The 57,671-nt window shown below is 37.5% G+C and carries 46 protein-coding genes and 9 pseudogenes (2 of these 55 cut by a window edge); 21 read left to right on the top strand and 34 right to left on the bottom strand.

The window, feature by feature from the left end; all coding sequences use genetic code 11:
• Positions 1–874: the 3' portion of a macrolide family glycosyltransferase gene (locus tag SRT_RS01765; RefSeq protein WP_128832841.1), read on the top strand. The gene continues 296 nt to the left of window position 1, outside the view; the window shows 874 of its 1,170 coding nt (coding positions 297–1,170); its start codon lies beyond the left edge, outside the window; its stop codon occupies positions 872–874.
• 31 nt (positions 875–905) lie between these two features.
• Here SRT_RS01765 and SRT_RS01760 read toward each other — a convergent pair whose 3' ends face one another.
• The 8 genes from SRT_RS01760 to SRT_RS01725 form a co-directional block, all read right to left on the bottom strand.
• Positions 906–1,814 carry a DMT family transporter gene (locus tag SRT_RS01760; RefSeq protein ID WP_128832840.1) on the bottom strand — a complete coding sequence of 303 codons (909 nt, stop codon included), beginning with the start codon at positions 1,812–1,814 and terminating at the stop codon, positions 906–908.
• Positions 1,815–1,897: 83 nt separating this feature from the next.
• A complete protein-coding gene (gene gatB, locus SRT_RS01755) occupies positions 1,898–3,331 on the bottom strand; it encodes an Asp-tRNA(Asn)/Glu-tRNA(Gln) amidotransferase subunit GatB (RefSeq protein ID WP_128832839.1) in 1,434 nt (477 codons plus the stop codon).
• Positions 3,331–4,797 carry an Asp-tRNA(Asn)/Glu-tRNA(Gln) amidotransferase subunit GatA gene (gene gatA, locus SRT_RS01750; RefSeq protein ID WP_128832838.1) on the bottom strand — a complete coding sequence of 489 codons (1,467 nt, stop codon included), beginning with the start codon at positions 4,795–4,797 and terminating at the stop codon, positions 3,331–3,333. Before gatA ends, gatB begins: the two co-directional genes overlap by 1 nt.
• Positions 4,797–5,099 (bottom strand): Asp-tRNA(Asn)/Glu-tRNA(Gln) amidotransferase subunit GatC, encoded by a 303-nt coding sequence (gene gatC, locus SRT_RS01745; RefSeq protein ID WP_002263475.1) that lies wholly within the window; start codon positions 5,097–5,099, stop codon positions 4,797–4,799. Before gatC ends, gatA begins: the two co-directional genes overlap by 1 nt.
• Before the next feature lie 125 nt (positions 5,100–5,224).
• Positions 5,225–6,976 carry an aspartate--tRNA ligase gene (aspS, locus tag SRT_RS01740; protein ID WP_128832837.1) on the bottom strand — a complete coding sequence of 584 codons (1,752 nt, stop codon included), beginning with the start codon at positions 6,974–6,976 and terminating at the stop codon, positions 5,225–5,227.
• Between the two features lie 257 nt (positions 6,977–7,233).
• On the bottom strand, positions 7,234–7,785 hold the full coding sequence (locus SRT_RS01735) for a cysteine hydrolase family protein (RefSeq protein WP_128832836.1): 552 nt from the start codon (positions 7,783–7,785) through the stop codon (positions 7,234–7,236).
• Position 7,786: 1 nt separating this feature from the next.
• Entirely contained in the window at positions 7,787–8,572 is a 786-nt protein-coding gene (codY, locus tag SRT_RS01730; protein WP_128832835.1) for a GTP-sensing pleiotropic transcriptional regulator CodY, read from the bottom strand.
• A gap of 108 nt (positions 8,573–8,680) precedes the next feature.
• Positions 8,681–9,895 carry a pyridoxal phosphate-dependent aminotransferase gene (locus SRT_RS01725; protein WP_128834006.1) on the bottom strand — a complete coding sequence of 405 codons (1,215 nt, stop codon included), beginning with the start codon at positions 9,893–9,895 and terminating at the stop codon, positions 8,681–8,683.
• A 176-nt stretch (positions 9,896–10,071) separates the two neighbouring features.
• Between SRT_RS01725 and SRT_RS01720 the strand changes: the two genes are divergently transcribed.
• Together SRT_RS01720 and SRT_RS01715 are read left to right on the top strand one after the other, a co-directional pair.
• A complete protein-coding gene (locus SRT_RS01720; protein ID WP_128832834.1) occupies positions 10,072–10,608 on the top strand; it encodes a biotin transporter BioY in 537 nt (178 codons plus the stop codon).
• A gap of 97 nt (positions 10,609–10,705) precedes the next feature.
• Positions 10,706–11,155, top strand: coding sequence for a universal stress protein (locus SRT_RS01715; protein WP_128832833.1), 450 nt, complete (start codon positions 10,706–10,708; stop codon positions 11,153–11,155).
• 275 nt (positions 11,156–11,430) lie between these two features.
• Here SRT_RS01715 and SRT_RS01710 read toward each other — a convergent pair whose 3' ends face one another.
• A complete protein-coding gene (locus tag SRT_RS01710) occupies positions 11,431–12,816 on the bottom strand; it encodes a Cof-type HAD-IIB family hydrolase (protein WP_161940063.1) in 1,386 nt (461 codons plus the stop codon).
• Positions 12,817–12,888: 72 nt separating this feature from the next.
• Here SRT_RS01710 and SRT_RS01705 point away from each other — a divergent pair, with 72 nt between their 5' ends.
• Together SRT_RS01705 and SRT_RS10395 are read left to right on the top strand one after the other, a co-directional pair.
• Complete coding sequence (locus SRT_RS01705) at positions 12,889–13,848, top strand: asparaginase (protein WP_128834005.1); 960 nt, start codon at positions 12,889–12,891, stop codon at positions 13,846–13,848.
• A 21-nt stretch (positions 13,849–13,869) separates the two neighbouring features.
• Complete coding sequence (locus SRT_RS10395) at positions 13,870–14,028, top strand: hypothetical protein (protein ID WP_128832831.1); 159 nt, start codon at positions 13,870–13,872, stop codon at positions 14,026–14,028.
• 373 nt (positions 14,029–14,401) lie between these two features.
• Here the strand turns inward: SRT_RS10395 and recG are convergent, their stop codons facing one another.
• The 9 genes and pseudogenes from recG to SRT_RS01655 form a co-directional block, all read right to left on the bottom strand.
• On the bottom strand, positions 14,402–16,438 hold the full coding sequence (gene recG / locus SRT_RS01695; protein WP_128832830.1) for an ATP-dependent DNA helicase RecG: 2,037 nt from the start codon (positions 16,436–16,438) through the stop codon (positions 14,402–14,404).
• Positions 16,439–16,607: 169 nt separating this feature from the next.
• Positions 16,608–17,723: an alanine racemase gene (gene alr, locus SRT_RS01690; protein ID WP_128832829.1), complete on the bottom strand. Its 1,116-nt coding sequence runs from the start codon at positions 17,721–17,723 to the stop codon at positions 16,608–16,610.
• Positions 17,720–18,078 (bottom strand): annotated as a pseudogene (gene acpS, locus SRT_RS01685) (holo-ACP synthase). The gene alr and the pseudogene acpS overlap by 4 nt, the downstream one beginning before the upstream one ends.
• Positions 18,079–18,353: 275 nt before the next feature.
• A complete protein-coding gene (locus SRT_RS01680; protein ID WP_128832828.1) occupies positions 18,354–19,388 on the bottom strand; it encodes a 3-deoxy-7-phosphoheptulonate synthase in 1,035 nt (344 codons plus the stop codon).
• Between the two features lies 1 nt (position 19,389).
• Positions 19,390–20,421 (bottom strand): 3-deoxy-7-phosphoheptulonate synthase, encoded by a 1,032-nt coding sequence (locus tag SRT_RS01675; RefSeq protein ID WP_128832827.1) that lies wholly within the window; start codon positions 20,419–20,421, stop codon positions 19,390–19,392.
• A gap of 19 nt (positions 20,422–20,440) precedes the next feature.
• On the bottom strand, positions 20,441–22,960 hold the full coding sequence (gene secA / locus SRT_RS01670; RefSeq protein WP_128832826.1) for a preprotein translocase subunit SecA: 2,520 nt from the start codon (positions 22,958–22,960) through the stop codon (positions 20,441–20,443).
• 175 nt (positions 22,961–23,135) lie between these two features.
• Positions 23,136–24,086: a mannose-6-phosphate isomerase, class I gene (gene manA / locus SRT_RS01665; RefSeq protein WP_128832825.1), complete on the bottom strand. Its 951-nt coding sequence runs from the start codon at positions 24,084–24,086 to the stop codon at positions 23,136–23,138.
• A 563-nt stretch (positions 24,087–24,649) separates the two neighbouring features.
• Positions 24,650–25,531 (bottom strand): fructokinase ScrK, encoded by an 882-nt coding sequence (scrK, locus tag SRT_RS01660; RefSeq protein WP_128832824.1) that lies wholly within the window; start codon positions 25,529–25,531, stop codon positions 24,650–24,652.
• A gap of 228 nt (positions 25,532–25,759) precedes the next feature.
• Complete coding sequence (locus SRT_RS01655) at positions 25,760–27,721, bottom strand: sucrose-specific PTS transporter subunit IIBC (RefSeq protein ID WP_465245929.1); 1,962 nt, start codon at positions 27,719–27,721, stop codon at positions 25,760–25,762.
• Positions 27,722–27,916: 195 nt separating this feature from the next.
• Between SRT_RS01655 and SRT_RS01650 the strand changes: the two genes are divergently transcribed.
• Together SRT_RS01650 and SRT_RS01645 are read left to right on the top strand one after the other, a co-directional pair.
• Entirely contained in the window at positions 27,917–29,356 is a 1,440-nt protein-coding gene (locus tag SRT_RS01650) for a sucrose-6-phosphate hydrolase (RefSeq protein ID WP_128832823.1), read from the top strand.
• A gap of 2 nt (positions 29,357–29,358) precedes the next feature.
• On the top strand, positions 29,359–30,321 hold the full coding sequence (locus SRT_RS01645) for a LacI family DNA-binding transcriptional regulator (protein WP_128832822.1): 963 nt from the start codon (positions 29,359–29,361) through the stop codon (positions 30,319–30,321).
• Between the two features lie 201 nt (positions 30,322–30,522).
• On the opposite strand, the pseudogene nusB reads toward SRT_RS01645, so the two are convergent.
• From nusB to efp, 3 genes and pseudogenes are all read right to left on the bottom strand, one after another.
• Positions 30,523–30,950, bottom strand: a pseudogene (gene nusB, locus SRT_RS01640) (transcription antitermination factor NusB).
• Entirely contained in the window at positions 30,943–31,332 is a 390-nt protein-coding gene (locus SRT_RS01635) for an Asp23/Gls24 family envelope stress response protein (protein ID WP_128832821.1), read from the bottom strand. Before SRT_RS01635 ends, nusB begins: the two are co-directional and overlap by 8 nt.
• Positions 31,333–31,375: 43 nt before the next feature.
• Complete coding sequence (efp, locus tag SRT_RS01630) at positions 31,376–31,936, bottom strand: elongation factor P (protein WP_002262662.1); 561 nt, start codon at positions 31,934–31,936, stop codon at positions 31,376–31,378.
• Positions 31,937–32,075: 139 nt separating this feature from the next.
• Between efp and SRT_RS01625 the strand changes: the two are divergent.
• Positions 32,076–32,777, top strand: a pseudogene (locus SRT_RS01625) (ion transporter).
• Between the two features lie 1,025 nt (positions 32,778–33,802).
• Here SRT_RS01625 and SRT_RS01620 read toward each other — a convergent pair.
• From SRT_RS01620 to uvrA, 3 genes are all read right to left on the bottom strand, one after another.
• On the bottom strand, positions 33,803–34,255 hold the full coding sequence (locus tag SRT_RS01620; RefSeq protein WP_128832820.1) for a deoxycytidylate deaminase: 453 nt from the start codon (positions 34,253–34,255) through the stop codon (positions 33,803–33,805).
• 162 nt (positions 34,256–34,417) lie between these two features.
• Positions 34,418–35,482, bottom strand: a complete 1,065-nt coding sequence (locus SRT_RS01615; protein ID WP_128832819.1) for a M24 family metallopeptidase — start codon at positions 35,480–35,482, stop codon at positions 34,418–34,420.
• Positions 35,472–38,303, bottom strand: a complete 2,832-nt coding sequence (gene uvrA / locus SRT_RS01610) for an excinuclease ABC subunit UvrA (protein WP_128832818.1) — start codon at positions 38,301–38,303, stop codon at positions 35,472–35,474. The genes SRT_RS01615 and uvrA overlap by 11 nt, the downstream gene beginning before the upstream one ends.
• Before the next feature lie 48 nt (positions 38,304–38,351).
• On the opposite strand from uvrA, the pseudogene SRT_RS01605 reads away from it, so the two are divergent.
• From SRT_RS01605 to hdrM, 5 genes and pseudogenes are all read left to right on the top strand, one after another.
• Positions 38,352–38,608, top strand: a pseudogene (locus tag SRT_RS01605) (hypothetical protein).
• A gap of 222 nt (positions 38,609–38,830) precedes the next feature.
• Positions 38,831–39,775 carry a magnesium transporter CorA family protein gene (locus SRT_RS01600; RefSeq protein ID WP_128832817.1) on the top strand — a complete coding sequence of 315 codons (945 nt, stop codon included), beginning with the start codon at positions 38,831–38,833 and terminating at the stop codon, positions 39,773–39,775.
• 538 nt (positions 39,776–40,313) lie between these two features.
• Positions 40,314–40,976, top strand: coding sequence for a DUF1129 domain-containing protein (locus SRT_RS01595; RefSeq protein WP_128832816.1), 663 nt, complete (start codon positions 40,314–40,316; stop codon positions 40,974–40,976).
• 140 nt (positions 40,977–41,116) lie between these two features.
• A complete protein-coding gene (hdrR, locus tag SRT_RS01590) occupies positions 41,117–41,473 on the top strand; it encodes a LytTR family transcriptional regulator HdrR (protein WP_161940062.1) in 357 nt (118 codons plus the stop codon).
• A gap of 22 nt (positions 41,474–41,495) precedes the next feature.
• The gene (gene hdrM, locus SRT_RS01585; RefSeq protein ID WP_128832814.1) at positions 41,496–42,155 is read left to right on the top strand and encodes a hdrR negative regulator HdrM; all 660 of its coding nucleotides are present in this window, start codon (positions 41,496–41,498) and stop codon (positions 42,153–42,155) included.
• 7 nt (positions 42,156–42,162) lie between these two features.
• Here hdrM and SRT_RS01580 read toward each other — a convergent pair whose 3' ends face one another.
• The gene (locus SRT_RS01580; protein WP_128832813.1) at positions 42,163–42,879 is read right to left on the bottom strand and encodes a TraX family protein; all 717 of its coding nucleotides are present in this window, start codon (positions 42,877–42,879) and stop codon (positions 42,163–42,165) included.
• Between the two features lie 78 nt (positions 42,880–42,957).
• Here SRT_RS01580 and SRT_RS11325 point away from each other — a divergent pair.
• Positions 42,958–43,038, top strand: a pseudogene (locus SRT_RS11325) (IS3 family transposase); the annotation flags it as partial.
• 46 nt (positions 43,039–43,084) lie between these two features.
• Here the strand turns inward: SRT_RS11325 and rpsR are convergent.
• The 4 genes and pseudogenes from rpsR to SRT_RS01555 all read right to left on the bottom strand — a co-directional run bounded on the left by rpsR (position 43,085) and on the right by SRT_RS01555 (position 44,555).
• The gene (gene rpsR, locus SRT_RS01570) at positions 43,085–43,324 is read right to left on the bottom strand and encodes a 30S ribosomal protein S18 (protein WP_000068664.1); all 240 of its coding nucleotides are present in this window, start codon (positions 43,322–43,324) and stop codon (positions 43,085–43,087) included.
• 28 nt (positions 43,325–43,352) lie between these two features.
• Positions 43,353–43,847 carry a single-stranded DNA-binding protein gene (locus SRT_RS01565; protein ID WP_128832812.1) on the bottom strand — a complete coding sequence of 165 codons (495 nt, stop codon included), beginning with the start codon at positions 43,845–43,847 and terminating at the stop codon, positions 43,353–43,355.
• A 17-nt stretch (positions 43,848–43,864) separates the two neighbouring features.
• Positions 43,865–44,155, bottom strand: a complete 291-nt coding sequence (rpsF, locus tag SRT_RS01560; RefSeq protein ID WP_128832811.1) for a 30S ribosomal protein S6 — start codon at positions 44,153–44,155, stop codon at positions 43,865–43,867.
• 155 nt (positions 44,156–44,310) lie between these two features.
• Positions 44,311–44,555, bottom strand: a pseudogene (locus tag SRT_RS01555) (hypothetical protein).
• 321 nt (positions 44,556–44,876) lie between these two features.
• Here SRT_RS01555 and SRT_RS10350 point away from each other — a divergent pair.
• Both SRT_RS10350 and mutY read left to right on the top strand, forming a co-directional pair.
• Positions 44,877–45,097 (top strand): annotated as a pseudogene (locus tag SRT_RS10350) (hypothetical protein).
• Between the two features lie 948 nt (positions 45,098–46,045).
• Positions 46,046–47,191: an A/G-specific adenine glycosylase gene (gene mutY / locus SRT_RS01550; protein ID WP_128832810.1), complete on the top strand. Its 1,146-nt coding sequence runs from the start codon at positions 46,046–46,048 to the stop codon at positions 47,189–47,191.
• Between the two features lie 187 nt (positions 47,192–47,378).
• Here the strand turns inward: mutY and SRT_RS01545 are convergent, their stop codons facing one another.
• From SRT_RS01545 to SRT_RS01525, 5 genes are all read right to left on the bottom strand, one after another.
• The gene (locus SRT_RS01545; protein WP_128832809.1) at positions 47,379–48,428 is read right to left on the bottom strand and encodes a zinc-dependent alcohol dehydrogenase family protein; all 1,050 of its coding nucleotides are present in this window, start codon (positions 48,426–48,428) and stop codon (positions 47,379–47,381) included.
• 99 nt (positions 48,429–48,527) lie between these two features.
• Positions 48,528–48,842 (bottom strand): thioredoxin, encoded by a 315-nt coding sequence (trxA, locus tag SRT_RS01540; RefSeq protein WP_002263363.1) that lies wholly within the window; start codon positions 48,840–48,842, stop codon positions 48,528–48,530.
• A 74-nt stretch (positions 48,843–48,916) separates the two neighbouring features.
• The gene (locus tag SRT_RS01535) at positions 48,917–51,247 is read right to left on the bottom strand and encodes an endonuclease MutS2 (RefSeq protein WP_128832808.1); all 2,331 of its coding nucleotides are present in this window, start codon (positions 51,245–51,247) and stop codon (positions 48,917–48,919) included.
• Between the two features lie 70 nt (positions 51,248–51,317).
• Complete coding sequence (locus SRT_RS01530; protein ID WP_128832807.1) at positions 51,318–51,863, bottom strand: CvpA family protein; 546 nt, start codon at positions 51,861–51,863, stop codon at positions 51,318–51,320.
• A complete protein-coding gene (locus SRT_RS01525; protein WP_002263360.1) occupies positions 51,860–52,165 on the bottom strand; it encodes a hypothetical protein in 306 nt (101 codons plus the stop codon). The genes SRT_RS01530 and SRT_RS01525 overlap by 4 nt, the downstream gene beginning before the upstream one ends.
• 193 nt (positions 52,166–52,358) lie before the next feature.
• On the opposite strand from SRT_RS01525, the gene rnhC reads away from it, so the two are divergent.
• The 5 genes and pseudogenes from rnhC to SRT_RS01500 form a co-directional block, all read left to right on the top strand.
• Positions 52,359–53,282 carry a ribonuclease HIII gene (gene rnhC, locus SRT_RS01520; RefSeq protein ID WP_128832806.1) on the top strand — a complete coding sequence of 308 codons (924 nt, stop codon included), beginning with the start codon at positions 52,359–52,361 and terminating at the stop codon, positions 53,280–53,282.
• Positions 53,279–53,865: pseudogene (lepB, locus tag SRT_RS01515) on the top strand (signal peptidase I). The gene rnhC and the pseudogene lepB overlap by 4 nt, the downstream one beginning before the upstream one ends.
• An 85-nt stretch (positions 53,866–53,950) precedes the next feature.
• Positions 53,951–56,314, top strand: a complete 2,364-nt coding sequence (recD2, locus tag SRT_RS01510) for an SF1B family DNA helicase RecD2 (protein ID WP_128832805.1) — start codon at positions 53,951–53,953, stop codon at positions 56,312–56,314.
• 95 nt (positions 56,315–56,409) lie between these two features.
• A pseudogene (locus SRT_RS01505) lies at positions 56,410–56,882 on the top strand (hypothetical protein).
• Positions 56,883–57,286: 404 nt separating this feature from the next.
• On the top strand, positions 57,287–57,671 hold the beginning of the coding sequence (locus tag SRT_RS01500; protein ID WP_128832804.1) for a PTS sugar transporter subunit IIB. Its footprint extends 608 nt past the window's final position; the window shows 385 of its 993 coding nt (coding positions 1–385); its start codon is at positions 57,287–57,289; the stop codon falls past the right edge of the window.

Below are 57,671 nucleotides of genomic sequence, written 5' to 3'. Positions count from 1 at the left end.
TTTTCCAGGAAAAGCTCTGGCGGACAGACTGAATATTCCAGCTTATCGGCTGCTTTCAACTTTTTCTTTGAATGAAAAGATTTTGAAAGAATTTGGAGAAACCGGTGGCTTTTATCTGACCAGTATTTTTCGCTTCCCTCTCTTGCGTCATTTTATATCAAAAAAATTGCAGAAAACATTTCAGCTGATTTATGATGATCTTGCTAAGGAAATCAGTCTGAATGCTCCTGCTCTTAATTTTACTTATACGATACGAGACTTCCAGCTTGATGCTAAAGCCTTTGATGATGAACACTATCAATACGTTGGACCTTCCATCAATCGTCCTGATGAAGTTCCTTTTGATTTTACACCCTTTAAAAATCCGATTATTTATATTTCATTAGGTACTCTCCTCAATCGCTCTGTTTCCTTTTTTAAAAAATGTATCAAGGCTTTTGAAAATGAGCCCTACTCTATCATTATTTCACTTGGAAATAGGATTAAAAAAGAACAACTAGGAACAATGCCAGCCAATGTTCATCTTTATTCTTTCGTTCCTCAACTCCAAATCTTGGAAAGAGCTTCACTTTTTCTTACCCATGGTGGCATGAACAGTGTTAATGAAGCTATCTATTATGGCTGCCCTATGCTAGTGATTCCTGTTGGCAATGATCAGCCTCGAGTAGCGCAGCAAGTGGCCGATTTACATCTGGGGAAATACCTCAAACGTCGCAGCCTAAATCCTCAAGAAATCAGACAAGCAGCCCAAACAATTCTTGAAAATTCTTCTTATAAAAACACTATTCTTCATTTTCAAAAGATTGCTCAAACTGCTGGCGGAAATACCCTAATAGCTCAAACCATTATCAAAGATTTACAAACCAAACCTTAATCAAATAGAGAAAAAAATCTGAGACTATAACTCAGATTTTTTCTTTATTGACTGCTAATAAATCCTTGATAGAAATGATAAGAACAGCTAATATAATCAACAGTATTCCTAAAAAATCAATGGGATAAAAAATGTCTTTCATAATGGTAACTGAGAAAAAAACTGCAGCGATTGGTTCAATAGCAGCTAGAAGGCTGCCCTTTACCGCACCGATCAGACTGACTCCCTTTAAAAAAGCAGTGTAAGCAAAAACACTGCCAACAATGATTAAACCAAAATAGGCCAAAAGATTTTCTGCCTGAAAATAAGGATTGTATTGCCAAGACCGGCTGACCAGACCAAATACCATTCCTCCCATCACCATACCTAATCCAATAACTAAGAGGCTCCCCCATTTATGAATGAGTTTAATGGGCAAAAGCATATAAAGAGTATAAGTCACAGCAGAAAAGAGACCCCAAAAAAGACCAACTGGAGACAGAGCGAGATTGCCCAACTGTCCATGTGTTGCTATAATAAACGTTCCTAAAATAGCAAAAAGGATGGAAATCACTTCACCTATTGTGGGCAAACTACGGTTCTTAATACAGATAACAGTTAAAACGAGAACAGGTGACATATATTGTAAGACGGTTGCTGTTCCAGCATTAGTATAATGAATGGCCTGCAAATAACTAAATTGATTGAGCAGAAGCCCGCAAATACTAAAGCCAAAAATCCCAGCTAACACCTTTTTATCCTTTAGAACAGCTTTGATCTGCTGAGGCTGTTTCCAAGCGACAGCCCCAACCAAAAGCAGTCCTGATATCAATAAACGCAAGGAAGTCAATAAATGAACAGAAATTCCCTGCTTCATCAAAAATTGACCCGACACTCCTGATATGCCCCAAGCAATAGCTGCCAGAACAATAAGAACCGTTCCATTAAATGATTTCTTCATACTTACTCTCCAAAAATACAATTTCCTTTATTTTAGCATAATTTTGCAGCAAAAAAATCGGCAGCAACCGATTTTTTAGTTTATTATAATTTCGCCAATTCTTCATTAAGCAACTTTTGTGCGACTTGCGGATTGGCTTGTCCTCTTGTGGCTTTCATGATTTGACCAACCAGAGATTTGGCTGCATTTTTGTTGCCGCCTTTGTAGTCATTAAGCGCTTTTTCATTGTTGGCAAAGACTTCTTGGATGATTGGCAGAAGTTGGGCTGGATCAGAGATCTGAATAAGACCGGCTGATTTGACATATTCTTTGGCAGAACCGCCATTTTTAGCTAAATGAACGAAGACTTTCTTAGCGATCTTAGAAGAAATGGTTCCGTCTGCCACTAACTGAAGCATTTCAGTCAAGTTTTCAGGTGTCAAACCGATTTGATCAATAGTTTGATTTTCAGCATTGAGATATTGAGCAATATCTCCTTGCAGCCAATTAGAAACTGTTTTCGCATCTGCACCTTGAGCAAGAGCTGCTTCAAAGAAATCTGAAATCGCTTTTGAGTTGGTCAACTGGGCAGCATCATAAGCTGATAAGCCTAAGTCATTGACATACTTGGTACGGCGTTCTTTTGGAAAGGCTGGTAATTCTGCTCGAACTTTTTCAATCCATTCATCTTCAATTTCAAAAATAGGTAGATCCGGTTCTGGGAAGTAACGATAATCTGCTGAGCCTTCTTTGACACGCATTAACAAGGTTTCCCCTGTTGCTTCATCATAGCGGCGTGTTTCCTGTTGGATTTGACCGCCAGAACGAAGTACTTCTGCCTGACGTTTTTCTTCATAAGCCAGACCACGACGAACAAAATTGAAGGAATTCAAATTTTTCAATTCAGTCTTGACACCAAATTCTTCCTGTCCATAAGGACGGATAGAAATGTTGGCATCCACCCGCATGGAGCCTTCTTCCATTTTAACATCTGAAATGCCCGTATATTGAATAATTTCTTTAAGGGCAGTCAAATAAGCATAGGCTTCCTCAGGTGAACGCATATCAGCTTCCGATACGATTTCAATCAAAGGGACACCTTGACGGTTGAGGTCAACATAAGAGTAGCCATCAACACCGTGCGTATTTTTCCCAGCATCTTCTTCCAAGTGAGCGCGTTCAATGCGAATTTTCTTGGTGCTGCCATCTTCTAATTCAATTTCAATCCAACCGTTGTAGCCGATAGGTTCATCAAATTGTGAAATTTGATAAGCTTTTGGATTATCAGGATAGAAATAATTTTTACGGTCAAAGTGCATGCGCTGATGAATAGCCATGTTAAGAGCCAGCGCAGCCTTGATGCCATAATCAATAACACCCTTATTCATAACAGGCAAGACACCTGGGAATGACCAGTCAACGATATTGGTATTGGTATTTGGATCTTCTCCAAAATGTGCTGGTGCAGGTGAAAAAATTTTAGAATTTGTTTTTAATTCAACATGGACTTCTAATCCGATGATCGTTTCAAAATTCATTAGTTGGCACCTCCAAAAATAACTGGTTGTTGTTTATGATAATCTGTACTTGCTTCAAAAGCTGCTGCTGCTTGATAGATAGTTTGTTCAGCAAATGGTTTACCAATCAGTTGCATACCAACAGGCAAGCCTTCAACAAAGCCAGCAGGGATGGAGATTCCTGGCAGACCAGCTAAATTCACAGGGATAGTCAGGAGGTCGGCTAGATACATCGCAACCGGATCTTGGTGTTGAGAGTCCAAATCATAGGCCACAGTTGGTGCTGTTGGACCTAAAATTAAATCATAGTTGGCAAAGACCTTTTTGAAATCTTCCATGATAAGTGTTCGTACTTGACCAGCTTTTTTGAAATAGGCATCATAATAACCTGAGGAAAGACTGAAAGTTCCCAGCATAATACGACGTTTCACTTCTTCACCAAAGCCTTCGCTGCGAGTATTGACATAGACATCATCCAGATTTTCGTAATCGTCGGTGCGATAGCCATAGCGAATACCATCGAAACGTTGCAAGTTTGAAGATGCTTCAGATGAAGCAATAATATAGTAAACAGCAACACCGTATTTACTGTGTGGTAGACTGACTTCCTCAACAATAGCACCTAAGCTTTCTAGGTGCTTAGCAGCTTTCAGAATCGTTTCCTTGACCTTTTCATCAATTCCTTGACCAATATATTCTTTAGGAAGGGCAATCTTCATTCCCTTGATATCCTTACCAATGAACTGTGTAAAATCAGGTACTTCCACTTGTGAAGAGGTTGAATCTTTCTTATCATTTCCTGAAATAACATTGAGCAATTGGGCATTTTCTTTAACCGTTTGTGAGAATGGTCCGATTTGGTCCAATGAAGAACCAAAAGCAATCAAACCAAAACGTGAGACACGACCATAAGTTGGCTTGATTCCAACAACACCGTTAAAGGCAGCAGGTTGACGAATGGAACCACCTGTATCAGAACCCAGTGACAAACGTACCTGACCAGCTGCGACTGCTGTTGCAGAACCACCTGAGGAACCACCAGCTACTTTCCCTTGATTCCAAGCATTTTTAGTCAACTTGAAATAGGAATTTTCAGTAGAACCACCCATAGCAAATTCATCCATATTGGTCTTACCGACAATAATCATATCCTTGCTGTAGAGCTTTTCAACAGAAGTAGCATCAAAGATGGGTTTGTAGTTATAAAGCATTTTCGAAGCAGCAGTTGTTAAGATGTTTTTGGTTGAAATATTGTCTTTGACAGCCAAAGGAATCCCTGACATAATATTGTCTGCATCAATTCCTTTTTCATCAATAGCAGCAGCCTGCGTTAATGCTTCTTCTTGCGTTACAGTGATAAAAGAACCAACTGTTTCTTCACGTTCTTTGATATCTTCTAAAGTAGCCTTGGTTAATTCTAGCGCTGAAACTTCCTTATTAACAAGAAGGTCATGCAATTCATCAATGGATTTATGATTAAAAGTCATTAGGCATCTCCTCCTTCATCAATGATAGCTGGCACTTTAATCAGACCATCTTCGTGTTCAGGAACATTTTTAAAGAGTTGTTCGCGGTCCCAACCTGCTACAGAAACATCTTCTCGCATATAGTTAATATTGTCTGCAACGTTTGATGTAAAAGGAACACCTTGCGTATCAACTTCATTTAGTAATTCCACCATATCAACAATCTTCGTTAAAGTTGTTGCAAATTCTGTTGTTTCATCATCTGAGAATTTTAACTTAGAAAGGTTAGCCACATGGCGAACTTCTTCTTCAGAAATTTTCATTCTTTTCTCCTTATTTTTCTAGTCTAATCATTTTGTTTATGCTTAACAAAGCTAATCACCTATGTTATTAAAACAAAACTCTTTATATTTCACTAACTGTCTTATTTTACCACAAATTCAGCTAGTTAGTCACGCAAGGTTAAGTATAAATCTGCCAACTGTTGCGCTGCAACCAAGCTTGGACTCTCAAGCATGGCATCAGCACCCTGACCGTTTTTAGGAAAAGCAATCACTTCGCGGATATTTTCTTCTCCTGCTAGAATCATCACTAAGCGATCAAGTCCCAAAGCCAGACCTCCATGGGGCGGGAAACCATATTCCAAAGCCTCTAGGAAGAAGCCAAAGTCTCGCTCATAATCTTCTTTCTTCATGCCAAGTAATTCAAACATAGCTTCTTGAGCACTGCGTTCATGAATACGCAGACTGCCGCCGCCGATTTCATAGCCATTTAAAACAATATCGTAGGCACGACTCATCATTTTCTCTGGATTTTCTTTCCAATTACTGCCATCTTCAAAGGCTCCTTGAGTAAAAGGATGGTGCATGGCCTGATAACGGTTCAAATCCTCATTCCATTCTAAAAGCGGCCAATCAACAACCCAAAGGAAATTTAGTTTATCATTATCAATCAACTCTAAATCCTTAGCCAATCTGACACGAAGACTTCCCAAGGCTTCTTGAACACGCTTGAGAGAACCCGTTACAAAGAAAATCATATCGCCATCTTTAGCTTCAAAAAGTTCCAATAATTCTGTATTGTGATCTTTAAAGGTAGACTTCAAAGATCCTGTCACTTGACCCTTTTCTATTGTTGCCGTTGCAAAACCAGCAACTCCAAAATCCATGACCAATTGTTTTAGCGTAGCCATTTGACGATTTGTGAATGCCTTTGCAGCATTCTGAGCACAGATTCCCATAACCACGCCATTTTCTTTTTTAAGACCTTTTTGTAGGAAGAGAGAAGTATTTCCTCTTGAAAGTTCTGTTAAATCTTTAAGTTCCATAGCAAAACGGGTATCTGGCTTATCAGAACCAAAACGACGCATGGCTTGTGCATAAGAAATGATTGGAAAATCTTCTGTCAGTTCAATACCTTTGCTTGCCTTAACAACAGCTTTAAGCATGCTTTCAACAAGATTGCGAACATCTTCTTCACTAACAAAGCTCATTTCCAAATCGACCTGAGTAAATTCAGGCTGGCGATCTCCACGTAAGTCTTCATCACGGAAACAACGTACAATTTGATAATAACGCTCAAGACCAGCTCCCATCAAAAGTTGCTTCAACATCTGTGGACTCTGTGGCAAAGCATAGAATTGATTTTTAAAGACACGCGATGGTACCAAGAAGTCACGCGCTCCTTCTGGCGTTGACTTGGTTAAATAAGGTGTCTCGACATCAATGAAGTCGGCCTGATTGAGATAATCACGAATGGCTTTGGTAACTTGATGACGCAGCTTCAAATTAGCTGTCATCTTCTCACGGCGCAAATCTAAATAGCGGTATTTCTGGCGAATATCTTCACCTGCATGAGCGTGATTGTCCAATTCAAAAGGCAAGAGTTTACTGCTGGCAATGATTTCGATTGTTTCTGCTCGCAATTCAACCTGTCCGGATTTAATATGAGGATTCACAAAACGCTCATCACGTGCCACAATCTCACCTGTTACGGCTAAAATACTTTCCTTATGCAGATCATGAAGCTTATTAAAGTCAGCAACAGCGCTGTCTACAAATACTTGCAGCAGACCCTCACGATCTCGAAGTTCAATGAAAGCCAGTTTCCCATGATTTCTGATATTGGCAACCCAGCCCTTAGCTGTTACTTTTTGCCCAACTTGTTCCAATCCATAATTTCCAATAAATAATTCTTTCATGATGTCCTCTTTTTCGTAAAATAAAAAGCACCGCTTTCATCTAAACAGACGAAGACCGTGGTGCCACTGTTATTTGTCATCAATAAATTGATAACCTCTTGATTCGTAACGTGAATAAAACGCCTATATTTAAGATAGGAGATTAAAGCATGTTCTTCAGGATCTTTTGACTAGACATCACTCTCAGCAGCGGATGCTCTCTGGACAAGTCGCAAGGCTTACTCTACTTCTCTTCATATTTAATTTTTGATTGTTGACTATTCTATTATAGTTGCACCAAGCACATTTTGCAAGTGGTTTAGCGCAAATTGATGATTTTCTTGACTTAGGGAAGCAACCGCTGACCGAACCACCTCAATTTGATAGCCAAGATTATAGGCGTCAATAGCTGTATGCAAGACACAAATATCTGTCAAAACACCCGTCAGAACCACAGTATTAACACGACGCTCCCGCAGGCGAATATCCAAATCCGTTCCCGAAAAGGCAGAATAATGACGCTTGTCCATCCAAAAGACACGTTCATCATTTTCATGCTTTTGATAGAAATCAGCTAGCGGTCCATACAAGTCACGCCCGCTTGTTCCCTTGATATTATGTGGTGGAAACAGCTTCGTCTCAGGATGAAAAACATCACCTTCATCATGACCATCGATGGTGAAGAAGATATAATCACCATTATCATAAGCTTTTTGAGTGACTTGAGCAATAGCTTTCGAAATAGCTTGAGCTGGTTTTCCCGCTGTTAATTTCCCATCATCGGCAACAAAATCATAGGTATAATCGATTGAAATCAGTGCTTTACTCATTTTAACTATAGTCCTTTAATTTATCAAAAATACCTTCATTAATAACTTTGAGATAAGTACCCTTCATACCTAAGGAACGACTTTCAATAATCCCGGCACTTTCTAACTTTCTAAGAGCATTGACAATCACACTACGTGTAATACCGATACGATCAGCAATAACCGATGCGGTCAAGCGACCTTCATTGCCATCTAATTCATTGAGAATAGCTGCGACAGCTTTCATTTCTGAATAAGACAAGGTATTAATCGCCATATTAATAGCAGTCTGCTTACGAATTGTTTCTTCAAGATTTTCTGTCTGCAAGTTCAACAATTGAATTCCAACAACAGTAGAAGCAATCTCAATCAGAATCAAATCGTCATCATTGAATTCTTTATCATTACGCCAAATAATAAGAGAGCCAAGACGCATACCACCGCCATAGATAGGAGCAATGGTCGTCAAGCCATCAGGATAGATGTCTTTTGATTCAATTGGAAAAATGGTCAAATCATTTTCAACCGACAGATTGGCTTCTGTATCATAAATACGACTGGCTGATTTTACATAATCATCAGGTAATTTTTTAGCTTGGAAAAATTCTTCAACACGATCTGTATTGGTTTTATACTTCATAGCATAGCCGAGAATAATACCGCTACCATCAATAATACAAGCATTACAATCAATAATTTCAGCCAATTGATCTGCAATCGTATTATAAGGCAAATCACTTTGAAGGCTCTCAACCGAGCGTTGTAAAATGGATGTAATACGTCGCGTTTTCGATAATAAATTAGCCATAATTCACTCTTTCTTTGATAATCGAAACTATTATATCAAAGCTTTTTTTAGAATGCAAATAATTGTCAGAAAATTCCTTACTATTCGACAATTTTCATGAAAGCCCTTTTATTTTCGATACTGCCTTAGGAAGCGTGTCATCTTTTCTTGAATCTTAGAGAGCTCTTCAACGCGCGGTAAATAGACAATACGGAAATGATCTGGTTCCATCCAGTTAAAGCCGCGTCCATGAACAAGAAGGATTTTTTCCTGTTTGAGAAAATTCAGAACAAACTGCTCATCGTCATCAATCCGATACATATTACGGTCGATTTTTGGAAAAATATAAAGTCCTGCCTGAGGTTTTACCGCTGTAATTCCGGGGATTTCATTCATAGCTTTATAAATAAAATTACGCTGTTCATAAATACGGCCACCCGGCAAAAGAAGTTCATCAATAGACTGAACACCGCCCAAAGATGTTTGAATAACTTGTTGAGCCAGAACATTGGAACAAAGGCGCATATTTGAAAGCATGTTAAGGCCTTCAATATAATCTTTGACATGTTTTTTAGGCCCAGATAAAACCATCCAGCCTACACGGAAACCTGCAATACGATGAGATTTTGACAAACCATTCATAGAAACACAAAAAAGATCCGGTGCAAGACTAGCAATAGCCACATGTTCCCCACCATCCATGACCAGACGATCATAAATCTCATCAGCAAAAATAATTAAATCATTCTGACGAGCAACTTCAACGATATCCTCTAATACATCTTTGGGATAAAGAGCCCCTGTAGGGTTATTAGGATTGATAACCACAAGAGCTTTCGTATTTGAAGTGATTTTAGACTTAATATTATCAATATCTGGATACCAATTAGAACTTTCATCGCAGACATAATGAACAGCCTGACCTCCTGCCAGACTAACAGCAGCTGTCCACAGTGGATAATCAGGCATGGGGACTAAGACTTCGTCACCGTCATCTAAAAGCCCTTGCATAGACATGGTAATCATTTCCGATACACCATTGCCAATATAGATATCATCAACATCAACATCAGGAATATTTTTAAGCTGACAATATTGCATAATAGCTTTACGAGCTGAAAAGATTCCCTTCGAATCTGAATAACCTTCGCTCTCACGCGCATTCATAATTAAATCCCGAATAACCTCATCAGGTGCTGTTAATCCAAAAGCGGCAGGATTTCCTGTATTAAGACGCAAGATTTTCTCCCCATTAGCAATCATACGATCGGCTTCTTCTAATACTGGACCGCGAATATCATAGGCCACATGTTCAAGTTTAGCAGACTTATTAAATTCTTTCATCATTTTACCTCGCTGATTGCTTTGTTACATTAGTGTCATTATTGTAGCGCATTTTACTTAAAATCGCAATTTTGAAATAGATATAGCGTTGTACAATTCTTGCTTTTAAAGGAAAAATATGCCATAATAAAGTTAACTAATATTTTTATTTTAGTTAACTAAAAGGAGTTCTCACTATGAAAACAAAGTCCACTGTTCTAATAGCCATGATGATTGCCCTTATTATTGCACTTGGATTTATTCCCGGTATTCCTTTAGGGTTTATTCCAGTCCCCATTATCTTGCAGAATATGGGTATCATGCTAGCTGGAGCATTGTTAGGCCCTAAACGCGGTTTTTTAGCTGTCCTCATTTTCCTTCTCTTGGTTGCTTTAGGACTCCCTGTTCTTTCTGGAGGACATGGGAATATAGCTGTCTTTATAGGACCTTCAGCAGGCTATTTATTAGCTTATCCTTTTGCTGCTTTCTTCATTGGTCTGTTCACTGAAAAATTAGACAATTCTCCCTTTTTAGTAGAATTTATTTGCATCTGGTTGATTGGTTTCTTATTTATTGATGCTATGGGAGCAATTGGTTTAACAATCCAATCACACCTTCCTCTTGACAAATCTTTACTAAGCAATCTTGTTTTTATCCCTGGTGATACCATAAAAGTACTAATCGTTACTTTTATTCATCGCAGGTTTAAAAACAATCCTTTACTCCAAGTGTAAATAAACTAAGAAAAGCTGAACTAAAGTCTCGAAAACATTTTACTTTTTTTCAGAAAAGGTTTACAATATAATAAAAGAGGAGATGGAGGTTCAACTTATGTCCAGCTATAAAAATATCCTAGTTGCCATTGATGGCTCCTACGAATCAGAACTTGCCTTTGAAAAGGGTGTCAGTGTCGCACTTAGAAATAATGCTAATTTGCTTTTAACACATGTCGTTGATACACGAGCTCTTCAAAGTGTTGCAACGTTTGATGCTTATATTTATGAAAAGTTGGAACAAGAAGCTCACAGTGTTCTGGATGATTATGAAAAGCAAGCCCGTGAAAGAGGCCTAGAAAAGGTTAGGCAGATTATCGAATTTGGAAACCCAAAACCTCTGTTAGCTACTGAAATACCGGAACGAGAACATGTTGACCTCATTATGTTGGGGGCAACAGGTCTCAACGCTTTCGAACGACTTTTAATCGGTTCTTCATCTGAATATATCCTTCGCCACGCTAAGGTTGATTTGCTGGTCGTTCGTGACCCCGAAAAAACATTATAATGTTTAAAACAAGAGGCTGGGCAAAAACTCAGTTTCTAGTCAATTAAGTAATTAGCAACAACGTAAAAAGCTTAAAATCAATGTTTTTGATAACTTGGTTTTAAGCTTTTTTACTATTGGAATTTTTTCCTTAGACTCAACAAATCAAGAGAGTGAGGCTTGAACAAAATAAAAGTCAATATGGCTGCTCATATGGCTTATAACCCTTGACCAAACCACCGTTAGATAAGTGTCCATGATTTTTGAGACCTTTAGTAATCCCCTTTTACTTATGTTCATTTACGGTGTTGTAAGGATTTCTGAATTTGACGATCCAATTCTCTTTTGATGGCTGGTTCAGGTGCAAAGCGTTCTTCCCAGTCATCAGGCTTTAAAATTTTATGCGTTTCTGGATCAAAATGGGCTTTACCATCCGGGAAGATTTTCCCAATATTAGCTTCATGTACTGTATCAAAAAATGGTTTAGGGTCTACTCCCATTAATACAAAGGATCCATAAGTAAGGTACAATAAATCAATCAAAGCATCTACTTGTCCAACTAAAGGCGTTTGCGGATGCGGCTTTGACAAAACTTTCTCTGCAGCCTTATCAACCGCTTTATGAAGTCTAGCAAGTGCTTGCGCAAATTCTTCCTTATCACCGTTGCTTGTAGCATATAAGAATTCAACAATTTCTTCAACTTTAAAGGCTGAACGGTGTCCACCTTCAACAATGTCGTAAATTCTAGGTATTTCACAGGTTTTGCCATCCATTAGCTGATGAAAATCTTTGACTTTATTAAAATTGTCATCACTACTTGAGAAGATTCTATTTGTTTTTTGATGGATAACACCAAAATGTGCTAGAGCCTGAGAAATACCATCATTATTATTGCTAGCAGTTGTATAGTCCGCAATCGTTTTGACTTGTTCAGTAGCATTGCCCATAGCAACACTTATCCCAACCCCTGATAACATTTCAAGGTCGTTATCAGAATCACCAAAAGCCATGATTTCTTCTATTTCAACATCAAATTCTCTGGCAACATATAAAACACCCTTTATTTTAGACATGCCTTTAGAAATTAAATCAGCAGAGTATGGACTGCTGCGAGTAATAGTCAAATGGGGGAATTTTTCAGCAATAATGTCACTTTGTTCCTTAGTTGCCACCAAAACAATTTGAAAGATGGGCTGACGCATAATAGTCATCAAACTATTTAAGCTCTGCGGTTTAACACGACGGACAATGTGTTTAAAACTGCGCGTTACTGCCTTAGTCCAACGTTTGGGAATAATGCGGCTGATCCATTGACCAAAACGACTGGTTCCCATATTAATAATATTGGAGCCAACAAGACCAGAACTCGTTCCCAGAGAAATTTCCCGCTTTTGCTCACTGGCATATTTTATAACGCGATAAACTGTTGATTTAGGCAGTTGATTTTGGTACAGAACTCGATCGCGCGTGAAAATATATTGACCATTATAGGTGATAGCAAAATCAAGCCCTAAATTTTCCATAAAAGGCGCTACAAAAGCCGGACCCCGACCAGTTGCTACACCAACGAAGATGCCTTGTTTTTTCATATTTGCAATTGCATCTTGTGTCGATTTCTGAACATGTTTTCGATCATTTAAAAGCGTCCCATCAATATCAAAAAAGACAGCCTTAATTGCCACAATATCACCTTTCATATTCTTTAATTTATGTTAAAATATAGTATAACACAATTTGAAAGAATTTTAAAAATCATGAAAAGAATCCTTGTTTTACATACTGGGGGAACCATTTCCATGCATGCTGATAAGGCTGGTAGGGTTGTTCCAGACAGTGATAACCCTATGAACCATGCCAGTGTCAAACTTGATGATATTCAGATTAATGCTATTGATTTTTTAAACATTCCTAGTCCGCAAATGACAGTGGAGCATATGCTTTTATTAACTCAAAAAATCAGAGAAACAGCTGGCTTATACGATGGCGTGGTTATTACACATGGAACAGACACTTTAGAAGAGACTGCTTACTTCCTAGACACCATGATTTTGCCACAAATTCCCATTGTTTTGACTGGAGCTATGCGTTCTTCCAATGAGTTAGGGAGTGATGGTGTTTACAATTACTTATCTGCCCTTCGTGTTGCCAGCCATGACAATGCTGTTGACAAAGGAGTCCTTGTTGTCATGAATGATGAAATTCATGCTGCTAAATACGTTACCAAAACACATACTACTAATGTTTCTACTTTTCAAACACCTACACATGGACCGCTTGGTATCATTATGAAACATGATATTCTCTTTTTCAAAACAGCTGAACCGCGGGTTCGTTTTCGCTTAGAATCTTTAACAGGAACTGTTCCCATTATCAAGGCCTACGCTGGTATGGGAGACTGGCTTTTAAATACTTTAGATAAAAGCAGTATTGATGGTTTGGTTGTTGAAGCTCTAGGTGCTGGTAACCTTCCACCCGAGGCTGCTCAAAGCATTACAAAGCTCATTCAAGAAGGAATTCCTGTCGCTCTCGTCTCTCGGTGTTTTAACGGGATTGCAGAGCCCGTCTACGCATACCAAGGTGGCGGTGTCAAACTGCAAGAAGCAGGTGTCATGTTTGTTAGAGAACTCAACGCCCCTAAGGCCAGACTCAAACTTCTCATCGCTCTCAACGCTGGACTTAAGAAGCAAGAATTAAAGGAATACATAGAAGGTTGAACAAAAGGAGTGAAAAATCTTATGAAACTTAATATTACAGCTACAGACAAATCCAAACATCAACACTTTAACTATTCTCTGGAATTATCCGGCAAGCAGGTCAAAAATACGACCTTAATTATTTGTGGCACGATCTTATTAGGCATTTTTCTCAACTCTCATTTAAAGAAACAGAAATAAATCTAATTGTACAAACATCATTTTATTTAAAATAAGTAAAAAAAGAGAGAAACTGTTATTTCGTTCATGAAATTCTTATTCAGGAAAAACAGGATCTCTCTTTTAATATTAAACATTACAATAATTTGCAAAATTTTACTAAACCGTCTGTGTCTTATGAATCATCATAAAATCCCGCTAAAATGAAGCGGGACTTATTTTTCTTTGTATCCAAAACAATATGATCATTTAATGATAGATTGGCCATAATTTAATAATGACTTTTGAGATTTTTCATAATTTTTCTTGTAATTTACTCTAATTTTAATAGTCATAACTGATTCCTCACTTTCCTTTAATGATGTTATTTTAAAGTTATTAGCTTAAGGAAAGCTTAGAAAAAGCTGATATAAACCTTAATCCAAAATTTCTTTTGCTTAAGATTTTGCACAAGAATTGCCCATCGTTTATCTTGACACCAATCTTTAACAGCCACAATTTGACTAGCCACTTTTCTAGCCTCTTCTAAAATAGGGTAATCTTCCACAATATCAGCAACCTGAAATTCAGGAATGCCAGATTGACGAACACCAAAAATTTCTCCTGAACCACGCATTTTTAAATCTTCTTCAGCCAAAACAAAGCCATCTGTTGTTTTTGTCATAATGCGCATGCGATTTTTCCCAGTATCCGTTTTAGGATTAGCAACTAAAATGGCATAGGATTGCTTTTCTCCACGTCCCACACGTCCTCGTAATTGATGCAATTGACTAAGACCAAAACGATCGGCATCCATGATAATCATAATCGTAGCATTAGGTACATTGACCCCAACTTCAATGACAGTTGTTGAAACCAGAATATCAATACTGCCCTTTTTGAAAGCCTGCATAATGGCTTCTTTTTCATCATTTTTCATACGACCATGCATAAGAGCAATATTAGCAGACGACGCAAAATAAGCTTTTAAGTCTTCTTCTAAAGCGACAGCATTTTTCAAATCCAAGGTTTCAGACTCCTCAATCAGAGGTGAAATGACATAAACTTGTGCCTTTTTCTTGAGCTGTTCTTTAACCCAAGGCAGAACTTTATCTAACTGTTCATGCTTAACCCAACGTGTAATAATCGGTTTGCGACCTGCTGGCAATTCATCAATAAGAGAAACATCCATTTCGCCAAAGGCAGTAATAGCCAAGGTTCTAGGAATAGGTGTGGCTGTCATCATGAGAACATCAGGATTCTCTCCCTTTTCCCTAAACAGCTGCCTTTGCTTAACACCAAATCGATGTTGCTCATCCGTAATGACTAAGCCTAGTTTATGGTAATCAACACCTTCTTGAATAAGAGCATGGGTACCAACAATCATATCTACTGAGCCATCAGCAATAGCTGCTAAGGCTGAACGTCTGACAGCAGCCTTCATTCCAGACGTCAAAAGTGCAATTGAAAGTTCAGGAAATAAAGTCCTTAAACTTTCATAATGTTGTTCCGCTAAAATTTCCGTAGGAACCATCAAAGCCGATTGAAGTCCTGCACTATAGGCTGCATACATAGCAAGACTGGCAATGACGGTCTTACCAGAGCCGACATCTCCCTGTAAAAGCCGATTCATATGAGCGCCAGACTTCATATCTGCTAGAATGTCGTCTAAGCTCTTCTTTTGCGCATTCGTCAGGGCAAAAGGCAGAGCAGCTATTTTAGCAGCTACTTGATTGTGATCGTAAGCAATAAGCAGACCATTCGATTCCGATTTATTACTTGCTTTAAGAACCTGCAAATTGAGTTGAAAATAAAAGAGTTCCTCAAATTTGATGCGACGCAAGGCTTGTTTATATTCTTCCAAATCTTTCGGAAAATGCATAGCCCGCGTAGCTGTTTGTCTGTCTAACAAGCGATATTTATTAAGCAAAACCTGCGGTAAATTTTCAGATAAGAAGCGTAAATAGCCAGCATCAAAGACAGATTGAATTGCCTTAATAAGAGCTGACTGTGATATTCCTTGTGCCACATGATAAACAGGCTGCATATCATCTGTCACTTGAGCCAAAATCTTCATGCCCGTAAGAGCTGACTTCTTTTGATCCCATTTTCCAAAAATAGCAATATCCTGATCAAGCTCCACCTTATCTTGTAAATAAGGCTGATTAAAAAAAGAAACAGCAATAACAGCTTCATCTTGTTTTATTTTAAAAGATAGACGATTACGTTTAAACCCATAATATTGTACATTAGCTGGGGTCACTACTTTTCCAGTAACAACAGCTTTTTCACCATCTAGCAAATCTAAAACAGATTTTGCCTTAAAGTCCTCATAACGAAAAGGATAGTAAAGCAACAAGTCCTCAATGGTATAAATGCCTAATCTATGAAATTTTTCTGCAGACTTAGGACCTAATCCCTTTAAAACCGCAAGTGATGACTGTAAGTCCATAAGTATCTCTCCAATGATTTTTATTATATTATAACAAAAAATAGCTCTATGATTCTATAGTAGACAATATCCGTTTTGGACACATAAGGTAAACTTATATTCAAAGAGTATGACAGTAGTTCATTATCAGCTATAGTGAGTTGTTAATAAGCCAAAAAAGTTCAGCTACTTAACTGAACTTTTTCATATATTTGCGAGGAACTCGGTCACTGATCAAACAGAGCACCTCATAATTAATCGTTTCTCGTTTTTCAGCGACATCTGTTGCTGAAATCATTTCATGTCCATCCTGTCCAATTAAGGTAACTTTGGTTCCTAAAGGATAAGCTTTAGGTAAACGAATAGTGATTTGATCCATGGACACGCGCCCCACAATTTCACAATAGTGGCCATCTACCAAAACATAAAAACCTTGCAAATCTCTTGTCCAACCATCAGCATAACCAACAGGGACGGTCCCAATAATTTCAGCCTGACTGGCAGTATAAGTCGCTCCATAGCCGACTGTATCACCAGCTTGCACTTCTTTGACCTGCACAAGAGCGGATGTCAACTCTAATGCTGGCTTTACTTCATAAGGCAATTCAAGTGCACGGCCACTAGGATTGAGACCATACATCACTATTCCCAGGCGAACAGCATTCATTACTGTATCACTATGCCAAATACTTGTAGCAGAGTTAGACGCATGTACTGTTTGAGGTTTGTAATCCAATTGACTGATAAGGGTGGTAAACATTTCTAACTGTTGACTGAATTTAACAGTAGAAGCTTCATCTGCTGTTGCAAAATGGGTAAAGATACCATTAACAGTCGCTCCTGCTTTCTGCAAACCTGCAATAAGCTTATTCGCTTCTGCAGCACTGCGAACTCCAATTCTTCCCATACCAGAATCGACTTTAACATGTACTGAAAGGCCAACTAAATCAATGCTTTCTGTCTGTACTTTATCAAACCAATCTAAGTCAGCAACTGTAATAGTAATATTTTCTTTTTTAGCCAAGGCAACTTCCTCAGGAAGAAGGACACCCAAAATTAAAATAAAATCATTCAGACCAGCCTGACGCAATTCCAAGGCCTCATCTAAATTAGAAACACAAAAACCATCAACTTGCTTTTGAATGGCTTGAGCCACCTGAACAGCACCATGTCCATAAGCATTGGCTTTAACCACAGCAAAAGTTTTGGCTGCTTTTGGAATATGGTGTTGAACTTGTTCGATATTAAATTTGATATGATCTAAATGAATTAAAGCTGTTGTCGGACGATGGTAACTAGCAATCATAAGTTGTTCTCCTCCAAAATAACACTGGCTTCAACATAATTCTCAGAATGAGAAATACTGATAAAATATTTCCCGAAAAGGGAGACTTTGTAAAAATCGGTGCTCCTTTATTATTAGCCAAAATCTCTAAGTCTTGAAAGCGCAAAGAACCAATGCCACTGCCATAAGCCTTTGAAAAGGCTTCTTTAGCAGCCCAACGTCCTGCTAAATACTCTACTTGACGCCTACCTTTAAGACTAGTGAAAATTTCTAACTCTTTAAATGTTAAAACTTTGCTGGCAAAGCGTGAACTTCTCTCATGAGCTCTCCGAACAGCAGCAATGTCTTGTAAATCAATTCCGTGTCCTATTATCATAGTATCTTTCTAAAAGAGGCTGGAATATCCTTCTCCAACCTCTTTGTTTTGTTATATTTTTAATTGAAATGAAAATGGAACAAAAAGCGGTAAACGCACTTTCATTATGATTTTGTCGTCCTGCTTTCCGCAAAGTTGATTAGGTATTGACATAATGATATTCATGAGGTCAAATAAAAAACCTCCAATCAGCCACTGCATTAAACTGAAATGATGATACAGTAAAAAGTCAGAACACTTTTGTCTCAATTTCTTCAATTTTTTGATATTAACAATTACTTTTCCTTGAGAGTATGGTAAATCTCATAAATCAACTGTTGCGTATTTTCCCAACCCAAACAAGGATCCGTAATAGATTTGCCAAAAACTTCCGGCTTATCCTGACGGCCGTCTTCCAGATAAGATTCAATCATAAAGCCGCGAACATACTTATTGATTTTATCATTCCAGTCACGGTTAATAAGGGTTTGCCGAACAATTCTTACTTGTTCCAAATAGTTTTTACCAGAATTATCATGATTGGTATCAACAACAATAAAAGGATTGATTAACTTCATATTTTCATACTGTTGGATCAGTTTTAAGAGAACATCATAATAGTAATTAGGTTCATATTCACCATGCTCATTGCTGCCTCCACGCAGAATAACATGAGCCAAGGAATTGCCGTCTGTTTCTACTTCTGCTCCATTATAGATAAAATTTTGTGAATTTTGTGCTACATGCAAAGCATTAAGCATAACCTTGAGATTACCAGACGTTGGATTTTTCATGCCAGTAGGCACATCAATGCCTGAAGCTACAAAGCGATGTTCCTGATCTTCAACCGAACGAGCACCAATAGCATGATAAGAAACCAAATCATCTACTAAGACAAGGTTAGAAGGGTAAAGCATTTCATCTGCTGTTGTCAATCCTGTCTCAGTAATCACACGATAATGCAAATTACGAACAGCATGAATGCCATTAATCAAATCTGGCAATTTAGAAGTACTTGGCTGATGAATGAGTCCTTTGTACCCATCACCATTAGTACGTGGCTTTGCTGTATAAACGCGCATCACCATAAAAATGCGATCCTTAACTTCTTCCTGCAATTTGGCAAGACGTTTAGCATACTCAAGAACAGCTTCTTCATTATCCGACGAACAAGGACCAATAATCAAGAGTAAACGATTGTCTTCTCCCTTAATAATGGAAACCAATTCACGATCACGTGCTTGTTTCTTAGCCAAATCCTGACCTTTTAATTGTGTGCCTTGTTTAACCGTGAAAAGGTCTATGGCTTTGCTTTTTTGATGAATACCCATTTTAATTTCCTAAAGTATCATAAATTTCATGAACCAATTGTTGCGTATTTTCCCAACCCAAACAAGGATCCGTAATAGATTTGCCAAAAACTTCTGGCTCATTCTGACGGCCGTCTTCCAGATAAGATTCAATCATAAAGCCGCGAACATACTTATTGATTTTATCATTCCAGTCACGGTTAATAAGGGTCTGCCGAACAATTCTTACTTGTTCCAAATAGTTTTTACCAGAGTTATCATGATTGGTATCAACAACAATAAAAGGATTTTGCAGCCCCATCTTTTCATACTGATCAATCGTATCTAAGACATTGTCATAGTAATAATTTGGGATATTTTTTCCATATTCATTAATGCCGCCGCGCAAGATAACATGAGCTGTGGGATTGCCGCTGGTTTCAACTTCTTCGCCATTGAAAAGGAACGATTGTTTATTTTGTGCAGCATAAATACCATTAAACATGATATTCAGATTTCCTGATGTTGGATTTTTCATGCCAGTAGGCACATCAATGCCTGAAGCTACAAAACGGTGTTGCTGATCCTCAACTGAACGAGCACCAACTGCAATATAGGATACTAAATCATCAATTAAAGGAAGATTTTCAGGATAAAGCATTTCATCTGCTGTTGTAATACCCGTTTCAGTAATCACACGATAGTGCAGATTGCGTACAGCTGTAATACCGTTAATCAGACTGGGAGCCGCACCTGTATTAGGTTGATGGACCATTCCTTTGTACCCATCACCATTAGTACGTGGCTTTGCTGTATAAACGCGCATCACCATAAAAATGCGATCCTTAACTTCTTCCTGCAATTTGGCAAGACGTTTAGCATACTCAAGAACAGCTTCTTCATTATCCGACGAACAAGGACCAATAATCAAGAGTAAACGATTGTCTTCTCCCTTAATAATGGAAACCAATTCACGATCACGTGCTTCCTTTTGGGCTAAAGCTTCACCTGTTAATTTTGACAAGCTCCGCATTTCTTCTATGTTAATTTTATCACTAGTTGCTTTAAAAGACATTTTTTATCCTTCTAATTCATTAAAATCGCTTGCGTCCATGACAGTTTTTAAACTTCTTACCTGAACCACATGGACATTTATCATTACGGCCCACATTCTTAAAGATTGGATCTTGAGGAGAAATAGTAGACTGTGCTGAAATATTTTGCTCAGCTGTCGTCCTACTTTCAGTTTCTTTCTCACGTTCTTGTTCATGAATCTGTGCCTTCATCATGGTACGTGTCACATCAAATTCAATAGCACCAATCATATCTTGGAACATCCTGAAACCTTCTGATTGGTATTCAACAATAGGGTTATTCTGCGCATAACCACGTAAACCAACTGAACTGCGCAGTTGATCCAGAGCATCAATATGATCTGTCCATTTATTATCAACAACCATCAAGATCAACACTTTCTGGAACTCTCGAACAGCCTCTTCATCACGAAGTTTAGCAATTTGACGGTCATAATTTTTAAGAGCTGCATCATAGAGCAGATCCTTAATATCTTCATAGTTTAAATCTTCTATATCATGTAGACTGATAGTATCTTCTGGTAAAAGATTTGTTTTAGCAAAGTTAAGGATAGCATCTAGGCTTTCTTTACGATCCAATTGACTATGAGAGTCCACTGTGCGTTCAATTGTTCGTTTAATCATAGCCTTAATCTCTGGTGCAAGGTCACGTTCTGCTGTGATAACATCGTAACGCTCGGCATAGATAATCTCACGCTGTTCACGCATAACATCATCATATTGAAGCACTTGCTTACGAGTATCATAGTTGTTTCCTTCAACACGTCTTTGAGCTGATTCAACTTGATTGGTTAGCATGCGTGATTTAATCACCACATCATTATCTTCCTCAATAAAACGATCAAGAAAAGCCTTGATACGCTCGGAACCAAAACGACGCATTAGTTCATCTTCTAAAGAGAGATAGAATTGTGACTCACCGGGGTCACCTTGACGGCCAGAACGTCCACGTAATTGATTGTCAATCCGACGGCTTTCATGACGTTCCGTCCCAACGACACAAAGACCGCCGAGCTCACGTACACCCTCGCCCAACTTAATATCAGTACCGCGTCCTGCCATATTGGTAGCAATGGTAACGGCACCACGTTGACCCGCATTCATAATAATCTGAGCTTCTTTAAAGTGATTTTTGGCATTGAGAACTTCGTGAGGAACACCTGCTTGAACTAGCATTTTTGAAATCAAATCTGATGTTTCGACAGCAACAGTACCAACCAAAACAGGCTGTCCTTTTTCATGGCGTTCCTTAACATCAGCAACAACAGCTCTAAATTTCGCTTCAAGTGTTGGATAGAGCAAGTCCTGATGATCAATACGGGCTACCGGACGATTGGTTGGAATCGGAATAATGCGCATATTATAAATTTCACGAAATTCCTCTTCTTCTGTCTTCGCAGTCCCCGTCATTCCCGCTAACTTTTTATACATGCGAAACATATTTTGATAGGTAATGGAAGCACTAGTTTTAGACTCATCCTGAATTGGTACCCCCTCTTTTGCTTCAATAGCTTGGTGGAGGCCATCCGAAAAACGACGCCCTTCCATTGTACGACCAGTAAATTGGTCAACAATTAGAATTTCCTGTTCTTCACTAACCACGTAATCAATATCAAGCAACATAATGTAGTTAGCACGTAAAGCATTGTCAATATAGTGGGTCAAAGCCACATTATCAATGTCGTAAAGATTTTCTAGATGAAAATACTCTTCTGCTTTATCAATTCCAGAATCTTTTAAACCAATCGTTTTAGTGGGCGTATCAATCGCATAATCATCTTCTGATAAGGTTTTTACAAAACTATCTGCACGATGATAAAGCTGATTGGTTTCTGTGCTAACAGGTCCTGAAACAATCAATGGCGTTCTGGCCTCATCAATCAAAACAGAATCCACCTCATCAACTAAAGCAAAATTAAGCGGCCGCTGTACCATATTTTCTTTGCGGACAACCATATTGTCACGAAGATAGTCAAAACCAATCTCAGCATTAGTTGAATAAGTAATATCACAGTTATAAGCTTCACGTTTTTCACTAGAAGACTTGGCTGCTAAATTAATTCCAACAGACAGTCCCAGCCATGAATATAATTCTCCCATTTCAGTTGCATCACGTGTTGCTAGATATTCATTAACAGTAACAACATGAACACCCTCACCAGCCAAGGCATTAAGGTAAACAGGCATGGTAGCCGTTAAGGTCTTCCCTTCACCAGTGCGCATTTCTGGAACGTCGCCATGATGAAGGACAACACCACCCATGATTTGGACACGATAAGGATAGAGACCTAAAACGCGTTTTGAAGCTTCACGAACAACAGCAAAAGCCTCAGGAAGTAAATCATCTAAGGTCTCACCATTTTGATAGCGCTCTTTAAATTCGTCAGTCTTGGCCTGAAGTTCTTCATCTGAAAGTGCCTCCATTTCATTGGCATGACTTTCGACTTTTTTTGCTATTTTTGTTAATTTTCTTACTTCGCCTTTATCATTTTCAATGATAGTGCGTAGAATATTTGCCATTCGTTATCCTTTCGATAGTATTATCGTTTTATTTTATCACAAATAACAGCCACATTCAAGAATTTATCAGCTATTTCAAAAACTAATAAAGAGGCAGAAATGCTTCTGCCCCATAGCTTTATCTTATCTTTACAATTTAGTTGATTCAACTGAAATCTTATTATCAATAGACTCTTTAACATTCATTGGAATGGCTGGCAATTATTTCTAAATCACCATCAAATTGCCAAGATTTAATAGTATTAGGGAGAATAAGATGATCTCCCTTTCTTAAGGCATATTGTTCTAAGCCAACCGTAATACGACCTTGTCCAGCAAGGACACTCACCAAAAGGTAAGGAGCTGTCTGCCGCATTTTGACGGAACCACTAATCTGCCATTTATAGACAGTAAAGAAAGGGCTGGAAACCAAGACTGTTGTTTCAAGGTCTTGTAGAGATAACCAAGCTGGTGTCGCATTTGCCGGCTTACCAATTGTCAAAACATCAATTGACTGTTCAATGTGAAGATCTCGCTTTCGTCCTTGATCATCTTTGCGATCAAAATCATAAACGCGGTAGGTCGTGTCACTTGACTGCTGTGTCTCCAAAATCATAATTCCTTTACCAATGGCATGCATGGTACCACTAGGAACATAGAAGAAATCCCCAGCTTTAACAGGAATCTTTGTCAAGAGGTTATCCCAATCGCCTGCGGCAATCATTTGACGCAATTCTTCTTTAGACTTAGCTTCGTGTCCATAGATAATTTCAGCACCTTCATCAGCTGAAATGACATACCAACATTCTGTCTTTCCTAACTCACCTTCATGTTCCAAAGCATAAGCATTATCAGGATGAACTTGAACACTAAGCCAATCGTTGGCATCTAAGATTTTAGTTAAAAGCGGAAAAACAGAACTCTTGCTATTGCCGAACAGTTCTCTATGCTTTGCATATAATTCATCTAAAGGGATGCCCTTATAAACACCGTTTTTAACAACAGACACTCCATTAGGATGCGCAGAAATCGCCCAACATTCTCCCGTCGTTTCACTAGGAATGTCATAACCAAATTCTTTTCTGAGCCGATTACCGCCCCAGATTTTTTCATGCATTTGTGATTGTAAAAACAAAGGTTCTGCCATAGTGTTCTCCTTTCTGTTTTTCAATATACTACTATCTAGTTTCAGAGGAAATTAAGAGCATTTATATGAGAATGTAGAAAAAGTCTTCTTTTGAGACTTTCCTTAGGTGATACGGACGGTAGCGATGAGGAAACTTTCGTTTCCTTATGTCCCAACCTAAACTAAGATACAAAGGGCGTTAAGCGGACAAGAGCAAAATAGGAAACTAACCGACGACGCTTGCGTCTAGGATATGTTTATCTTTTTGCAGCCGTCCGCAGCCCGTGTTCAATTAAGATTTGATCCTAAGGTCTCAAATCTTCCGAGTGCCTGAAACTTTAAAGTTTCAGGCACTTTTGTCACAGCGGAAAGTTTCGTTTGGGGCTCGCTTTGCTCGCAAATAAGGAAAATTAAAATTGAAATTTGCAGAGCTTAAAAATTTTTTACGTTGGAAAATAGGTTTGTCTTCAGTCTGATTTATATTTACTTCATGAGACTTATAAAATGAAAATCCCGTTCACGTGAATTCTAAAAGTTTAATATTGAATATTAGAAAGTGCTTTAATTTTCCAATTCATTTTAAGTTAACGTGCTGCTATCTTTTTAGCTAAAGCGAGATTCCCCAATGTTGCGGAGCCATTTTCTGCAACAGCTGGTGTCACAATATAATCTTTAACATCTGGAACTGGAAGATAGGCATTCAAAAGTGAAGTAAATTTTTCACGAACCCGATTGAGCATATGTTCTTGTGCCATAACGCCTCCGCCAAATACAATGACTTGCGGACGATAAAGGACAGTCGCCTGAATAGCCGCCTGAGCAATGTAGTATGCCTGAATATCCCAAACTTCTGAGTTTTGCTCAATTAACTCACCACGAATACCAGTACGAGCTTCTAAGCTAGGCCCCGCTGCAAGTCCTTCTAAACAGCCTTTATGGAAAGGACAGGTGCCTACAAAACCATGATGAACATCATTGGGATGCGGAGCCATGTAAACGTGTCCAGCTTCCGTATGTCCCATACCGCCAATGAATTCGCCATTTTGAATAGCCCCTGCTCCAATGCCTGTTCCAATAGTATAATAAACCAGACTTTTAACATTTGAACGAGCAATTGTTTCTCCATAAGCAGAAGAATTAACATCTGTCGTAAAGTAAAATGGAATTTTAAAATCTTTAGAAGTCAAGCCGACAAAATCAACGTTAGCCCAGTTTGGCTTTGGTGTTGAAGTAATGTAACCATAGGTGTCTGAATTTTGATCAATATCAATAGGACCAAAAGAACCAATGGCAACACTGGCTAAATCAGCTTCAAATTTTTTAAAGAAAGCAACCGTTTTTTCTATGGTTTCATAAGGTGTTGTTGTTGGGAACTGAACTTTTTCTAAAATTTGAAAATTTTCATCACCTACAGCACAGACAAATTTTGTTCCGCCAGCTTCGATGCTGCCATATAATTTAGACATAATAAACCTCTTATATTTTACTTAACTTACCAAATCAATTTTTTGATTTGAATACCCTTAATCTGCCCTTAAGGACTACTTAACATTATATCATAATTTGCCACATTTCAAGTATTAGTTAGCCAAAAGGCTACAATACAACTTTCACTGAACACTTTAAGCAGTCAAAAAGACCTTACGGTCTTTCTGATAATATTTCTTATTTTTTAACTTCAAGTAAGCTATCACCTACAGCAACAGTTCCCAAAGAGAGAGTTTCAACTGACGCATAATCAGCTGTATTAGTAACAATGAACATTGTTGTATTATCAAGACCAGCTTCTGCAATTTTGTCACTATCAAATGTTCCGAGAATGTCACCTTTTTTAATTTTTGATCTGCTTGAACTTTTTGTTCAAATCCTTTACCTTCCATTGATACTGTATCAATACCAATATGAATAAGAATCTCCGCACCATTATCTGATTTAATGCCATAAGCATGGCCAGTATCAAAAGCAATTTGAATAGTCCCATCAACTGGTGCATAAACTGTGTTACCACTAGGTTTGATAGCAATCCCCTTACCCATTGCTTCACTAGAAAAAACAGGGTCATTAACGGAAGTTAATTCAACAGCTTCACCAGCAAGAGGAGCCACAAGAACTTCATCAGTAACTTCTGCCTTATTTGCTGCAGAAGCAGCTTCTTCTGGAATTTCTTGTGCTTCTTCAATAGCTTCTTCGACAGCAGCTTCAGCAGCAAAGACATCAACAGCCTTCGTTTTACCATAGCCATAAGTTACTGCAAAAGCTATAGCAAAACTGATTAATTCACAGACTACATAAAATGGAATAGAACTTGCCTTAATAGAAAGGAAACCAAGAAAACCTGCCGAACCAAGAGAAACCGCTACAACTTGAAGTAAGCCCGCAATTGCTGCAGCACTAGCTGAGCCAATCAGAGCACAAAAGAATGGGAAACGATATTTCAAATTCACCCCAAAAAGAGCAGGTTCTGTAATACCAAGAAGCGCTGACACACCTGAAGAAGATGAGAGACCTTTCATCTTCTTATCCTTTGTTAAGAAATAAATTGCAAAGGTTGCTGCACCTTGTGCGACATTGGCCATTGAAGCTGTAACAAAGATAAAGTCACCATGACCAGTACCATTTTGGAAAGCTGAAATAAGTTGGGTTTCAATAGCTGGGAAACTTTGATGGAGACCAGTCATAACTACAGGTGAATACAGAGCACCAAAGACACCCATACCTAGGAATCCCGTTGTATCATACAGCCATACGATTCCATTTGTAAGCCAGTCAGAAACTTCTTTCATAACAGGACCAATAACGATAAATGTCAAAAATCCAGTAATAATAACTGACAATAAAGGTGTAAAGGTAAAGTCAACTGCTGAGGGCAGTCTCTTATGGAAAAATTTTTCTAAGATAGATAAAAGCCATACAGCCACAAGTACTGGAATCACTTGATAAGTATAACTTGCCTGAGTAACATGCAACCCAAAAATATTCCAAAATCCTGTATAAGCACCAATAGTAGCAGCCTTTGAAATTGGAGCATTAGCTGCTAAACCAATGATATTTGCTGCCCCCGGTGCGACCATAATCATGCCGATTGAAGCTCCTAAGAATTGGTTAGCACCAAAACGTTTAGCGGCTGAAATCCCAACCAAAATGGGCAAGAACCAGAAAGGCGCTGCTGACATTAATTGAATCATGTCAGATGAACCCTTAATAATCGGGAATTGTTGAACCAGTGACTTAGTACCAAATAAACCTTCTGAAGTTAAAAAGTTATTTAAAGCCATTAAGAGACCGCCTGCTACCAAGGCAGGGATAATTGGTACAAAGATATCAGACAACAGTTTGATCAAAGCCATAATAGGATTGAACTTTTTACCACTAGCAGCAATCTTTTTCAAATCATCTGTTGAGACTTCTGTTAAACCTGTTTGTTTAATAATTTCATCATAAACAAAGTTAACATCACCAGGGCCAATAATAACTTGATATTGACCATCCGTTTTAAAAGTTCCCTTGACATCAGCATTTTTATCCAACGCTTTTTGATCTACTTTACTGTCATCTTTTAAAACAAGACGAAGACGTGTCGCACAGTGAGCGGCAGCTACAAGATTATCTTTACCAACAGCTGTGATGACTTCACTAGCTACTTTGCCATAATCCATTTGCAAAAAACTCCTTATAATTATTTTGTTTTTGAAAGCGTTTTTTTACTTTCCACGTTATTCATTTTATCATTTTTTTCCAATATGTCAATCGTTTTACATAAAATTCTTTTTTGCAACAAAAGATTGATTTTTAGAAAGAAAACGTTTACTATATTAGTATGCAGATAAACTATTATTAGGAGTAGATAAACGATGAATTTGCCTCAAAATATCAGATATCGCCGCTATCAAGATTGGACCGAAGAAGAAATTAAAAGTATTAAAACCAATGTAGCTTTGTCTCCTTGGCATGCAACGTATCATATAGAACCTAAAACAGGACTCCTTAATGATCCAAACGGTTTTTCCTACTTTAATGGAAAATTTCAACTTTTTTATCAAAATTGGCCGTTTGGAGCAGCTCACGGCTTAAAATCTTGGATTCATACTGAAAGTGAAGATTTAGTTCATTTTAAAGAAACAGGTACAATCCTTTATCCCGATACCCCTCATGACAGTCATGGTGCATACTCGGGCAGTGCCTATGAAATCGGTGATCAGCTTTTTCTCTTTTATACAGGAAATGTCCGAGATGAAAATTGGGATCGTCACCCACTTCAAATCGGCGCTTTTATGGATAAAAAAGGCAATATCCAAAAATTTACTGATGTCCTTATTAAACAGCCAAATGATGTTACTGAACACTTTCGCGATCCCCAAATTTTTAATTATAAAGGACAATTTTATGCTATTGTTGGAGCACAAAGTTTAGATAAAAAAGGATTTATCAAACTCTATAAAGCTGTTGATAATGATATTAAGAATTGGCAAGAAATTGGTAATCTAGACTTTGGCGGAAGTAAATCTGAATATATGATTGAGTGCCCAAATCTTGTTTTTATAAACGAACAGCCTGTCCTGATTTATAGTCCTCAGGGACTCAGTAAATCTGAATTAGATTACCATAATATTTATCCCAATACTTACAAAGTATGTCAATCGTTTGACACAGAAAAGCCTGCCCTAGTTGATGCATCAGAAATTCAAAATCTTGACTTCGGATTTGAATGTTATGCTACTCAAGCTTTCAATGCCCCCGATGGCCATGTTTATGCTGTCTCATGGATTGGATTGCCAGATATTGATTATCCAAGCGATTCATACGACTATCAAGGAGCTTTGAGCCTCGTCAAAGAGCTAAGCCTTAAACACGGTAAACTCTATCAATATCCTGTTGAGTCTGTTCTTTCATTACGTTCTAAAAAGGAAGCAGTCACCCACAAGCCAGAAACCAATAATACTTATGAATTAGAGTTAACCTTTGACTCTTCATCAGTTAATGAATTGATCCTTTTCGCTGATAATAAAGGCAATGGTCTAGCTATTACAGTTGATACTAAGATGGGAACCATTCTGATCGATCGCTCTAGAGTAGGGGAACAATATGCCTTAGAATTTGGAAGCCAACGTTCTTGCTCTATTCAAGCAAAAGAGACTGTTGCCAATATTTTTGTTGACAAATCTATTTTTGAAATTTTTATTAATAAGGGAGAAAAAGTTTTTACTGGACGTGTTTTTCCAAATGACAAACAAACTGGTATTGTGATTAAATCTGGAAAGCCAAGCGGTAATTACTACGAATTGAAATATTAACTATGGTTGCAAAATTAACAGATGTTGCAAAACTCGCTGGCGTAAGTCCAACGACCGTTTCACGCGTGATTAATCGAAAAGGCTACCTCTCTGAAAAAACAATTACTAAAGTACAGGCTGCCATGAAAACTCTAGGATACAAGCCTAATAATCTCGCTCGCAGCCTTCAGGGGAAATCTGCCAAGCTAATTGGACTCATTTTCCCTAATATCAGTCACATCTTCTATTCTGAACTTATTGAATATTTAGAAATAGAGCTGTTTAAACATGGCTACAAAGCCATTATTTGTAACAGTCAAAATAATCCCGATAAAGAGCGAGATTATCTCGAAATGTTAGAAGCTAATCAGGTTGATGGCATTATTTCCAGTAGTCATAACCTCGGCATTGATGACTATGAGAAAGTTTCTGCTCCTATTGTTGCCTTTGATCGTAACTTAGCGCCCAATATTCCCATCGTCTCTTCTGATAATTTTGAAGGCGGACGAATGGCTGCAAGACTTTTAAAAAAACACGGCTGCCAACATCCCATTATGATCGCTGGAAAAGATAATTCTAATTCTCCGACAGGACTGCGACAATTAGGCTTTAAGTCCATCTTTGCTCAAGCACCTATTTTTCATCTATCTGGAGAGCTGTCCACCATTCGTAAAGAAATGGAAATAAAAGTAATTCTCCAAAATGAAAAACCTGATGGTATCTTTTTGTCCGATGATATGACAGCAATTTTAACAATGAAAATTGCTAACCAGTTAAACATCACCATTCCCCTTGAACTTAAAATTATTGGATACGATGGAACATACTTTGTTGAGAACTACTATCCTTATCTAACAACTATTAGGCAACCTATTAAAGACATCGCACATCTTTTGGTAGATGTATTGCTAAAGAAAATTGATCGCCAAGATATTCCTAAAGATTACATTCTCCCCGTTGGTCTTTTATCAGGAGAAAGTGTTTAGAATCAAAAGGATTATTTAGGGGCTGTCTTTTGTGGTTGATTAGAAGTCTTTATCTAATCAATGAAAATCAGTTCAATATCAATACCTAATCAACTTTGCGCAAAAGGTTAGGAATACAATTCTTAGTTTTAAATTCAAAAGGAAGAGGTAAGATTTTAGGTTTAAATCTTACCTCTTCTTTTATCAGCCCTTATTACCTTATTATTTCCCTTCAAGCACAAACTGACTTAAAACGCCATTAATAAATTTACTAGATTTCTCATCTGAATACTTTTTTGCAATTTCAATAATTTCATTAAGAGCAACACGTTCTGGTGTTTCCTTATGATATTTAATTTCGTACAAACCTAAACGTAACAGACTTCTATCAATCAAAGTCAACCGAGAAAGCGTCCAGCCAGATTTCAGATGATTAGAAATATTCTTATCTATTTCCCTTTTACAATCAGATACACCTTGTATTAAAGTCAGTAAGAAGAGAGGAAGTTCAGCCTCTTCCTCTTCATTTTTATCATAAGTATAAGCAAATCTTGCTGCTGTTAAATTATCGCCACCAAATTCCAAGGAAAAAGAGCTTGAAAAGCACGTTCACGAAGATCGCGCCTAGAGTCCACAAATACATTAGTCATCAAGAAAATCCTCATCAAATAGGTTTTTCATATCAGGTTTGGGGGTTTTTTCCGGCACAATGCCAACCACATGAATATTAACTTCCGAAAGATTCACTTCAGCCATGTCATAAACAGCTGTTTTGACTGCCCGTTGAATTCCCATGGAAACGGCAGGTACATTGATCCCATATTGTAGGTAGACGTAGATATCTGCACTGACTGTTCCGTCTTCTTCTGTTTTAAGATAGACACCTCGACCGTGAGCAACTTTACTAAGACTATCCGTCACTGTTTTATTGTGAAGCGAATGAACACCTTCAACTTTCGTTGTCGCAACACCTGTAATCACTTCAAGTACACGTGGGGAAATAACAATTTCGCCAATCATTTCATTTTCCATCAAACTTGTCCTTTCTAATGAAATTCATCCAAAACTGTTTGCCTTAGGCACGGGAAACATAGGTTCCCTCAGCGGTATTAATCACTAATTTCTGACCAACTTCAATAAAGTCAGGTACATTGACAACAAGACCTGTTTCAAGTGTCGCTGGTTTACCTGAACCTGTTACAGTAGCCCCTTTGATAGATGGCTGCGTATCAGTAACAACCAATTCAACAGTTGTTGGTATGGTAACACCGATAACTTCTGAACCATAAAACTGAATTTTAACTTCTGAATTTTCAAGGATAAATTTTAATTCATTTTCAATGTTAACGATCGGAATTTCATACTGCTCATAGTTTTCAGTGTCCATAAAATAAGCAGTATCATCCATTTGATAAAGGTACTGAGCAGGACGTGTTTCGATAATAGCTTGTTCAAATTTTTCTTCCGGACGATAAGTTGTATCAAAGGTTGAACCTGTGCGAACATCACGCAATTTCATACGCATAACTGTATTGCCTTTACCTGGTTTATGGTGGCTGGCTTCAAGAACTCTGATTAATTTTCCATCTGTTGTTTCAAAAGTCATACCAGCCTTAAGCTTGCTTGCTTCAATCATTTTTTACTATACCTCTTTATAAAATATTATCATCTCATTTTATCATAATGTCCTCGTATTCTCAAATTTTTCTTAGATTTACAAAACGGCAAAAAGCTCAATATGATATAATGGAGTAAAAAAGGAAGTTCAATATATTATGAGACAAACTATCTATGAGATAATTGATTCAAAAGACAACGTAGTACTGTTGGAAAGTGTTACAACGCTTTTATGATTTTGACAATCAGTCTTAGTTTACTGCCACTTACTGTCAAAGCTGACAGCGAATGGAAATACAATATTGATAACATTACATCCGTGCTTTTTCTTATTGATTACCTTTTAAGATTTTATACTGCAGATTTTCATCTAAACAAAGGAAAACTGTCATTTTTGTACTATCCTTTTACGCCACTTGCTGTTATTGATTTACTCTGCTTATCTCCTTCAGTTTTACTATGGAACAACAGTCTCAAATTATTAAAGATTATACGTTTTACACGGATGCTGCGACTTTTTAAAATCATTCGCCATTCCAAAAATATTACTATTATTCTTAATGTTTTAAAAAACAAAAGATTCTCTCGTTATTGTTGGTATTTTTTCTTTAGGATATATTTTCCTGTCGGCTTTAATTATTTTTAATGTGGAACCCAATACATTTCCCAGTTTTTTTGACGCCATTTACTGGGCAACTATATCTTTAACCACGGTGGGATACGGAGATATCTTTGCTGTCTCAACTATCGGTAAAATCATTACTATGTTTTCATCTCTCATTGGTGTTGCTATTGTAGCTCTTCCTGCTGGCATCATTACAGCAGGATATATGGAAGAAATCCAAAACCATAAAAAATAGGAAAAGCTCTTAGAGCGAGAGTGTAGAAAAAATCTTCTTTTGAGACTTTCCTTAGGTGATACGGACGGTAGCGATGAGGAAACTTTCGTTTCCTTATGTCCCAACCTAAACTAAGATACAAAGGGCGTTTAGCGGATAAAGGCAAAATAGGGAGTACGACGCGGAATCATTAAGATTCTAGGAGGACTCATCTTTTTGCCACAATCCGCAGCCCGTGTTCAGTTAAACTAAGATACAAAGGGCGTTAAGCGGATAAAGGCAAAATAGGGAGTACGACGCGGAATCATTAAAATTCTAGGAGGACTCATCTTTTTGCCACAATCCGCAGCCCGTGTTCAGTTAAACTAAGATACAAAGGGCGTTAAGCGGACAAGAGCAAAATAGGAAACTAACCAATGACGCTTGCGTCTAGGGTATGTTTATCTTTTTGCAGCCGTCCGCAGCCCGTGTTCAGTTAAACCAAGATACAAAGGGCGTTAAGCGGACAAGAGCAAAATAGGAAACTAACCAATGACGCTTGCGTCTAGGGTACGTTTATCTTTTTGCAGCCGTCCGCAGCCCGTGTTCAGTTAACCCAAGATACAAAGGGCGTTTAGCGGACAAGAGCAAAATAGGAAACTAGCCGACGACGCTTGCGTCTAGGATATGTTTATCTTTTTGCAGCCGTCCGCAGCCCGTGTTCAGTTAAACTAAGATACAAAGGGCGTTAAGCGGACAAGAGCAAAATAGGAAACTAACCGACGACGCTTGCGTCTAGGATATGTTTATCTTTTTGTAGCCGTCCGCAGCCCGTGTTCAGTTAAGATTTGATCCCAAGGTCTCAAATCTTCCGAGTACCTGAAACTTTAAAGTTTCAGGTACTTTTATCACGGCGGAAAATCTCGTTTAGAGCTCGCTTCGCTCGCAAATAAAGGAAATTAAAATTGAAATTTGCAGATCTTAAAAATTTTTGACGTTGAAAAATAGGTTTGTCTTCAGTCTGAGCTCTTAGAGTGTCATTTATATCACTCTAAGAACCTTTTTAATTACTTTTCACCTAGTTTCACTCTTGGTATATCATGTTGTACGTATTCCACTTCTTTTTGCTCCATGAGTTCAATAGCAAAGGGATGAATACGATAAGCTGTATTATAGGTGATTTTTTTGACGCCTGCTTGTAAGAGAGCCTTAGTACAATTAATGCAAGGAAAATGCGTGACATAGATTTCCGTATTATTGGCAGAAATCCCTTCCTTAGCACACTGAATCAAGGCATTCATTTCGGCGTGAACTGTACGGATACAGTGCCCAGCTTCCATCTCATGACCAACTTCATCACAATTGTCTGTGTCAGCCACACCACCATTGTAACCCGTTGCAATAATTCGATTATTTTTAACCAATACAGCACCGACATAGGCACGATTGCAGGTGGAACGTTTGGAAATCAACTCTGCATTTGCCATAAAATAGTCTTGCCAAGAAAGTCTATTTGTCATATCTATTCCTTTCTCATTAGTATTTTTTGATCCATTTTTTTAAATATTTAAAGATTTTCACCAGTTTACGACTTATTAAAATAGAAAAAATTTAGTCAAGATACTGCAGTCGCAATCTTACTGGCAGTGGTAAAGCAAGAGCTTATTACATTATTTTTCTATTTATTTTAAAATAATTAACTCTTTAGGAGCTAGGGTCAGCACTTCACAACCATTCTTAGTCACAAGGAGATCATCTTCAATGCGAACGCCATACTTGCCATCTAGATAAATACCAGGCTCATCTGTGATAACCATACCAGATTCAATTCTGCCTTCAACGTTACCAAAATAAGGTATTTCGTGAATATCCAGACCAATACCATGACCGATGCCATGCGTAAAAGCCTGCCCATAACCTGGTGCTGCAATCATATCACGCGCAACCTTATCATAATCACGGCGTGTCATCCCAGGTTTAAGCGCCTCAATCAAAGTACAATTGGAATGCAGGACAAGATCATAAATAGTGCGTTCCTCATCAGTCGGATCACCAATATGGATGGTCCGTGTCATATCACTGACATAGTGGTTATAATAACAGCCAAAGTCCATAGTCAACATTTCGCCCAACTGAATTACTTTATCACTGGCCACTCCATGAGCAATAGCAGAGCGGTAACCTGATGCAACAATAGTTTCAAAGGATAGGCCGCTTGCACCGTATTTTCGCATACGAAAATCTAAAAAATTAGCTACATCCAACTCAGACGTTTGACCCGGTTTGATAAAGTCCAAGACATCTGCAAAAGCACGATCAGAAATTTGACAGGCATGACGAATAGCTTCAATTTCATCAGTATCCTTAATCATGCGTAATTCTTCTACAAAATTCGTCAGAGCAAATAAACGATAATCCGCAAAAGTCGCTGCCAATTCTTGATAATAAGAATAAGTAACAGCGCTCTCAAAGCCAATTACTGAAAGCTTATCGGCTTTGATTATTTTAACGATTTCTGCAAGTGCTGAACGTGTTTCGATAATATCAAAGTCTGTGATGGTTTGTCGAGCAAGCAAACTATAGCGAGCATCGGTTAGGAAAAGACGGCGATTTTTACTGATAAAAACTGTTCCTGCTGTCCCCCAAAAGCCTGTTAGATAATAAACATTTTTTTGGCCAGTTACCAATATAGCTTCAGCTGGCGATTGAGATAACTTTTCCTCAAATGTTATCAATCTACTTTTCATTTAGCCTTCCCTTCAAATACTGTCCTGTATAGCTTTCCGTCATCTCAGCTACTTCTTCTGGTGTTCCAGTTGCTATGACTTGACCACCACCAACACCGCCTTCCGGTCCCAAGTCAATAATATGGTCAGCTGTTTTAATGACGTCCAAATTATGCTCAATGACAAGCACAGTATTGCCATCATCAACAAAGCGCTCTAAGACTTTAAGAAGTCTAGCAATATCATCTGTATGGAGACCAGTTGTAGGCTCATCAAGAATATAAAAACTCTTACCCGTTGAGCGTTTATGCAGTTCAGAAGCCAACTTCATGCGCTGCGCTTCCCCACCTGATAAAGTGGTCGCTGGCTGTCCAAGAGTCACATAGCCAAGACCAACATCCTTAATGGTCTGAATCTTGCGAGCAATTTTAGGAATCGGTGCAAAAAATTCTGCTGCGTCATTGACTGTCATATCAAGAATTTCTGCAATATTTTTGTCCTTGTAATGGACTTCCAAAGTCTCACTATTATAACGCGTTCCATGACAGACTTCACAAGGTACATAAACATCTGGCAAAAAGTGCATTTCAATTTTGATAATGCCATCACCTGAGCAGGCTTCGCAGCGTCCGCCTTTAACATTGAAAGAAAAACGTCCCTTCTTATAACCACGAATTTTAGCTTCATTAGTTTGAGCAAAAAGGTCACGAATATCATCGAAGACACCTGTATAGGTAGCAGGATTGGATCTTGGTGTACGGCCAATTGGGCTTTGATCAATGTCAATTAAACGATCAATATGTTCAATGCCTGAAATAGATTTATATTTGCCCGGCTTTTCAGAATTACGATTAAGTCTTTGAGCAATAACTTTCTTTAAAATACTATTAACCAGTGTTGATTTACCAGAACCCGAAACACCTGTAACAGCAATAAATTTTCCAAGAGGAAATTTGACATTAATGTTTTGCAGATTGTTTTCTGCTGCTCCTTTGATTTCAATGAAACGGCCAATCCCTTTACGACGATCCAAAGGTATAGGAATTTTTTTCTTACCAGATAAATACTGTCCAGTAATGGACTTTTTATTTTTAGCAACTTGTTTTGGGGTGCCCGAGGCAACAATTTCACCGCCTAAAGCACCTGCTCCCGGTCCAACATCAACCAGCCAATCAGCTGCCATCATGGTATCTTCATCATGTTCGACAACAATCAAAGTATTCCCCAAATCTCGCATTTTCTTAAGACTGGAAATAAGGCGGTCATTGTCTCTTTGATGTAAACCAATGGAAGGTTCGTCCAAAATATAAAGTACACCGCTTAGATTAGATCCAATCTGAGTTGCTAGACGAATGCGTTGACTTTCACCTCCTGATAGCGTTCCTGCCGAGCGTGATAAAGTCAAATAATTAAGTCCCACATTATTAAGGAAAGTCAGACGATCCTTAATTTCCTTGACAATAGGTGTTGCGATGGCTTTTTCATTTTCTGACAGTTCCAAATGCGTCAACAGACTCAAGTGATCCGCAATGGATAGCTCAGATACCTGACCAATATTTAGGCCTTCTTCACCGCCAATCCGTACACTAAGAGCTTGATCATTGAGTCGATAACCATGACAAGTTGCACAAGGCAGCTCATTCATATAGCTGCGCATGACATTACGTGTGAAATCACTATTAGTTTCATGATAACGGCGGCTAATATTGCTAATAATGCCTTCAAAAGGAATATCAATATCCCTGACACCGCCAAAATCATTTTGATAATGAAAATGAAATGCTTTGTCACCTGAACCATGTAAGACGAGCTTTTTATCCCCATCTGATAAATCTTTCCAAGGTTTATCCATATCTACACCAAAAGCATTCATGGCTTGCTCTAGCATCTGCGGATAATAGTTTGAAGAAATAGGATTCCAAGGAGCCAGCGCTCCCTCTCTCAAAGTCTTATTCTCATCTGGAATGACCAAGTCCAAATCGACTTCTAATTTAATTCCTAAACCATCACAGGTAGGACAAGAACCAAACGGTGCATTAAAAGAAAAGAGACGCGGTTCCAATTCCGGAACAGTAAAGCCACAAACAGGACAAGAATAGTGCTCCGAAAAAATAAGTTCATGTTCATCCATAGTGTCAATGATGACATAACCATCTCCCAAGCGCAGAGCTGCTTCAATAGAATCAAACAAACGTCCTCTAATACCGCCCTTTTGCACGAGACGATCAACAACCACTTCAATATTGTGCATCTTGTTTTTAGAAAGCTCAGGGACCTCCGCTATGTCAGCAATGTCACCATCTATTCGCACACGAACATAACCGTCCTTTTGAATACGATCAAATACTGCCTTATGTTGACCTTTTTTCCGACGAACGACAGGCGCCAAAATCTGCATTCGTGTCCGCTCAGGCAAAGTCAAAACTTGATCAACAATTTGCTCTACTGAAGAAGCCGTGATAGCGCCATGACCATTTTTACAATAAGGAGTACCAACGCGTGCATACAACAATCGGAGATAATCATTAATTTCTGTAACTGTCCCAACAGTAGAACGTGGATTTTTACTAGTTGTCTTTTGGTCAATAGAAATAGCAGGACTAAGACCATCAATCGAATCAACATCAGGCTTATCCATATTTCCTAAAAACTGTCTGGCATAAGCTGACAGACTCTCAACATAACGGCGTTGTCCTTCAGCATAAATCGTATCAAAAGCCAGACTGGACTTTCCTGAACCCGATAAGCCCGTCATGACAATCAATTTATCTCGCGGAATTTCCACATCTATATTTTTTAAGTTATGAGCACGCGCTCCATGAATAATTAATTTATCTTGCATAATTAATATACCAAGCCGTTAAACAATCCAAAGGAAAATAGAAAGTTGGTGGCGAAACAATACGTTTCTAACCAACTTTATCTTTTTCCACAGGAGTGTAGGCGGGTTCAATTCCTTTCTAATGATACAAAGGGACGATTCGGCTTGCCGAAACTTTTCGTAGAAAACAGGAAACTGATGCGTGTATTTGCACACGAGGAAGCTTATCTTTTTTCATAGAAAATTAGTCCCGTGTTCTAATCTTTTCATATGATACAAAGGGCGTAAAGTACAAAGTAAAAAGAAGATCAAGGATGAGCCTATAAGAGACTCGAGGGAATCTACCTTTTTTACACAGTATTTAGCCCTCTAATCCTCTCTATTCGAGCATTTAGAACATCATCTAAACTTTTCTCGCACTTATTAAGTCCATAAAATCAGTTTACATCCTATTATAACAAATTTTTCTACTATTACCTGTCCCAAAAAACTGAGAATTGTAGTATAATGGAACAGTATGTATCAATTAATGAAAAGGAGGGCTTGTCATGAAGCAAATGTTTCTTTCAACAGCAACCGAATTTAAAGAAATCGAAACATTCGAGCCAGGTGCTTGGATTAATTTGGTCAATCCCTCTCAGGAAGAGTCTTTGCAGATCGCTGAAAGATTCAATATTGATATCACAGACTTAAGAGCACCGCTTGATGTTGAAGAAACCTCACGTGTTTCTGTTGAAGATGATTATACTCTCATCATTGTTGACGTTCCCACACCAGAAGAACGCAATAGCAGAAGTTACTATATTACAATTCCTCTTGGGATTATTGTCACAGAAACAGCCGTCATCACAACTTGTCTGGAACCATTGACTCTCTTTAACAATTTCTGGAACCATCGTATCCGTAATTTTTATACTTTCATGAAGACACGTTTCGTTTTCCAACTCCTCTATCGTAATGCCGGACTTTATCTAACTGCCCTGCGTTCCATTGATCGTCAAAGCGATAAAATTGAAGCTCAGCTGGAAAAAGCAACGCGCAATGAACAGTTAATTGACATGATGGAGTTGGAAAAATCCATTGTTTACCTGAGAGCCTCTCTCAAACTTAACGAGCGAATTGTTAAAAAGCTTTCCAGCAATACATCCAGTCTCAAAAAATATGTAGAAGACGAAGATCTGCTGGAAGATACTTTAATTGAGACGCAGCAGGCCATTGAGATGGCAGGTATCTATGAAAATGTCCTTAATGTTATGACTGAAACTTCTGCTTCAATTATTTCCAACAACCAAAATACTATCATGAAAACCTTAGCTCTGATGACGATGGCTTTAGATATACCAACCGTCATTTTCTCTGCTTATGGTATGAATTTTCAAAATAACTGGTTACCACTAAATGGGTTGGAGCATGCTTTCTGGTATATTGTTTTAATTGCAGCAGCAATGAGTGCTATTGTCGTTATTTATTTCATTCGCAAGAAATGGTTTTAACTGGGTTAGAATGTCGGATGCTTAAGCATCTCGCCATTCTACGGCATCCGCTATTAGGCGGCATGCCTAACCCACTTACTTGCACAAGGAAAAGAATAGCATCGATTCTCTCCCTTGTGCATCGTAACTTCCTGTATATTGTCGGTTGCTTAAGCATCTCGCCATTCTACGGCATCCGCTATTAGGCGGCATGCCTAACCCACTTACTTGCACAAGGAAAAGAATAGTATCGATTCTCTCCCTTGTGCATCGTAACTTCCTGTATATTGTCGGTTGCTTAAGCATCTCGTCATTCTACGGCATCCGCTATTAGGCGGCATGCCTAACCCACTTACTTGCACAAGGAAAAGAATAGCATCGATTCTCTCCCTTGTGCATCGTAACTTCCTGTATATTGTCGGTTGCTTAAGCATCTCGCCATTCTACGGCATCCGCTATTAGGCGGTATGTCCCATCCATTTACTCAAAATACCCAAGTATAAAGTATATTCATTAAATTATTTTTATCATACTATTTCACAAACAGGAGAAAACACTCATGGATGCACAAAATCTTACTAAAAAAAATCAAGAATTCATCAATATTGTAACACATCAATTGCTCCAATCAGGTAAGTCCGATGAAGATATTCAAACTATTCTCGCAAAGACTTTACCTGAAATTATCGAAAAGCAAAAACAAGGAATCCCCGCACGTTCTTTTTTGGGTGCACCAACTGCTTGGGCAGCTCAATTTATTGAAACAGAACAAAACAAATCAACAGCTTTTGCTCCTAAAAATACAAATCCCTGGCTTATGTGGCTAGATACTTCACTCTTCTTTCTTGCTGTTGTAACCTTAATAACAGGAGGGTTAAATTTTTTTAGCAAACAAGCACCTACCTACGGAATTGTGACACTTATCTTTCTTGGCTTTGGTGGTGGTGCTATCATGTTTTTAACTTATCACTTTTTCTATCGCTACTCAGGAATGCCTAAAAGTGAACGTCCTAGTTTTATCAAATCATTTGGGATTTTAGCCTTCTTCATGATTTTCTGGATGTTTCTTTATGCAGCAACAGGCTTCTTACCAACTTTTCTCAATCCCAAGGTCCCAGGCTTTGTCTTGCTTGTTATTTGCGCCCTTGCTTTTGGTATTCGTTATCTGCTTAAGAAAAAATATAATATTGAAAATGCTTTAGCTCCTCAACAAAGAAATTAAACATTTATCACTAATGGTTACCTCTTAGACATTAAAAATGACCACTTAATAGAAAAGTGGTCATTTTTTAACCTTTTTATGCTATAGTTAAATACATGGAGACGAGATACATTTTTGATGACAAAGTGGCACCCGGTGTTATGGAGATTCACTTAAATCCTAAACATCAGTCAGTAGAGGTTTTTTTAGAAAAGGAAATTTTCTTTTTAAATATTAGAGATATTCTCTTTATTGAAATCAGCAATCGGAAAACTTATGTTCATACCAATGATAAAGTTTACAAAAGCCATTTGCTTTTACGCGATTTCAAGGAAATTTTACCTGATTATTTTCAGCAAATTGGCAAGAGTCAGATTGCCAATAGCCTTGAAATTTCTGCCATCAATAAGTCTTTCTCCTCTACCCCCAAAATTAGTTTTAGACAGTCATCCAAAACAACTTGGGTATCTCGTAAATACTACAAAGAATTACTTATGAAAAAAAGGAGTTTATTATGAAAAAAATTATTTTTGGTACGGTCTGCTTGGGCTTCTCGCACTTTACCTTATTATTATTGCTTTTATCCCGGAATTTCATATTTTCTTTAGCAACATGTTAATGTTGACCCTGTTCTTTATGTTAATAGCTTTGAGTAACAGGAGTATCTTCTTTTTCTTTCTAGCCTTAGGCTTTCTTAGTATCTACTTGAAAGATATCTTTCATTTTGACTATTCTACAGGACCACTTTTTACGGGTATAATCATTATCGGCGTTATTTTAAATAGCTTCCTCAAACCACACTATTCTTATTCTTATAAAGGAAATCATTATTTTAATATGAAACAAAATGCTAATTATATTGATAACGAAACAGATGTCTTTTTAAAAACACTTTTTTCTGAAAATACCAGTTATGTGACTTCTCAAGAATTAAATAAAATTATTATTGATACTAAGTTTGGAGAACAATCTGTTGATCTCTCCCAAGCTCAATTTATGACAGATTCTCCTGAGATTCATATAGATGTTAGCTTTGGTGAGACTAATCTTCGCATTCCAAACAACTGGAAAATCATCAATAAAACTCACTCCCCCTTTGCTTCCGTTTCATTTTCAGGTTTTCCTAGCACAAATGGTGATTTTATTAATGTTACATTGACTGGAACAGTGGCTATGGGATCTCTAAACATTCAATATTAATGATGTCTTACGCCCTTATTAGTAAATAATGTATGATAGCTAAAATCCAAAGGTGAGCTGGATAAAAAACATAGAAGAAATATTGGCTGAATTTGTTTTTAAGGCCCTGCTGACCATTATAAAGGAACAATAAAGGAATAATCGTAACGAAACAAAAGTCAGGATTCAAAAGTATTAAATTTGCCAAACTCCCTTGAGAAGAAGACATTGGAATACCTACAATTGTAAAGAATAGTAGTGCCGATAAAGCTAAATACCATAAATTGCGACGTAAAGAATCGGAAAAGTTCAAGTAAGTAATCAGCATAAACGGTAAAACGACATCTCCTCCTTCAGTAAAGATGAATCCTAACAACAGAACCAAAACCATCACAATAATCTTTGTCACCTTGTGTTCTATTGTTTGATAAAGCCAAAGCATCGTAACTCCCAAGGCCAAGGTCAAGAAGATATTATGATAAGCAGCTACTTGAGGTTTATGCAGCATAAAATTGATAAGATTATTTCCCAAAAACATCAATCCTGCCGCTATATACAAGCGCATGAGATACTTTTTGATATCCTTAGTATAAAAGAAACCTTCAACAGCTAAATAAGCGAAACCAACTGCTACAAAGCGTGTCAGAATATGGAGCCAAATGCTCACTTCTCCTGAAACTAAAAAGTCAATATGATCTAGCATCATAAAAGCAGCTAGAAATAATTTGAATTGGAACCTGTTCATTAGTCTGTCCTCCTTTTCACTATTAGTATAGTTAAAAAATGACAGCCCTAATCTTACAGTCTTTGTACTATAACTTACAATTTTGTAAATAAAAAACGAATCAAGACAAAACTAAAAGGATTCAGTCCTGTGCAATACAGAACGAAATCCTTTCAATAATTTCTTGTCCAACTTTTTTGAGGCAGACTATTTTAGGGGCCTTTTATTAATCTTCATTTACAAAAGGCATAAGTGCCATTACGCGAGCACGTTTGATTGCTGTCGTTACCTTACGTTGATTCTTAGCCGAAGTCCCTGTCACACGGCGTGGAAGAATCTTTCCACGTTCTGAAACAAAACGACTAAGCAATTCAGTATCTTTGTAATCAACATATTCAATTTTATTTGCTGCGATATAATCAACTTTTTTACGGCGTTTGAATCCGCCACGACGTTGTTGAGCCATGTTGTTTTTTCTCCTTCTTTATATTTTCTTAGAACGGAAGATCGTCGTCTGAAATATCCATAGGATTTGAATCGCCAAATGGACTTTCATCTCTAGCAAAGTTTGGCGTTTGAGATTGTGAAGAACCTTGGGAAGAAAAGTTATTTCCACCAAAGTTATTGTTACCACCAGCATTATAACTGTTTGAGTGACCTTCACGTGTAGCACGACTTTCCAAAATTTGGAAATTGTCCGCAACAACTTCTGTGACATAAACACGCTGACCTTGTTGGTTTTCATAATTGCGGGTCTGAATTCGACCAGTAATGCCTAAAAGAGTTCCTTTTTTAGCCCAGTTAGCTAAATTTTCAGCTTGCTGACGCCAAATCACGATGTTAATGAAATCAGCTTCACGTTCACCATTTTGATTTTTAAAATTACGGTTAACCGCAAGTGTAAAAGTTGCCACAGCTTGATTACTTGGGGTGTAACGGAGCTCAGCATCACGAGTCATGCGACCAACTAGTACTACATTATTAATCATAAACTACCACAACCTTCTTAAGCGTCAAGTTTAACGATCATATGACGAAGAATGTCACTATTGATTTTTGATAGACGATCAAACTCGTTAAGAGCATGGGCATCTTCAGTTTCAACATTAATGACATGGTAAAGTCCTTCACGGAAATCTTGGATTTCATATGCTAGACGACGTTTTTCCCAATCTTTTGATTCAACAATAGTTGCACCATTGTCAGTCAAAACAGCATCAAAACGTGCTACCAAAGCGTTTTTCGCTTCTTCTTCAATGTTTGGACGAATGATATAAAGAATTTCGTATTTAGCCATTGAATTTTCCTCCTTTTGGTCTAATGACCCCAAGTCCTAGCAAGGGGTAAGTGAGGGATACTCACGAAATATTATTATACAGGATTATAGCCCATAATGCAAGAAAAAATGGCTATCTACAAATTAATGTTCAGAATTTAGAATTCTTTTATTTGTCACATTCCATTGTTGAAACCTTGAATAAACCCAATAACCATATTAATAGCTGCGATAATAATACCAAGACTGTTCAAAATAATTTCAATTCTATAATTAAATTCCTCTTCTTTATTTTTGTTGATAGCAAGTATAAGTCCAGCGATGCCGAGAATTAAACCAACAATCGCTGGAAAAATAGCAAAGGGAAGAGAAAAATACCAAGTACAAGTGGAGTCAACGATTTTTTAGATTTCTGATTCATTTTTATTAATCCTTTCTAAAATTTGTCCTATTTTATCACCCCTATATAAACCTGTCAATGACTTTTTATTTTATAACAGCTAAAACCACCTTCAAAGCTTGAGAAATTCTTAGAATAAAAATGCTAAAAGAAAAGCCTTGTATGAATACATTGACTTTCAATCAGTAAGTTTTTTTATATTCAGTTAACAAAAAAATAAAAACTATCAGAAAATTATGTTCTTCCTATCAATTGAATTACTTTTTTCTCTTTGGAATTGATCAAAAAAAGTTTAAGTGTTAGAATATTCCCATTATAAATAATAATTACAAGGAGGATTTTATGAATTCACTGGCATTTGAAGAATTTGAAACATTGGGAGCAGAACATCTTTCACAAGTAGATGGTTCTGGAGTAGGTCTAGGTTTATTGTACGGAGCCGCATATGCGGCTAGCGAAGCTTTCGCTTACGGATGTGCTGGTGTAGGTTTAGAAATTCCTGTAGTTGGTGAGGTCACGACGCTCGGCGGGGCCATGACTGGCGCTGTAATAGGCGGATTTAAAGGGGCTTTAGAAGGCTGGGCACAAGGGTATGCTATGTGATGAAAAAACTTTATCTTTCAATCATAGTGATGCTTATTGCATCAGCTGGTTTTTCAACTTTAGCTAGGATTGGTACAACAACTCCCAGCAAAACTGTGCGCTATATTTGCGCCGGTCTCGGTCTTTTAGAATGCCTATTAATAGCAGTTTACGCTATTGTCTATTTTAAAATCAAATAATTAGAAATTATATTTCCGCCAACACAGCAAACCCCGGGCGATTTACACGCTCATCGCCCGGGTTCCTTCTGTTTTTACAATTAAAGTGTCATTGGACTTCTCCTTTGCACTTTTTGATTTTTTAAGGAGTTATTCACTATTTTTATAGCTTTTTCGAATTATTTTTAAAATCGGTAGACCTCCTTTAATATTCTTCTTATTCTTAAGAATTATCAGGTCTTTGAGCTCTCTGACCTAAATATATCTACCTAGACCTTGACTATAACTCTATCTTAATATCGTTGAAGCATTGTCCTTACTCGCGAGTTTTTTTGAGGGAGTTGAACAAGACCATCCAATACTTTCTACAAATACATTTGTCTCTGGTTTCTTGTTCTCCACATTCCTCATTTAGCTTATATTTAATTGAATGCTTCTCCATTTTATTCTCAATTATTGTAAAGTTACTACCTACTGTCTATTCTTTGTCACCATTTTTATAGCGACCTACATCAATCATTAACATAAGCGCCACCTCCTTGTAATCAACAAAACTGACATTGCTAGAGACCTTTAGTCTCCGTTTTTATACCGCGCGATATTTAATCTTACCATAGAATTCCTCCTTTAGTAGATTTCTTATCTTTTTTCTAAATTTATTTTATCGTAACCGCTTACATTTGTCAAGCATAAAACTTTAAAAAATACAACTTTTTTGGAAAATAAAAAGGCATTTGATACAATAGATTTATGTTAAATCTAAGTGACTATGGCATTGAAATGTGGAATCAGGATAAAATTATTTCCTTTAGAAAAACTTTGCTAACTTGGTATAATCAGGAAAAACGTGACTTACCTTGGCGCCGCACTAAAAACCCCTACTGCATATGGGTATCTGAAATTATGCTTCAACAAACACAAGTACAAACTGTCATCCCCTACTATGAGCGATTTTTAGACTGGTTTCCTACCATTGAAAAATTAGCTGACGCTCCTGAAGAGAAGTTACTGAAGGCTTGGGAAGGTTTGGGCTATTATTCTCGTGTTCGTCATATGCAAAAGGCGGCCAAGCAAATTATGACTGATTTTGATGGCAAATTTCCTTCTACCTACGAAACAATTGCTCAATTAAAGGGCATTGGTCCCTACACAGCGGGGGCTATTGCCAGCATAGCCTTCGATTTGCCTCAACCAGCTGTTGATGGTAATGTTATGCGTGTTATAGCACGTTTATTTGAAGTGAATTATGATATTGGAGAGGCTAAAAATCGTAAAATTTTTCAAGCCATCATGAAAATTTTGATTGATCCTGAACATCCCGGAGACTTCAATCAGGCTCTAATGGATTTGGGAACAGACATCGAATCGGCGAAAAATCCTAGACCTGCAGAAAGCCCTATTCATTCCTTCAATGCAGCCTATTTACATGGAACCTATGACAAATATCCAATCAAGAAGCCTAAGAAAAAACCTAAACCCATACAAATTCAAGCCTTTGTCGTACGAAATGCCAAGGATGAATTTTTACTGGAAAAAAATACGCAGGGACGACTGTTAGGTGGCTTCTGGTCCTTTCCCATTATGGAAACAGACTTTATTGGACAGCAACTGGACTTATTTGACAATCATGATGTTGTTCTAGAAACCTTGTCACAAAAGGCTACATTTGAGCAAGATTATAAACTCAAGCCCACTTGGTCTGACCTAGCTTTCACACCAGTTAAACATACATTCAGTCATCAAAAATGGACTATTCAACTTAAGGAAGGTTTTGTGGAAACGGCTGAGTTGACAAGCGACAAAGAAGTTCGCTGGGTTGCTATGGAAGATTTTGCCAATTATCCTTTTGCCACACCTCAGAAAAAAATGTTGGCTGAATATCTCAAAAATAAATAATAGTTGACCTACTTGAAAAACCATAATACTCAGAATTTGTCCATTTATAACCTCACAAACGGATAAACTGAAATCAATTATTATAAGCACAAAGGCCACTGATTTTGTTTTTCAGTGGCTTTTTAAGAGATTTATAAAAAATATTTAACACCAAGCAAATTATAACGATAATGTTATTGAAACAAAATCATTTGCTAACGACAACCATAGACTTAATGGTCTTGCGCTCCTGCATATCCTTATAGGCTTGATCAATATCATCTAAGCTGTAAGATTGAGTGAAGACCTTTCCTGGATTAATCTCACCATCAAGAACAGCCTTGAGAAGAACCGATTTGTCATAAGTTGTTACTGATGCTGGCCCACCTGCAATAATAGCATTTTGGAAGAAGTAATCGGAAAGATTAATATCTTTAGTATGTGGAACGCCCACGCGACCGGTAGCTGCACCTGGACGGGCAATAGCTAACGCTGTTTCAGTAGACAGCTGAGTTCCGACACATTCAAGAGCGGCATCAACACCATCGCCATTTGTTAGTTCAAGAACTTTAGCTACACCTTCTTCGCCGCGCTCTTCTACAATATCAGTAGCACCAAATTCCAACGCCAATTCCTGACGATCCTTGTGGCGACTCATGATAATGATACGTTTAGCTCCAAGCATTTTAGCTGCGATAACAGCACAGAGTCCAACCGCTCCATCGCCAACAACCGCAACCGTATCGCCCTTTTGAACATTGGCCACGCGTGCTGCATGATAGCCTGTTGGCATAACATCCGCCAAAGCTAAAAGCGAAGCAATCATGCCTTCTGAATAATCGCTAGGTTGACCCGGAATTTTTACTAAAGACCAATCAGCATGAGCATAACGAACATATTCAGCTTGATAACCACTTGAAAAGTTTGTTGACCGATCGTGTCCTTGACAGCCTCCTTCAAAACCAGCACGACAGGCTGCACAATGACCGCAACCATGCGTAAATGGTGCAATAACAAAGTCTCCCTTTTTCACTGTATTAATGGCAGAGCCAACTTCTTCAACGATTCCGATAATTTCGTGACCTGAGTTGGCTGAATGCGTGGCTTTGTCATCGTCTCCACGATAAGACCACAGGTCAGAACCACAGACACAAGCACGAACGACACGAATGATCGCATCATCAACTTCAATAACACTTGGCTTCTCAATAGTTTCAATGGCCATTTGGCCAGCTTTTACAAACACTGCTGTTTTCATTTATTTTCTCCTTTTTGAAATTTGCTTCATTATAACATTTGGAGTGGACTCTAAAAGTCAAGCTTTTATCAAAAAAGCAGGCATTGAAGCCTGCTTATACTATGCAAGTTCAGCTACAATAGCCTTAATTTGATCTTTCGTGTGAACACCTGCAACTTGTTTGACAACTTCGCCATCCTTTTTAAAAAGCAGGGTTGGGATAGACATGATGCCAAAATTTTGTGCTGTATTAGGATTTTCATCCACATCAAGCTTAACAATTTTGAGTTCATCTTCATCTAATTCTTCTGAAAGCTGTTCCAAAATTGGCGCCTGCATAAGACATGGACCACACCATGTTGCCCAAAAATCAACAAGTACAAGTCCCTTAGCTGTTTCAGCTTCAAAGGTTGCATCTGTAACTACTTTTGTCATATATTATTTCTCCTTCATCATTTTGATAAGCTTATTCTACACTAAAAGCTTATATTTGCCTAATATTTGCTACGCTATTTGAAAGTCACGATTGTAGCGCCAGAACCACCTGCATTTTGAGGGGCATAGCCAAACTCTTTCACTTGCTTATTACGACGAAGATATTTAGTTACGCCATCACGGATAACACCAGTTCCGATACCATGAATAATGTCAACCTGAGCCATATTGTTCAAGAGGGCCTGATCAATGAATTCATCTAATTCTTGCATTGCTTCTTCATAACGCTTGCCACGTAAATCAAGTCTAGCACTAGGAGCCTTTTGAGAAGTCCTTGTGACAAGGTGAGCTTGTTTTTTCTGCGATGCTTGGGCTTTATCTGATTTCACTAAATCAAACTCTGACTCTTGTAAAGTCATTTTGATCAGCCCTACTTGTGCTTCCCAACGACCATCTTTGAAGCGCTTAGTAAGCGTTCCTTTTTGCCCATAACTGCTGACAATAATATCATCTCCAACTTTCGCAGCACGTTTTTTCTTAGCTTTTTTGAGAACTTTATTTTTCGAAAGATCTATCTCGGGAGCCAGCTTCTTGAGCTTGCCTTTAGCTTCAATAACTTCATGGGGCTTAAGTTGGGCCTTATCTTGAAGATTTTTGAGAATAAAATCACTTTCTGCAAGAGCCTTGTCAACAATCTCTTGAGCCTTTAGTTGGGCCTTACGCAACTCTTTGTCTTGTGCATGTGAGAATTCATTATAAAGTTTTTTGACGGCTCGATTAAATTTGAGATTTTCCTGCTCCACTTCACGAATATTATCCAAACGTCTACGACTTTCAATAGCTTGATTTTCCAAACGTTCAATAATTTTATTAACATCTGAATCCGTATTCGTTAAATTTTCCGCTTCTGCAACAATAATTTCAGACAAGCCTAAACGACGTGCAATCTCAAAAGCATTGGATCGCCCCGGTACTCCTTGCATAAAATGATAGGTGGGACTGAGCGTCACCATATCAAATTCCATACTAGCATTTTCAACAAATTCTGTTTCGATACCATAGGCCTTGAGCTCTGGATAATGGGTGGTTATCATCGTTTTAATATCTGATAAGCGTAAATGTTCCAGAATACTCATGGCCAAGGCTGCCCCTTCTTGTGGATCTGTACCAGCACCAAGTTCATCAAAAAGGACTAAGCTGTCTTTATTGGCCCTTTGCAGAATTTCGACAATATGTGTCATATGACTTGAAAAAGTGGATAAACTTTGCTCAATGGATTGTTCATCACCAATGTCTGCAAAGATGTCTTTAAAAACAGCAACCTTACTTCCCTCATCAGCCAAAATAGGAAGACCTGACTGGGCCATCAGTTGTGTTATTCCCAATGTTTTTAACATGATGGTTTTACCGCCCGTATTAGGACCTGTAATTAAAATGGCTGTTGTATCATGTTCAAAATGTAAATCATTGGCAATTGGATTGCTTAGCAGAGGATGACGTACACTTAAAAGACGGATAGTTTGATCCGTTGTTAAACTAGGAAGACTGGCTTGATTTTCTCTCATATAAAGGTATTTCCCACGAACAAAATCAATATGTCCAAGTAACCAAGCATTATTACCAATAATCTTTGTTTGTGATCTTAGTCTATCGGATAAATCATGTAAAATGCGAGTCATTTCATGGCGTTCGTCTGCACGCGCCTGAGTCATCTCTTCATTTAAATTAACAACAGCTCGAGGTTCAATGTAAACCGTATTCCCTGAAGCTGAAATATCATGAACAACACCTGCAATACGATGACGATAAGTATTTTTCACAGGAAGAACACTGCGACCACTACGACTGGCAATAAGGTTTTCAGCCAATAAATCACCTTGTTTCTTCAACATTTCTTGAAGAATTTGACGAATTTGTTGTTCATTTTGGTGAATATGATGACGAATTTTAATTAATTCAGGACTAGCAAAATCTTCAATAAAGCCCCCATCATTGATGGCTTGTAAACTCCCTTGCAAATCAGGAAATGTTTCAACCTTTTCAAATAAATAATCCAAGGTTTGCAAATCAACATTTTCTAAATTGTCATAAAAATCCTTGAGCTCTGCTGACATCTGCAAAATACGTTTGACAGCCAGAAGCTCTTGAATGTTGAGATCCGCTCCTAATTCTAAACGACGTAAGCTTTCTGAAATATCCTGACTGTGCCCAAAACCAAAGGAAGCATATTCCTGAAAAATCTGTGCCACATCTGCAATTTCAGCAAAAGAACGCTCAATTTTTTCTTGATTGGTCATAGGTAGTAGATCGTTTAATTCCATTTTCCCTTGCTCACTCTGCAAGAAATGAGCAAATTGCATTTTAACCTTATCAAATTCTAAAGCTTTTAAAATCTTTGTATTCATGGGACTATTATAACATAATGGCAAAGAAAGCTAGGCTTCTAAAAACAACCAAAAAAAGCGAGGCCAAACCTCACTTCACTATTGCTGTTACCCAAAAACAATTGATAAACCAAGAAAACAAAGGGAAGTCAATCAGTAAACGAATCATTAAACTTTCAGATAAGATATTTTGAATACTCGACATAGGAATGGCCGCCAAAACATTCAAAAAAAGACTAACAGTCAGCATACTCACTAATACTGCCATTGCACCACTAAAATAATTGAGAGTTTCCTTATTAAAACGGTCTGTTTTCACAAGATGAACAAAAATCCCCAATAAGCGAAAAACAAAATAAACCAATACGTAAATAGTTAAAAAAGCCAGACCCGCATAGAATACCTGATCCAATTCAAATAAATTTACTGTTTTAAAAAAGGCTACAGAAGCATTCTCATTAGCATTGGAATATGGTATCCAAAGAGTTAGCACATTTGCCAGCCTTTTATAGTAAACGATTGCGATTCCCAAGGAAATCAGACTTGCTGTAAAATAATAAGTCTGTAAAATAATACCCCGATGATAGCCAATGTAAAAATTCCAAGCTAAAAGCAGAAGAATTAGCAGCGAAATCATTTTTTAGCTCCGCTTCGTTGAGCACGATCTTTAAGAATAGATAATTCTTTTGTCCTGAATTTTTCTAATTCTTCTTCCTTTTTATCAAAGTCAATTTCTCGGCTTAACTGAGTTGATAAAGCATTAATGGCCATCAAAATAGCTATTGTTTCATTGTCTGCCTGAGGCAATTTCTCTTTGATAGCATCATATTTTTCTTTAGCAACACGTTCAATTTCTTCCATAAATAGATTATCTTTATCTGTTGTTAAAGTGAGTGCTTTTTCCCCAAATGTGAATTTGTAACGATTTTTGCTTGTCATAGTTCCACCTCAAATTTATTATAGCGTAAAATGAGTTTTTCGTAAATTAGAGATTTTGAGATTAATGGTTAAAAGCCTATAAAATAAGGAATTATCTTTTAAAATTTTTAAAAAAATTTTAAAAGATAATTTAATCATAAATATAACATCAGATTTTTCCAAAGATAGGCCATTTTATGCTAAAATGTATTTTATGAATACTCTTGTTTTGCAACTTGATGAAAAGACTGTTCAATATTTAATTCAAACATTAAAAGAACATCGCATTCAAAGCACCAATGCTTATGTTCGCTTTGCAGCTAAGTTTAAGCAAGTAACGATTTTAATTTATGCTTCTAGAAAGGTCGTTTTTCAAGGTAAAAATGCCTCAGCAGTCGCTCAAGAACTTGGTTACAAGCCAGCTGTTCATAATTCCAATCAAGACAATATAAAAAATGAGCAAGATTGTCCTTTGATTGGTTCTGATGAAGTTGGTAATGGTTCTTACTTTGGTGGTTTGGCTGTTGTTGCCAGCTTTGTAAAGCAAGCTGACCATGCCTTTCTAAGGGAATTAGGTGTTGATGACTCCAAAAACTTAACAGATGTTAAAATTAAACAGATCGCTCCTTTATTAGAAGCCAAGCTGCCACATAAAGCACTTTTATTGTCCCCTCAAAAATATAATGAGGTTGTTGGTGATAATAAATTACACAATGCTGTTTCTGTTAAAGTCGCTTTGCATAATCAAGCTATTTTTCTTTTGCTCCAAGAAGGATGTCAGCCTGATAAAATCGTTATTGATGCCTTTACCAGTCCCAAAAATTACCAAAAATACCTTAAGAACGAAAACAATCGTTTCTTAAACCCACTGACCCTTGAAGAAAAGGCAGAAGGAAAGTATTTAGCAGTGGCTGTTAGCTCTATTATTGCTCGTAAACTTTTCTTAGATAACCTAGATGAGTTAAGCCAAAAAGTTGGATTCAACTTACCTAGTGGTGCTGGGCAGCAATCTGATAAAATTGCCAGCCAAATTTTAAAAACTTATGGTAAATTAGGTCTAGAAACAACTGCCAAATTACACTTTAAAAACACAAAAAAAGCTTATCAATTATTAAAAAAGAATAGGAAGATATTATGAAAAGATTTTTAAAAGAATGGGGCCTTTTCTTGGTCATCATTTTCGCATTGCTACTCCCGCGTCTCTTTATCTGGTTTCCTGTCCAAGTAGATGGACATTCAATGGATCCTACCTTAGCCAATGGTGAGCATCTTATCGTTGTTAAAACATCATCTATCAAACATTTTGATATTGTTGTTGCCACTGAAGGAAATAAAAATATCGTCAAGCGTGTGATTGGTATGCCCGGTGATACCATTACTTATGAAAATGATATGCTTTCTATTAATGGAAAAAAAGTCAATGAAACTTACCTCAAGCAATACAAAGATAAATTTGCCAAGGACAAACTCCAAAAGACTTATGCCTACAATCAGTATTTCCAAGAATTAGCTTCACAATCAACAGCTTTCACAACAGATGAACAAGGAAAGGCTAGCTTTACAATTAAAGTGCCAAAAGGACGTTACCTGCTTTTAGGTGATGATCGCATTGTCTCTAAAGACAGCCGCCATGTTGGAACTTTTGCTAAAACAAGATTGTCGGTGAAGTTAAATTCCGCTTTTGGCCTTTAAACGCTATTCGTTTCATTTCAAATAAATAAAAAGCTTTTATCTCTAACGGGAGTGGAATATAGATCAGAAATCTTTTGAACTTGTTCCGCTTCCGATTTTTAATAAGGAAATATTATGACCTATTACTTTTCAGGCACCATTGACCGTGTTATTTTTGAAAATGCCAGCAATTTTTTTAAAATTATTCTTCTGGAAATTGACGATACTGACAGCGATTTTGATGATTTTGAAATTATTGTGACGGGGACTATTGCTGATGTTATTGAAGGGGAAAATTATACTTTTTGGGGTGAATTGACCCAGCATCCTAAATATGGACAGCAGTTAAAAGTGGAAAGATATCAGCGTGCTAAACCCTCTTCTGCTGGTCTGATTAAGTATTTTTCCAGTCAGCATTTCAAGGGAATTGGGAAAAAAACAGCCGAAAAAATCATTCAGTTATACGGTGATGACCCTATTGATAATATTCTGGAAGATCCTGATAAGTTAGAAAGCATTACTGGACTTTCTAAGGCTAATAGAGAAAATTTGGTTAGTAAACTTCGTCTTAACTACGGTGCTGAACAAATTCTAGCAAAATTAGCGGAATATGGTTTAAATAACAAAACAGCTGTTCAAATTTTTGAACATTATAAAGAAGACAGTTTGACTATTATCACTGAAAATCCTTATCAATTGGTTGAGGATATTCAAGGCATTGGCTTCAAAATGGCTGACAAGTTAGCAGAACAAGTAGGTATTAACAGCAATGCTCCTCAGCGTTTTCGTGCTGCTCTTGTCCACACTCTTTTAGAAACCTCTATTGACAAAGGGGACACCTATATTGAAGCCAAAGAATTACTCGAAAAATCTCTTTTTATTCTTGAAGAGGCAAGACAAGTCGAACTGGATCCCAGTCAAGTTGCTCAGGAACTGACACAATTAATCTCCGAAGACAAGGTACAACATATTGGCACTAAAATCTTTGATAATACGCTTTTTTATGCCGAATCAGGCATTCATAAGCATCTCACCCGTATTATGGATAGAACACTTGAAAAAGAGAGCAATAGCCAAGATATTCAAGCTGAAATTAAACATATTCAAGCAGAATTTAAAATTAACTATGACAAAGCACAAAAAGATGCCATCCAAAAAGCTATTCAAAGCAAGGTTTTCCTTTTAACAGGCGGTCCAGGAACCGGAAAAACGACTGTCATCAATGGAATTATTAAAGCTTATGCTAATTTGCATCAAATTGATCTGCAAAAAAGTGACCTGCCTATTATTCTGGCTGCCCCGACTGGCCGTGCTGCTAGACGGATGAATGAACTAACAGGTTTACCTAGTGCTACCATTCACCGGCATTTGGGACTTAATGGTGATAGTGAATATCAGGCGCTTGATGATTATCTGGATTGCGATCTCATTATTATTGATGAGTTTTCTATGGTTGATACTTGGCTGGCTAATCAATTGTTTAGTGCTATTGCTTCAAATACACAAGTTATTATTGTTGGTGATAGTGATCAGCTCCCATCCGTCGGTCCGGGTCAAGTTTTGGCTGATTTACTAAAAATAAATAGATTACCGCAAGTTTCTTTAACTAAAATATTCAGACAATCTGAAGACTCAACTATTGTCATGCTTGCCAGCCAGATCCGCCAAGGCCGCCTTCCAGCAGATTTCACAGCTAAAAAAGCCGACCGTTCTTATTTTGAAGCACAGAGCAATCATATTCCGCAAATGATTGAAAAGATCGTCAGTTCTGCCCTTAAAAGTGGTATAAATGCTCAGGAAGTGCAGATTTTAGCACCTATGTATCGTGGACTAGCAGGGATTACGCATCTTAATAAACTGATGCAAGATTTGCTCAACCCCTTAAATGATCAATTAGAATTTCAATTCAATGATCTTCATTTTCGCAAGGGCGATAAAGTGCTCCATCTTGTCAACGATGCACAAATCAATGTCTTTAATGGTGACATTGGTTACATTACTGATCTTATTCCCGCAAAATATACAGAGTCCAAACAAGATGAACTGATCCTGGATTTTGATGGAACTGAGATTTCCTATCCTCGCAATGAATGGTTGAAAATAACACTCGCCTATGCTATGAGTATCCACAAATCTCAAGGCAGTGAATTTAAAGTAGTTATTCTTCCTGTCACACGCCAAAGCGGCAGACTCTTGCAACGCAATCTCATTTATACAGCTATCACACGCTCAAAAAGCAAACTTGTCATGTTGGGAGAAATTGCAGCCTTTGATGACGCCATCAGAAATGAAGGAACGAAAAGAAAAACTTATCTTATTGAACGCTTTAAGAAAGAGGAATGCAGCGACTACCATAACCTCGATAAAAATAAACAAAGGGTAAAAGAAAATGCGGCTATGTTAAAGAAAGATTTTATTTTGACAGAAAGAAATATCTTAACCATTGATCCTATGATTGGCTTATCTCAAGCTGACATTGACTTATTTTTTAAGAAATAATAACAAAGATATTCTTCCTTACCTATTTTCATCTCCTTTAGTTTATGTTAAAATAAGCTTATGTCTATTAATACAAGCTTATTTTGGAGGTTTACATGATATCATACGAAAAAACAGCCCGAGCTTTTAAAAGCAGCACTATTGCTATCGCTGTTCTTAATATTTTAACCTTTGTCTTGGGACTTTGGGGGTTGCTTGGCATTGTTTCCATACAACAGGCAATAAAAAATGGAACCATTGATCAATTTAACCTAACAGCAAAACAACTAGCGGCATTTAAACAAAATATTACACCATTATCTATCATGATTTCTATTTTGGCAATTATTATTGCTGCTACAATTGCTGTCTTTTGTTTTCTTAATTTATCAAAATTAAAAAGCAACAAACTATCAGCTTTATTCCCTACTATCTGGGTATTGGTATTAAAACGTTTGACATTATCTATAGCCTTATCTTTGGAACATTTACCGTTTTTTCATTAGTTATTCAAATTGCTTTTATTGTTCTTTATTTCTACACTATCCAAAAAGCAAGGATACTAGCAGAAAAAGAAGAAGAAGCTTAAAGTTGACGTAAAAAGCTCATTTTCTTATTTAGAGCTGGCAGTTTCATACATTTTAATGCTAAAAAGAGTGTGATAAGAAGTAAAAATCTTAGATTTTCTGACTTCTATATCATGCTCTTTTTTTGCCTATCTCAAACAAAAACACTTCACAAATTCTATCAGTTTCTTTCACTTTCAAAAAAATCTACCATAGCAAAATCAAGCCTAATTTTACTTGCTTTTAAAAGTAGACAAAATGATTACTTTTGCTGTTTTTTGCTATCTTTTGAAAATTTCTTTCAAATGCTATTGCTTTTTTTATGTAAACGTTTTACAATAATAATGTTCTTAAATTTCTTTAATTAAAGAGAATAACATTATTCTTTTTATCTGAGAAAAAATATTTAAAAGGAGGAAGAACAAGAATGGCTATCGGAATCGTTATCGCCAGTCATGGCGAATTTGCCGCCGGCATTCATCAATCTGGTTCTATGATCTTTGGTGATCAGGAAAAAGTTCAGGTTGTCACCTTTATGCCAAGTGAAGGACCTGATGATCTTTATGCCAAATTTAACGATGCAATTGCTGTATTCGATGCTGATGATGAGATTTTAGTGCTAGCTGATCTATGGAGTGGTTCTCCATTTAATCAAGCGAGTCGTGTCATGGAAGAAAATCCTGACCGTAAATTTGCCATCATTACTGGACTTAATTTGCCTATGCTTATTCAAGCCTATACAGAACGCATGATGGATGCTTCTGCAGGCGTTGAACAGGTTGCTGCAAATATCATCAAAGAAGCCAAAGACG

The organism is Streptococcus troglodytae, from assembly GCF_002355215.1.
GTDB classification, from domain to species: domain Bacteria; phylum Bacillota; class Bacilli; order Lactobacillales; family Streptococcaceae; genus Streptococcus; species Streptococcus troglodytae.
This window is presented reverse-complemented; position numbering and strand designations above follow the sequence as displayed.

Excerpts from the sequence above, each read along its gene's own strand:
- SRT_RS01705 (WP_128834005.1), top strand. The coding sequence starts at position 12,889 with ATGAAAAGAATCCTTGTTTTACATACTGGGGGAACCATTTCCATGCAT.
- SRT_RS10395 (WP_128832831.1), top strand. The coding sequence starts at position 13,870 with ATGAAACTTAATATTACAGCTACAGACAAATCCAAACATCAACACTTT.
- SRT_RS01530 (WP_128832807.1), bottom strand. The coding sequence starts at position 51,863 with ATGATTTCGCTGCTAATTCTTCTGCTTTTAGCTTGGAATTTTTACATT.
- SRT_RS01760 (WP_128832840.1), bottom strand. The coding sequence starts at position 1,814 with ATGAAGAAATCATTTAATGGAACGGTTCTTATTGTTCTGGCAGCTATT.
- hdrR (WP_161940062.1), top strand. The coding sequence starts at position 41,117 with ATGGAGATTCACTTAAATCCTAAACATCAGTCAGTAGAGGTTTTTTTA.
- SRT_RS01525 (WP_002263360.1), bottom strand. The coding sequence starts at position 52,165 with ATGACAAGCAAAAATCGTTACAAATTCACATTTGGGGAAAAAGCACTC.
- SRT_RS01720 (WP_128832834.1), top strand. The coding sequence starts at position 10,072 with ATGAAAACAAAGTCCACTGTTCTAATAGCCATGATGATTGCCCTTATT.
- aspS (WP_128832837.1), bottom strand. The coding sequence starts at position 6,976 with ATGAAAGAATTATTTATTGGAAATTATGGATTGGAACAAGTTGGGCAA.
- rnhC (WP_128832806.1), top strand. The coding sequence starts at position 52,359 with ATGAATACTCTTGTTTTGCAACTTGATGAAAAGACTGTTCAATATTTA.
- uvrA (WP_128832818.1), bottom strand. The coding sequence starts at position 38,303 with ATGCAAGATAAATTAATTATTCATGGAGCGCGTGCTCATAACTTAAAA.
- SRT_RS01600 (WP_128832817.1), top strand. The coding sequence starts at position 38,831 with ATGAAGCAAATGTTTCTTTCAACAGCAACCGAATTTAAAGAAATCGAA.
- SRT_RS01650 (WP_128832823.1), top strand. The coding sequence starts at position 27,917 with ATGAATTTGCCTCAAAATATCAGATATCGCCGCTATCAAGATTGGACC.
- SRT_RS01715 (WP_128832833.1), top strand. The coding sequence starts at position 10,706 with ATGTCCAGCTATAAAAATATCCTAGTTGCCATTGATGGCTCCTACGAA.
- SRT_RS01635 (WP_128832821.1), bottom strand. The coding sequence starts at position 31,332 with ATGGAAAATGAAATGATTGGCGAAATTGTTATTTCCCCACGTGTACTT.
- gatB (WP_128832839.1), bottom strand. The coding sequence starts at position 3,331 with ATGAATTTTGAAACGATCATCGGATTAGAAGTCCATGTTGAATTAAAA.
- manA (WP_128832825.1), bottom strand. The coding sequence starts at position 24,086 with ATGGCAGAACCTTTGTTTTTACAATCACAAATGCATGAAAAAATCTGG.
- efp (WP_002262662.1), bottom strand. The coding sequence starts at position 31,936 with ATGATTGAAGCAAGCAAGCTTAAGGCTGGTATGACTTTTGAAACAACA.
- SRT_RS01655 (WP_465245929.1), bottom strand. The coding sequence starts at position 27,721 with ATGGATTATGGCAAAGTAGCTAGTGAAGTCATCACAGCTGTTGGTAAA.
- SRT_RS01725 (WP_128834006.1), bottom strand. The coding sequence starts at position 9,895 with ATGAAAGAATTTAATAAGTCTGCTAAACTTGAACATGTGGCCTATGAT.
- alr (WP_128832829.1), bottom strand. The coding sequence starts at position 17,723 with ATGATTGCTAGTTACCATCGTCCGACAACAGCTTTAATTCATTTAGAT.
- SRT_RS01645 (WP_128832822.1), top strand. The coding sequence starts at position 29,359 with ATGGTTGCAAAATTAACAGATGTTGCAAAACTCGCTGGCGTAAGTCCA.
- SRT_RS01675 (WP_128832827.1), bottom strand. The coding sequence starts at position 20,421 with ATGTCTTTTAAAGCAACTAGTGATAAAATTAACATAGAAGAAATGCGG.
- rpsR (WP_000068664.1), bottom strand. The coding sequence starts at position 43,324 with ATGGCTCAACAACGTCGTGGCGGATTCAAACGCCGTAAAAAAGTTGAT.
- recD2 (WP_128832805.1), top strand. The coding sequence starts at position 53,951 with ATGACCTATTACTTTTCAGGCACCATTGACCGTGTTATTTTTGAAAAT.
- trxA (WP_002263363.1), bottom strand. The coding sequence starts at position 48,842 with ATGACAAAAGTAGTTACAGATGCAACCTTTGAAGCTGAAACAGCTAAG.
- SRT_RS01735 (WP_128832836.1), bottom strand. The coding sequence starts at position 7,785 with ATGAGTAAAGCACTGATTTCAATCGATTATACCTATGATTTTGTTGCC.
- SRT_RS01565 (WP_128832812.1), bottom strand. The coding sequence starts at position 43,847 with ATGATTAATAATGTAGTACTAGTTGGTCGCATGACTCGTGATGCTGAG.
- SRT_RS01535 (WP_128832808.1), bottom strand. The coding sequence starts at position 51,247 with ATGAATACAAAGATTTTAAAAGCTTTAGAATTTGATAAGGTTAAAATG.
- SRT_RS01620 (WP_128832820.1), bottom strand. The coding sequence starts at position 34,255 with ATGACAAATAGACTTTCTTGGCAAGACTATTTTATGGCAAATGCAGAG.
- SRT_RS01595 (WP_128832816.1), top strand. The coding sequence starts at position 40,314 with ATGGATGCACAAAATCTTACTAAAAAAAATCAAGAATTCATCAATATT.
- gatA (WP_128832838.1), bottom strand. The coding sequence starts at position 4,797 with ATGACTTTTAATCATAAATCCATTGATGAATTGCATGACCTTCTTGTT.
- SRT_RS01615 (WP_128832819.1), bottom strand. The coding sequence starts at position 35,482 with ATGAAAAGTAGATTGATAACATTTGAGGAAAAGTTATCTCAATCGCCA.
- scrK (WP_128832824.1), bottom strand. The coding sequence starts at position 25,531 with ATGTCTAAATTATATGGCAGCATCGAAGCTGGCGGAACAAAATTTGTC.
- gatC (WP_002263475.1), bottom strand. The coding sequence starts at position 5,099 with ATGAAAATTTCTGAAGAAGAAGTTCGCCATGTGGCTAACCTTTCTAAG.
- SRT_RS01680 (WP_128832828.1), bottom strand. The coding sequence starts at position 19,388 with ATGGGTATTCATCAAAAAAGCAAAGCCATAGACCTTTTCACGGTTAAA.
- SRT_RS01580 (WP_128832813.1), bottom strand. The coding sequence starts at position 42,879 with ATGAACAGGTTCCAATTCAAATTATTTCTAGCTGCTTTTATGATGCTA.
- rpsF (WP_128832811.1), bottom strand. The coding sequence starts at position 44,155 with ATGGCTAAATACGAAATTCTTTATATCATTCGTCCAAACATTGAAGAA.
- SRT_RS01545 (WP_128832809.1), bottom strand. The coding sequence starts at position 48,428 with ATGAAAACAGCAGTGTTTGTAAAAGCTGGCCAAATGGCCATTGAAACT.
- recG (WP_128832830.1), bottom strand. The coding sequence starts at position 16,438 with ATGGACTTACAGTCATCACTTGCGGTTTTAAAGGGATTAGGTCCTAAG.
- mutY (WP_128832810.1), top strand. The coding sequence starts at position 46,046 with ATGTTAAATCTAAGTGACTATGGCATTGAAATGTGGAATCAGGATAAA.
- secA (WP_128832826.1), bottom strand. The coding sequence starts at position 22,960 with ATGGCAAATATTCTACGCACTATCATTGAAAATGATAAAGGCGAAGTA.
- codY (WP_128832835.1), bottom strand. The coding sequence starts at position 8,572 with ATGGCTAATTTATTATCGAAAACGCGACGTATTACATCCATTTTACAA.